We start from the raw sequence: 57,671 nt of genomic DNA on the forward strand, positions 1-57,671 counted from the left end.
AATATTTCGGACCTTATACCAATGTAAAAGGTGCAAAAGATACTATTGAAGTAATTACCAAGATATGGAAGATAAGGACTTGCAATAAAAACCTACCAAAAGAAATAGGGAAGAGCAGACCTTGTCTCAATTACCATATCAATAAATGTCATGCTCCTTGTCAAGATTATATCAACGAACAGGAATATAGGAAATTGATAGCAGAAATATTGGAATTCCTCAACGGTAAATACGATAAAGTCATAAACATATTAAAAGATAAAATGGAAAAAGCAGCTGAAGAATTAGACTTCGAAAAAGCAGCGGAATATAGAGATCATATGGCAAGTGTTAATAGTATTGCATGTAAACAAAAGATCATAAATGCTTCAATGGAAGATCAAGATGTAATTGCTTTTGCAAAAGCTCATGACGAAGCATTGGTTCAAGTATATTTTGTTAGAAACGGCAAATTAATAGGTAGAGAACATTTTCACCTTGATGGAGTGGAAGAACTACATAGACGTCAAGTGATGACAGAATTCGTTAAGCAATTTTATTCAGGAACTCCATTCATACCGAAAGAAATCATCCTCCAAGAGGATATAGACGAAGCTAATATAATCAATGCTTGGCTGTCCAGTAAAAAAGGACAGAAAGTCTATATAAAAGTTCCACAAAAAGGTGAAAAACATAAACTGGTGGAATTGGCAGCCAACAATGCTTTACTTACCTTCGAGCAATTTGGTGAAAAAATGCGAAAAGAAGACATGAGAACTAAAGGTGCTGTAAAAGAAATTGTGGATATACTTGGTATTGATGATGAAGTCAAGAGATTAGAGGCATATGATATATCTAATATACATGGTTTCGAATCAGTCGGGTCCATGGTTGTCTTTGAAGACGGTAAGCCAAAGAGAAGCGATTATAGAAAATTCCGTATAAAATCAGTAAAAGGTCCTGATGATTATAAAAGCATGGAAGAAGTCTTGACAAGAAGATTTACCCATGCCCTAGAAGAGCAAAAAGAGATGCTTATAAAAAAACAAGACCTGAGTCTAGGAAAATTCACGAGATTACCTAACCTAATACTTATGGATGGAGGAAAAGGTCAAGTCAATATCGCTTTGAAGGTTTTAGATGCAATGGGTCTATCCATACCTGTTTGTGGAATGGTAAAAGATGATAAGCATAGGACAAGAGGAATCTTTTATAATAACATAGAGTATAATATTGACAAGGACAGCGAAGGTTTTAAACTTATAACAAGAATTCAAGATGAAGCGCATAGATTTGCTATAGAATATCATAGAAAATTAAGAAGTAAAAATGCTATTCAATCTATATTGGATGACATTGAAGGTATTGGTCCGAAGCGGAGGGTGAATCTGATTAAGTACTTTGGTTCGGTTGAAAAGATAAAAGAAACGACTGTTGATGAATTGGAAAAAGTTGAAGGTATAAATAGAAAAGTCGCTCAGACCATATATGATTTTTTCCATAATTAGATTAACCAAACTGATTTATAACTTTAATTAATTCATTGATAAAAAAATATAATGATAAATATTTTATAATATGCTAAAATATTAAAAAGATAGCTTAGGAGGCATTCTTATGTACACAGTGAAATTGACTAAATTAGTTGATAAGATGAAACTTAAAAATTTAACTCCAGAAGTAGATATTGAAAACATCGTAATTAATCATTCTGATATTAATAGACCCGCTTTACAGTTAGCAGGATTTTTTGATTATTTTGATTCAGAACGTGTTCAGATCATAGGTAAAGTAGAAGTGACTTACTTAGAGAAAATGGATAAGGAAGCAAGAAAAGAAGTACTGAATACCTTATTTTCAAGAAAGATACCTTGCTTGATATTATCAAGAGAATTAGAACCCTTTGACGATATGTTAGAAATGGCTATAGCCAATAATGTACCTATACTACAGACCAAAAAGACTACTTCAGCTTTTATGGCTGAAATAATAAGATGGTTAAGTGTACAATTGGCACCTAGAATATCAATACATGGTGTATTGGTAGATGTTTACGGCGAAGGTGTATTGATAATGGGTGAAAGTGGAATTGGAAAAAGCGAGTCTGCCCTTGAACTCATAAAAAGAGGTCACCGTCTAGTTGCAGATGATGTTGTAGAAATAAAGAAAGTATCAGAACAAACACTATTAGGCTCATCACCAGATATAATCAGACACTTCATAGAGCTTAGAGGTATTGGTATAATTGATGTGAAGACCTTATTTGGTGTTGAATCAGTGAAGAAAATTCAAAACATAGATTTGGTAATTAAATTGGAACTATGGAATCCTGAAAAAGAATACGATAGGTTAGGCTTGAAAGAAGAATATATAGAGATTCTAGGAAACAAAGTAATATGTCACTCTATACCTATACGTCCAGGAAGAAATATTGCTATCATTGTAGAGTCAGCAGCTATAAACCATAGACAGAAACAAATGGGGTATAATGCTGCAAGTGATTTGGTTAATAGGGTAAGCGGTAATTTAAAACGCAGAAATGAAGAAAGAGATATAAAAAGATAATAATTTAAGGAGGACTACATGTATAACATTGGAATTGATTTAGGAGGAACAAATATAGCAGCCGCGATAGTTGCAGAAGATGGTACAATTATTAGAAAAGGTTCTACACCAACACTTAGGGAAAGGGAATATCAACCTATTCTAAAAGATATGGCAATGTTAGCCTTAAAACTAATTGAAGAAGAAGGAATAAATCTTGAAGACATACATTCCATAGGTGTAGGGAGTCCTGGAACACCAGACCCAGAAAACGGTATTATCGTGTATACCAATAATTTGAATTTCAAGAACACACCAATTAGAGATGAAATAAGAAAGTATATCGACAAACCGGTATACCTTGGAAATGATGCTAATGTTGCAGCTCTAGGAGAATATGAATGTGGAGCTGGAGTAGGTTATAAGGACCTTGTAGCCATTACACTTGGTACAGGTGTAGGTAGCGGCGTCATAATTGATGAAAAAATTATAGACGGTAGTTTTAATGGCGGAGCAGAACTTGGACATGTATCTATTGATTTTAATGGAATAACATGTAGTTGCGGCAGAAAAGGTTGTTGGGAACAATATTCATCAGCTACAGCTTTGATAAGAGATGCAAAAGAAGCAGCAGCCCAAAATACTGACTCTCTACTTTATAAGATGGTAGATGGGGACTTAGATAAGATGAATGCTAAAATTCCTTTTGATGCTGCACAAGCAGGAGATGAAGTTGCAGGTGCTGTAATAGATAATTATGTCAAACTTCTAGCAGTTGGAATCGTTAATGTTATCAATATATTCCAACCAGAAATTATTGTTCTAGGTGGTGGAGTATCAGCTCAAGGAGATAATCTGATTAAACCATTGAAAAAAGAAATAATCAATGAAATATATGGTGGAGAAGAAGCATTCAAAACCAAGGTTCAAGTAGCCAAATTAGGTAACGATGCTGGAATTATAGGTGCTGCTATGTTATATAGAGCTTATGAAAAATAAAAATATAGGAGCTTCTTCTATCTTTTTATTCTACAAAAACAAACTTCTAAGTTTTTATTTACCTGTATTAAATAAAAAGTGAAAAAGTTGAGTTAATTATTAAGGACTTTAGTATATTAATTATATTAAAGTCTTTAAAATTATTGAATTGATTTTGATAATCTTTTTCAATAAATTACTTTTTATTATTGACAATGATTATCATTTTTGATATTATAGACTTATAAATGAATACCATGTCTTATTATGTTAGAGCATTGTAATATGGTATAAACGAATTGAAATATCCATTAATAAATAAGGGAAGTGAATATTATGATTTTATCGAAAGCAAAGTTAAATAAAGAATATACAGTAAATTCAATATCAGGGAAAGATGATATGGTAAGATTCCTTTTTTCTTTAGGATGTTATGAAGGTGAAAAAGTAACTATTATTTCAAAAGTTGCAACAAATTACATTATTAATATAAAAGATAGTCGTTATGGTATTGACGAACAGTTAGCTAAGATAATTCAAGTTGCTTAATTTTAACATAATATAATTAAATACAGAATATTAGGGGTTGTTATCTATTTAAGCGGACTAATGTTATCATTTGATGAGAATGATAATCAATATTATAAAATAAAAGGGAAAAAGGTGGTATAATATGAAAATTGCATTAACAGGGAATCCTAATAGTGGGAAAACGACAATGTTTAATGCGTTAACGGGAAAAATTGAGCATGTCGGCAACTGGGCTGGTGTTACAGTTGAAAAGAAAGTTGCAAAATTGAAGAGTAATCTTAAGAGTAATAAGTCAGAAGAAGTTATGGTTGTAGACTTACCAGGTGCTTATTCAATGAGTCCATTTACATCAGAAGAAAGTATAACAAGTGATTTTGTTAAAGAAGAGAATCCAGACGTTATTATTAATGTTGTTGATGCTTCTAATCTAAATAGAAGTTTGTTTTTCACAACACAACTTTTGGAATTAGGCATTCCTGTTGTTGTAGCTCTTAATAAATATGATATGGTTAAGAGAAGTGGTCTTATCATAGATGTACCACGATTAAAAAACCTATTGAATTGTCAAGTAATAGAAACTTCAGCATTAAAAGAGTCAGGACTTAAAGAATTAGCTACCTCCGCTATAGAGTATGGTAAAAGAAAAGGCGGTCAAGTGGCTCCAAAAATAGTTGAAGATGATTTTGAAATAAAGAATAAAGCAGATGCAGAAAAATCCGATAAAATGAGATTTAATTTTGTTAATGCGATAACCAAAAAGGTTGAAGTTAGAAAAGTGAAATCTAGCAATGTGACTATAGCTGATAAAGCAGATCGTATTATCGCTCATAAATGGTTAGGTATTCCAATATTTGGATTGATTTTATGGGCAGTATTTTACATATCTCAGACTTGGCTTGGACCGTTGTTAGCTGGATATCTAGAAACAGGAATAGAAATGCTGTCGAATACGGTTTCAGGTGCACTGGAAAGTGCAGGTACTAATGATTTCTTGAATGCATTAATTGTTGATGGTATTATTGGCGGTGTTGGTGCCGTAATAGGTTTCTTACCATTAATCATGGTTCTATTTTTCTTACTCTCATTATTAGAAGATTGTGGTTATATGGCACGTGTTGCTGTTGTAATGGATAGATTCTTCAAAAAGATCGGACTTTCAGGGAAGTCGATTATACCTATGGTAGTAGGATATGGTTGTGCAATACCTGGAGTTATGGCAACAAGAACAATTAAGAGTGAAAGACAGAAAAGAATGACAGCGATGTTGACTCCTTTCATTCCTTGCGGTGCGAAAGCCCCTATTATCGGATTGTTTGTAGCAGTTTTCTTTCCAAAAGCATCATATATGGCTCCAATAACATATTTTGTAGCGATTACATTAATTATTCTTGTGGGATTATTAGTTAAGAGAATAACAAAAGCTGAAACAGAAGTTAATTATTTTATGATTGAATTACCAGAATACCGCTTACCAAGTATCAAAAGAGCTATACTTTCAATGCTAGACCGTGCTAAAGGATTTATTGTGAAAGCTGGTACAATTATCTTAGTATGTAATGCGGCAGTATTTATTTTACAATCTTTTGATTTTAGTTTAAAATTAGTAGGAGACGAAGGAGTAAGTTCGAGTATGTTAGCAACCATTGCTAAACCGGCAGCCTTCTTATTTATTCCATTAGGATTCGGAATATGGCAATTTGCAGCAGCTGCAGTAACAGGCTTTATAGCCAAAGAGAATGTAGTTGCAACACTTGCAGTTTGTTTTGCATTATTTGGTGATAATGCTGAGGCAGCGCTTAGTACACCAGGTAGTGATAATGTACTTATTGCAGCTGGTGGATTAACAGCAGTAAGTGCATTAGCTTATATGTTCTTTAACTTATTCACACCACCTTGTTTTGCAGCCATTGGTGCAATGAATGCTGAAATGGGGTCTAAAAAATGGCTATGGGGAGCAATAGGAATACAATTTGGAGTAGGATATACTTTAGCTCTATTAGTCAATCAAATTGGTTCACTTATAGTATACGGTAAACCTGCAGAAGGTTTCGTGGCATCAATAATAATTTTAATAGCTGTAGTTATATTGTTGATTACACTAATCAAGAGAAACAAATATGAAGGAGTAGAAGGCATTAACCAAAGCCGACAACAAAAGGAGATAGCTTAGATGGGAAATTTTATTGCTGCCTTTATTATCATTCTTTTAGTAGGATTGGCTATTTATAAAATGTACAAAGACAAAAAAGCGGGGAAAAAGTGCAGTGGATGTAGTAATTGTCCTGCACAGTATAACTGTCAATCTAAAAAATAACAAATATGATAAGATTCTAATAATTATTTTAATAATAAAATTAAATATAAAATTGCTCTTTATAAATAATTGAAACTGATTTTCATAATTTTGTTCTATTATTTTTAAAGAGCTTTTTTTAATGCATAATGACTTTTTAGAGTAACTTTAATTTTATTTAAAAAAAATATTACTTATTCATGATATAATCTCATCTTTGACATTCCATTAATAGGTTTTGTAGAGGTTTTATGTAGTTACAAGTGTCAAATTCCAGAGTTGACAGCCAAATACCAAAGACATATTGTAAATCATGTTGTTATATATTATAATATAACAAATAATATATGATAATATTTTTACGATTACTTATATTATGTAATATTTTGACAAAAGTATAAATTATAAAAAATGATGTTAGTATTTATTTATAATTTGTCCTAAAAAAATGAAAGGAAAAAAATAAATTGAAAAAAATATTACCTATAAATGTAACTCATGGTGTCACTTCTGAATGTTGGAATTCTATTAGACTTTCAGCTATAATGTCAGATGAAAAATACTTACCATGGTACATAGAAAAATTTAATAATTATTTAGTAAGTAGCGGTGATTGCAAATACGAAATACTTCATAACCAATTTGGTTCAACAGAATTTATATGTTACTATGATGAAGTCATTATTTTTGAAAATATAATTGATAAAAGTAATATTGTTAATAAAATGATTAATTTAATAGATAAAAACAGATATATAACATTATATTGTGATAGATTTTATATTAAAGGATCAAAAGAATACAACAAAAAGCATTATATGCACGAAATAATGATATATGGATTTGATACTAATTTAAAGGAATTTAATATTATAGATTTAAATCTAAATGGTAAAGTGTTGAACCAGTCAAGATTAAGTTTTGATAATATAGAGTGTGCATTTTATAGTGCAATAGAAGACATTAAAAAAAATATTGACAATAATATATGGTTGTATCGAATAAATATGCCTGCAAGTGCATTTTATTTAAATGAAAATTTTAATAGAAAACCAAGATTAGAATTATTTTATGATTCTATAAATAACTGTCTAAAAGGGGGAGAAGCACTAATTCGTACTCCTAGGGATGGTCAAGTAAGATATAATACTATTAGATATGGGGTTTCAATATATAAGAGTTTTTATGAAGATTTATATAATGTACTTGCTTATGACAAGAATATACTAAAGGATAGACCAAATATCTTAATTAGATTCAAAACTTTAATAGAGAATAAATATGCGCTTATTTTTAAAATAAATTATCTTAATGAAGAGAGACTTACAGCAATTCCTAATTCTCTAATCGATAAGATTAAAGAACTAGCGAACAAATTAGAGATTATATTTTCTATGATGACAAAATATTCTATAAAACCTAATAAGGATTTGTTAAATAGAATGAATTATTCATTCCGTGAAGCAGAAGAATTAGATATACTAATTTTGTCTAGAATTAAAAAATTGTTACAAAATTATATGATACAAAGGATAATTTGAGTAAATTAGAATGATATTCTATTATATTAAAAGCTTCTAAATTAAACCTTGACTACAAGTCTAAAAATAGATAATGTTATTATGTAAAGAGTTTTGTTCTTATAATTGAACATGCTCTTTTTTTCTATAATTTTACTTAGTATCTATTATCATTAATATTTATAAGTATAGAGAAATTCTATTCTTAGCTACTTAATCACTTCTTTTATTTTATCTAATCCAAAATTGCAATATTAAAAAAGTAAATAAATGTTCATAGAGATTTTATAAAGTGAAATTGTATTTTTATAACTTAAGTATATAATTGCTTTATAGACTTGTCTTTTTAACAGTATTTTTGCTATATTCTAGTTTTAATGGTAATATAATCAATTCTTATTGTATTAAGAATATCTAGATAATACAAAAAAAAACGGTTTGGTCCATGTTAAGTAACTATAAAAATATGATATAATACCTTGAAAACATATAAAATTACATAATTATACAAAATAAGATTTATTAAAAATGTGTATAACAAAATAGTTTTAATTATTTGATGCTTTAGGTAGTTGGAACAATTGCATTAAAACCAAACGCATAGAAGGGGGCTTAACAATTAATTAATAGATTAAATGATGAAAACTAAACTTAAAATAGAACAAGAAAAAAACATTTTTAATATTTTCCAATATCCATATTTGCTATTACATTATATCATTAACAATAAATATTTAATATTAAGAGAGGGTTAATCATGGTAAATAATATACAGATTATATATTTTGAAGGAGATAATAGTTATCTTTCTTGGTGTAAAATCGGTTATACAGTTTCAAGTTTAAAAGAAATGGATGATACTCAAATTTTTGTTGATAATGTAAATATAAATAATATAAATGAATCAATTGAAAAAATTAAATGTAATAATCCATCCATCATAATTGTTTTTTTAAAGAGTAAAACTTATAACTTAGCAAAAAGTTTCATCAATACATACAAAAAAGATATTGCAAGTGTGTTTATTTGTGGTTGCCATACACTAGCTACTTCTTTTCCAAAAAAAATTTTAGAAGATAACAGTAATATTGATAGTGTAATTTTCGGTGAAGAAGATATTATAGCATATAATTTATGTAAAACATTATTTGCTAATGAATCTTTAGAAAATTGTAGTGGAATTGCATATAAAAATGGTAAAGAAGTAAAAGTAAATACACCATTTATTTCTAACTATAAAATGGATGATTTACCTTTTCCAGATAGATATGAATTTCCACATAATAAAAAATTCTTTCATATTCTAGGATCAAGAGGTTGTTTAGGTAATTGTTCATTTTGTAACATGAATGTATTGTATAAAAATAATATTATGTTAAGACAGAAATTCAGAAGTATTGATAATATTGTGACAGAAATAGATTATTTGGTTAATGAATTTGATTGCAAATACGTAGGGTTTTCTGATTCAACTTTTTGTGGTATTAAGGATAAATACAGTCCAATTTATAGATTAAAAGAGTTATATAATAGTTTGAGTTATAAAGAATATAATATTCAATTTTTTTTGAATATGAGAGCAGAGCAAATAACAGAAGAATCAATAATATGGTTAGAGAAATTAAATGAAATCGGATTAAGCATCATTTTTATCGGATTTGAATCTTTCAATAATAATGATCTGAAATTATATAATAAAATTGCTACATGTAAAGAAAACATTAATGCAGTAAGGCTAATTAATAAATCATTATTAAAAAATAAACATGGTTTTATGATAGATTTACAATATGGTTTCATAAATTTCAATCCTTACTCAACATTAGAAAATATAAAAGAAAATGTTAATTATTTAAGGAAATTTGAACTAAAATTAACCCCCAAAATTTTGTTAAGTAAAATTGCTGTTCATCATGGTACAGCAATACATAAAAGATTAGTTAAAGATAATTTATGTTCATCGGAAGTGAAATTTTACGATAGTACAATAGAATATAAATTTGTTGATAGTAAAGTTAATAGATTATACAATATCTTACATAATTTTTTTAAGGATATAGATTTTGGTAATTATGATCATTATAGTATTTTGTACAACAGATATATTAATTTATATGGTATAACAGATTTTATAGTTAGTTTAAATAAAACGTATAAACAATATTTAATATTGCAATCAGATTTTTGTTTTAATATATTCTGTGAAGCTATTCAAAATATAAATATAATAAATGAAAATAAATATGATTATAATTTTAATGAAAATATAACGTTTGAAAAATTAAAAAATAATAAAATGAAATTAGATAATAAATTAAATAGATTATATATTGAATTGGCACGTATTAATCAATTATCATATTTCTAATAAAGGAGCTGATAAAATGAATAATAATGTATCCTTTAATAGTTACATTGATAACTGCATGAACTATGATAAACAATTAATAATTTATTTTGATATAGATGGAACTTTAATAAATAATAATGGCGACTATAAAATATGTATAAATAAGATTAATAGACTAAAAAAAAGAGGCGTACTTATTAGTATAGCTACGGGTAGATCCTTTGTTGAAGCAAATAAGATTATAGAAGATATTAAACCTAATTTTCCTTGTATTTTATCAGATGGTAAAGTGATTTTTGATTACGAAAAGAAATATTATATGGATTGTGTATTTTTACCACTGAATGAATATCGTAATTTTAGAAAAGCTTTCGATGAAGAATTTTATTTTGTTGAAGAATATGAAAATTATTACAATGTTACTAGTAGAAAAGTTAGTAGAATGTTTGCCATAAGTTTAAATAAAGCATCAGAAAAAATATACATCAATAAAAATATAAGTGGAAAACCACCGATTTCTGTTTATATAGCTAGCAAAAAACTATTATCTTATAGTAAAGCAGAAAATTTAATAAAAAGTATGGATTTTAAACCTAACAAGATTGTTATAGAGAATTATGGTAATTATTGGTTTAAAGCGGTACATAAAAATATCAAAAAAGAACATGGTTATGAAAAAATTATTAAGAATATTAATCATCAAAAATACCAAATAGGATTTTTTGGTGATGGTTTAAATGATTTAGAAATGATGAAAAGAGTAGATATCAAATTTATTATGGGAAATGCTCATAATAAATTAAAGAACATTAGAAAAGGAATAATACTTACAGAATCATTATCAACTAGTCTTAACAATTTGTTATCAAAATATGTAGAAAATGAAAGTGAGGATACTTTTGAAGACTCCATTTGATGAATATTGTCTATATTACGATAATTACAAATACTTTATTAAAAAATATTCTAATTACTCATATGAAGAAATTAATAAATATGAGAAATTTAATTATAATTACGAATCACATTATATAAAGCAGTTAGAGAGATATATTCCTAATAAATTTATTAAAAATGATGTAAAAGATATAAATCTTATTTTATTAATAATGAGATGGGTTAATGAAAAACTGTTATATAAAAATATGATAGAAAAAAATATAAATAGCTTACATGCAGCAGATATTTTACTAGCTGCAAAAAAAAACAATAAAACAGTTAATTGTTTATGTCATGCTACAGTGTTAACAGAAACCTTGCTTTGTTTAGGATTTAAGGCAAAAACTATCAAATGTTTACCAATAGGTATGTTTCCCCAAGATAATCACTGTTTAACAATGGTATTTTGTAATAACAATAAAAAGTGGATAGCACTTGATCCCACATATAATTTATATTTTCAAGACAAAAATAGTAATTACTTAGCAATTCATGAAATTAGACAACTGATTTCTAATAATAAACAAGTAAATGTTCAATCAAATCATAGAATACAAAGTGATAATATAGAATTAATAAAAAAAATATATATTAAGTATATGGCTAAAAATTTATTTAGATTTTCAACTTATAAGAATGCAGTTTTTAAAGTTAGGGGTGAGATAGAGTATCAATTAATACCTAAAGACTATTTACCTTTGAATCAATATATAATCAAAACAAAAAAAAGAGATGTTACAATAAAATATATTTCCAATCCTAACTTTTTTTGGCAATTATGAAAGGATGAAAACAATGAAATATAAACCATCAAAATTTAATTTTAAAACATATTGTGATAATGACAACACAATGCTGTTATATAATTCTTATACAGGAACTGAGTCTTTAATTTGCGTCAAAAACAATAATAAGAAAAATCAGATAGAAAGAGCGTTGAATAAAAATGAGGTAACCCAACAAGATATTAAAAATCTCGATTTACTAGTACAAAAAGGTTATTTTATCCCTTATGAACAAAATGAAAATATTAAATTGTGTAGTAAGATTATTAAAGATAAAACTTTACCGATCCTACAACTTACTATACTGCCTACAGAAAAGTGTAATTTTAGATGCAAATATTGCTATGAATCACATACTAATGGAAATATGTCAAATATTGTACAAGAATCAATAGTTGAATTTGTAAGACGAAATATTCACAAATATTCAGGTTTACAGGTAAGTTGGTTTGGTGGAGAACCGTTAGAGGCATTAGATGTTGTTGAAAATTTATCATATAAATTTATAGAAATATGTAAAGTTGCCAAAAGAGAATACATCGCAGGAATAACAACGAATGGATATAACTTAACTTATGTAATATTTAATAGATTACTAAAATTAAAAATTTATAATTATCAAATAACAATAGATGGGTCAAAAAAAACACACGATAATTTGAGAATACTAAAAAATGGGGAAGGAACCTATGAAAAAATCGTTGATAATTTAATGCATATAAGAAAAAGTAAAAATAAGTTTTTTACAATTGCAATTAGAACAAACTTTTCTAAATCATCTTTATCAGAATTAGATGAAATCATAGAGCAATATAATAAACTGTTTGGAAAAGATAAACGTTTTAGATATTTCCCCAAAGTCATGGGTAAATGGAATGATGAATTTGATAAGTCAATAAATGATGAGTTAATAAATGAAGAAGATATTTTATATATTTATAAAACGCTTAATAATAAATTACATACTAATATGGATATTTATTTGAATTTCTTATCAGAACAAGGATTATGTAAAGCAGGTATGTTATATTCATATGTTATAGGTGCAGATGCAAAGATTTATAAATGTACACAAGACTTTCAATTAGAAGATAATAATATAGGATATCTATCTGAAAATGGAATCTTATATATAAATGAGGAAAAACATGCAAAATGGATATATCAAAATTTATCATTAAAGTGTAGTGATTGTTATTTTGTCGGTGCCTGTCAATCTAGAAGTTGTCCTAAAAAAAATATTATTAACAATTTAAATAATAGTAAAGTATTGAATACATGTCCAGATGAAAGAATTTACACTAAATATGTTTTACAAATTATAAATAGAAGTAATTTTACCATTGTAGAATCTTAAAAATATAAATTATGTAGATATGGAGGATAAATTTATGGATATAAGACTAAGTATAATGAAAGTATTAGATGAGATGGGAATTTATACTACAGATATTAACCTAAAAGAAGATATCGATTTAACAAAATATATAGCTGATTCAATAATGTTTATTAGCTTCGTTGTTGATTTGGAAGAAAAACTAAAAATTGAAATACCTGATGAATTACTTCAAGTAAAAAATATTGTTTCATTAAATGGATTTGCTAATTCCATTGAGTTATTGATTAAATAGCAAATTAATATGCGTATGTAGGGATTTATACAAATATATTGAGTATAACTTCTTTTACATATATAAAAAAGTAATAAGGAGGTGAATAATATGAAAAAAGAACTTAAAAAACCACAAAAAGCCACAAAAAGTTATAAAAAAGTAGCATTATATCATTCAGAAGGCAATAACTGTAGATGTTAAACGAATGGGATATAAGAACATTGAGAAGGAGGGATACACTATGAAAAAAGAACTTAAAAAGTCACGAAAAGCTACAAAAAGTTATAAAAAAGTGGCGCTGTATTATTCAGAAGGCAATAACTGCAGATGTTAATAGGTGTGAAATTTAGAAGGTTGTAAAATTAAAACGGTATCTTATTTAACATTATATTTTTTAAAATGCAATACAAATATTATTGTATAAATATTGTTAAAAAAGAGCCGTTTTATTTACTTTAATTAGCAACTGATTAACCTTAATAAGATTGTAAGTTATTTAAAAGGTATGAAAGTGGTGGTAATATAATGGAAAATAAAAAAGTTAAAATAGCTATAGTTGACAGTGGGCTTAGAAAAGGATTAATACCTTCGGATGTTACAAATTTTATTAATCTAAAACTTAATAATAATGGTGGTTTAATAATTGACGAGAATTGTATGGATAACAATGGACATGGTACAGCAATATATTCAATAGTAGAAAAGGTAAATCAATTTAGTGATATAACTGTTATTAAAATATTTGATGAAAATGAATATATCACTGAAGATACACTTATAAAAGCTTTAGAGTTTATTAATGAAAATTTAAATATAAATATAATTAATTTGAGTTTAGGATTAAATATTTGTGATAAATACAATGAATTTTATGATATATGCGAAAAATTAAAGAAAAAGGGTACAATTATTATATCAGCGTTTGATAATGCTGGATGTATGTCTTATCCAGCTGTTTTTGATAATGTTATAGGCGTTACTTCTAGTAATATATGCAAACGAGTTAATGATTTTGAATATTTTGATGACGAAATTCTTAATATAGGTGCTAAGGGTAGTATTCAGCGTGTTGCTTGGGTTAACCCTAAGTATTTAATGATAGGTGGTAATAGTTTTGCATGTGCACATGTTACTGTTCAAGTAGCTAAATTTATGAGAGAAGGCGTGAAGTTATATAAAGATATATTGGAAAAATTTAAAGATATAGCTATAAATAGTAATGAATTTAACTTTATTAAAGATGAAAAAAAAGTATTTGAAATTAAAAATGCTATACTTTTCCCATTTAATAAGGAAATGCACAGTTTAATTCGTTATGAAAATTTACTGGAATTTAATATTATAGATATATATGATATTAAATACTCAGCAAAAATAAATGCATCAACCCAACATATTATGAAAGATAGAAATGTAAAAGATTATAAAATTAAAAATATAGAAGATATTGATTGGAAAAGTTTTGATACATTAATAATGGGTCATACAGTAGAGTTATCCGATTTAACTAAATTGACTAAGGGTATTATACGAGAAGCAATTAGTAGAGAAAAGAATTTATACATTTTTGATGATATAAAAGAACTAAAATCAATAGAAACTAGAAAAAATATATTTATACCAAGAGTAAGTAAAGATAATGTAATACCGAATAGGTTTGGAAAATTGTTTAGAATATCAAAACCTGTAATAGGAGTTTTTGGTACAAGTTCTAGACAAGGTAAGTTTACTTTACAGTTAAAATTAAGAGAAATTTTGTTGAATTATGGTTATAACATTGGACAAATAGGGACAGAACCTTCTGCATTGCTGTACGGAATGGATTATGTTTATCCTATGGGGTATAATAGTTCTGTTTATATAAAGGAATTTGATACAATAAGATATCTTAATAATTGTATTAACCAGTTATGTATAGAAGATAAAGATTTAATTATTGTGGGGTCACAGTCAGGTACTATACCTTATGATACTGGAAACTTAGCTTTGTATAATATTCCACAGTTCAATTTTATAATGGGAACTCAACCAGATGTGGTACTATTATGTGTGAATTTCCATGATGATTTTGATTATATTGAGAGAACAATAAAATTTATAGAATCGAGTGTAGATTGTAAAGTTATATCGTTAATTGTTTTTCCAATGAAATTAAAAAATGATTGGATGGGTATGTACGGTGGAAAAGAAGAAATGACTTTTGATGATTTTGAAGCTAAATGTCAATTGCTAAGAAAAAGATTTAATGTGGATATTTATAAGCTAGGAAATGAAGAGCATATGAAGCGTTTAGTTGACCTAATAATACAGTATTTTTCTAAAGAATATTAAATAAATAGATATATAATGGATTTTCTATTAAAATTCAAGTATATAGGAGGAAAATTCAAGTGAGAGAAATATTTAAAGCGTATAAGCTTTTATATGGGTTTGGAAGAAAGTATTGCAAATTACTTTTGTACAAAGTGTTTATATTGGCAATTATAGCAGGATTATTAGCACCTGTTGGAATTTATGTTGATAAAGAAATTATAAATAGAGCCTTATTATCAGCGAAATTTAAGAATTTCGATATAACAAGCCTTATACCATTATTTATAGCTTTTGCTATAATAGCGCTACTAAAACAATTTTTATCTGATCTTAGTTATGGATATTACAGTCAAAAATTTCAACTAGTTATTAGAACAAAAGTAAGAGGAGAATTACTAGAAAAAGCATCCAAAATAAAATATGAGTATTTTGAAGATGAAAAGACAGTGGAAATCATTGATAGGACATTTAATGATTTTGATAATTCAGTACGCTTACTATTTCCTATGTATGTTGTGTATTTTCTTACAAGTTCAATATCTTTAGTAGGTTTTATTGTATTTACAGCTAAACAAGCATGGTGGGTACCACTAGTGCTATTATTACCATTCTTTCCATATCTGTTTTTACAATATATTAAACGATATGACTTTTACAATGTAATAGAAAAATACTGGAAAAAAGATAGAATAAATGATATTCTTGCAGGATATTTAAAGAGCAGGAATTATATAAGAGAGCAGAGAATATTTAACTCTTTTAATTATTTAATAGATATCTACGAACAAAGAATAATAAAAAGAAATAAAGAATTTGAAAAAGAGTATAAAAAATATTGGAAAGACAATCTTATATATAATCTGATTATTGATATTACTATTGTCATAAACCTATTAATTCAACTGTATATGCTACTTACTAATAATCCTAACACAAGTATAGGATTATTTATTGCACTATCAGGGCAGATTCTTGGGTTAAAAGGATTCTATTCAGGCTTAATAATACCTATTTTATCAAGTGTAAGGCAGATGAGATATATTAATTTTTACTATAAGTTCTATGAATTCGAGAACACTAAAAGTGGTAGTATAAATATAGTACCAAAAGAAATAGAGATAGAATTTAGGGATGTATATTTTAAATATCCAGGAACAGATAAGTACATATTAAATGGTGTATCATTTAAAATTCCAAAAGGTAAAAAGATATCTTTAGTTGGTGCTAACGGCGAAGGTAAAACAACTCTAATAAAATTATTACTAGGATTATTTGAACCAACTAGTGGGCATATATTACTTAATAATAGACTACTTGAAGATTATTCTGAAAAAGCTAGATGTAATATATTTGCACCTATATTCCAAGATTTTTATAAATACTCTTTATCATTAAAAGAAAACATTGCTGTAGGAAGTATTGATAATATTGATAATTATAAAATGATATGTGAAGCTGCTGAAAGTGCGGGGGTAACCCAATTTTTAGATAAACTTCCTAATAATTATGATTCACAATTGAATCGTGATTTTACTGAGGGGGTTGATTTATCAGGAGGTCAGTGGCAGCGTATAGCACTAGCGCGAGCTTTTATGGGTAACAAACCATGTATACTTCTTGATGAGCCTACGTCCCAACTTGATCCAATGGCTGAAGCTAAGTTATATGAAGAATTTTCTAATATTATAAAAAGTAAAACCTCCATCTTTATTACTCATAGATTAGCATCTACTAAAATAACTGATAAGATATTTGTGCTAAAAGATGGTAAAATAGAAGAAGAAGGTAGCCATGATGAGTTAATGGCTCATATGGGTATATATTATGACATGTTTAATTCTCAACGCAGCTGGTATAAGGAGGAGAATATATGTTAGATAAAACTAATAAAATAGAAGAACAATTAAATAATAAAGTACTAAAAGGAAGTTATAAGGATATCTTCAGATTATTTAAATATATGTTTTCATCATCATTTGCTGCATGTAATGTATTTATGTCATTTTTAATACTTGTGAGTTTTTTAACGCCACTATCAGCTTATCTATGGAAAATACTTTTAGATTTAATAGATAGTTATGGTACCAACAAAAGTAGCATCATAAATATAGTCTTAGTGTTACTTGGATATTATTTAATTATATACATAACTGATTTTTTAAAACGATCAACTCAAGTAACAGGTGAAACAGCCGAAAGATTAGATGTAGTACAATCTAACTGGCTCCAATGCCATTTAAATAAAAAAATATATACTAAATTATCTAATCTATCAATAGAACTAATGGAAGTTCCTGCTATTAATGATATAATTAATAGAACCTTGAATTATGTAGGTAAACCAAAGGGGTGGGGTAATAGCAATTTACAAATGAGTGTATTACTACCTTTTTATAATGTAATTGCCAAAATAATAAGTATAGTAATCATATCAATAACACTTTGTGTTTTTAGTCCTTGGTTGTGTTTTATTATATTACTTGTTCCAATACCATTAATATTTACGCAAATGAAAGTTGCAGAAAGAATATTTAAAGTTAATAGAGATAATACAATCTACTATAGAAAAGCAGAATACTATCAAGACTTATTATTAAAAAACGCGGTAAAAGAAGTAAAGACCCTTAGAATTACAAATTTCCTATACAATAAATGGCATGATGCAGTTGAATTATATTCTAAAAAAGAAATGTCAATTCAACTTAAAAACCAGCTCATTAATTTATTTAATATTACACTAAATAGTTTAATAGGTATCTTTGGTAGTATATTTACAATAACATTACTTGCTCGTGGCGACATTTCAATAGGCGAGTTTGGATGTGTAATGGCTTTAATAAATGTATTGCTGGGAGATACAACTTCATTATTTAATAACATCGGTACTATTTTAACCAAAAAACTTGACTGCTCACAGTTTTTTGAATTAATAGATATAGAATCAGAAAAAGCCATTGGTGAAACTATAGAAGAAATACACGAAATAAATATTGATAATATATCTTATCGTTATCCGAATACTAAAAGATACGTGTTAAGAGATGTGAATATCAAAATAAATAAGGGTGAAACAATTGCTTTAGTAGGAGAAAACGGTGCTGGGAAATCAACGTTTGTAAAATTACTTACAGGAATCTTATCACCATCAAAAGGCGAAATATATATAAATAGTAAACCACTTAGTGGATGTAATATTAATAGCTACTATAATGAAACTTCAATAGTATCTCAAACACCTGCAAAATATTATACATTTTCTGTACTGGATAATGTTAAAATGGGAGATGCTACTAGAATATCAGATGACGAAAAAGCAATAGAAGCTATTAAGTTTTCTGGTTTTACAAAAGAGTATAATAAAATTCTTGGTAAGGATATAGGAGGGGGAGAGCTATCAGGAGGAGAATGGCAAAAAGTTTCTATTGCTAAGGCATATTTTAAAGATAAAGATGTTCTTGTACTTGATGAACCTACAAGTAACTTAGATCCACTTGCTGAAACAGAAATATTTAAAAAATATATGAAAATGGCAGAGGATAAAACTGTTTTTATTGTAACTCATAGAATAAGTTTAGCTGCATTAGCAGAGAGAATATTAGTTTTTAAAGATGGTAAGATTATAGAAACGGGTAATCACAAAGAATTAATAGAAAAAAATGGTGAGTATGCTAGATTATATAATACACAAGCAAAATGGTATAAGAGGTAAGTAGAATTAAAATTTCTGTATTTATTGGCAAAATTAGTTGAATATTTTCATGATTTATTTTGGGCTTGCCTTTTTCAATTTATGCATTAAAAAAAGGGTGCCTCACCATAGATTTATTAATCTATTTGATGAGACAGACCCTTTGTACTCTTTAATAGGAAAGTTGCATTTTAGAAGCATATGAAATATAGAAGAGTTTAATTGGTTTATATCTGAAAATGTAGACAATTAAATACCCAATTCTTTTTTTGCTTCATAAAAAGCATTAATAGCTAAATCGAGATCGTCTTTGCTATGTACAGCAGATATTTGGGTTCTTATTCTAGCTTTACCTTTTGGTACAACTGGATAGTAGAATCCTATAACGTAGACACCTTTTTCAAGCATTTTATCAGCCATTTTCTGAGCTATCACTGCATCACCTAACATAATAGGAACTATTGGATGTTCTCCATCTGGTATGTCGAATCCGACTTTTCTCATTCCTTCTCTAAAATATTTGGTATTCTCTTCTAGTCTATCTCTGAACTCTGTAGAATCTGATAACATTTCAAGAATCTTAAGTGATGTTTCAGCTATAGCAGGAGATAACGTATTGGAGAATAGATAAGGTCTTGAACGTTGACGTAACAAATCAATTATTTCTTTTCTTCCACTGGTGAAACCACCACTTGCGCCACCGAGAGCTTTACCTAGAGTACTTGTTATTATATCGACTCTACCTATTACATCTCTGTATTCATGGGTTCCACGACCTTTTTTGCCTACAAAACCTGTTGCATGACTATCATCTACCATAACCATAGCATTATATTTTTCAGCTAGATCACAGATACCTTTTAGATTGGCTATGATACCATCCATAGAGAAAACACCGTCTGTTGCAATCATTTTAATTCTAGCACCATTTTTATCGGCTTCAATTAACTGTTTTTCAAGGTCTTTCATATCATTATTGTGATAACGGTATCTTTTGGCTTTACACAATCTGATACCATCTATGATACTAGCATGGTTAAGCTCATCACTTATTACAGCATCGTCGGCAGTAAGGATTGTTTCAAATAACCCACCATTAGCATCAAAAGCGGATGAATATAAAATAGTATCTTCAGTATATAAGAATTCGGATAATTTTTTTTCTAAGTCCTTATGAATTTTTTGGGTTCCAACAATAAATCTAACTGATGAAAGACCATAGCCCCATTTTTCGTAACTTTCTTTGGCAGCTTTGATAACTAATTCATGAGAAGCTAAGCCAAGGTAATTGTTAGCACAGAAATTGAGAACTTGTTTTTTGGATAAAGTATCGATTTTGCCACTCTGTGGTGTAGTCACAACTCTTTCATTTTTCCATAAACCGCTTGCTTTAATATCATTAAGCTGTTTTGTGTATATTTCCTTTGCTGAATTAAACATAAGAAACTCATCCTTCCTATTTAATAAATTATTTTAACTTGATTTTAAAAACTTTATTATTCCCAACTTAGTACAACCTTTCCCGATTTGCCTGAATTCATTGCTTCAAAACCTTTCTCGAAATCGGTGTAATGGAATCTATGGGTTATAACACCACTTATATCGAGGCCAGATTGAATCATCGAAGTCATCTTATACCAAGTTTCAAACATTTCTCGTCCATATATTCCCTTAATAGTTATGCCATTGAACACTATTTTATTCCAGTCGATTAGAGTGTCACCTGATTGAATACCAAGCATAGCAATTTTGCCACCATGTTCCATACAATCTATCATATCATTAAAAGCACGTGCATTACCAGACATTTCTAGTCCAACATCAAATCCTTCCTTCATACCTATTCTTTCCATAGTTTCTCTAATCGTATGTTTGCTTACATCAATTGTAATAGCTCCCATTTTTTTAGCAAGTTCAAGTCTATATGGGTTGACATCTGTAATTACCACATATCTGGCACCTGCTTTTTTTGCTATTGCTACTGCCATGATACCGATTGGTCCTGCACCAGTAATAAGTACATCTTCACCTACAAGGTCAAATGATAATGCAGTATGTACAGCGTTGCCAAGAGGATCAAAAATACTGATGATATCTTTACTGATGTTTTCATCGCATAACCATACATTAGTAGATGGTATTACGAGATATTCTGCAAAAGCACCAGATCGGTTAACACCTACACCGCTTGTATTAATACATAAATGTCTTCTTCCAGCTAAGCAATTACGACAATGTCCACATACAACATGACCTTCACCAGATACTAATTCTCCAATTCGAAATCCTTTAACATTATCACCGTATCCTACTATTCTTCCAACATATTCATGACCAATAACCATTGGAGTGGGAACAGTTTCACTAGACCATTTATCCCAGTTGTAGATATGAACATCTGTACCACAAATAGCTGTCTTTTCTATTTTTATCATTACATCATTGTTGCCTATTTCTGGAACGGGTACTTGTTCTAACCAAAGACCCTCTTTAGGATACTTTTTTACTAATGCATCCATGGTTTTCTTAGTTTCCAATTTAGTAACCAATATAATTCTCCTTTCAAATAAAATATAGGGAATATTAAATAATATGTTTATTATCTTTAAGTATAGTATAAATAAATAATGTGTTTCTGTCAAACACATTCTGAATAAAATGTAGTATTTATTTAGTACATATTATTAGTATATAAATGTAAAGTATAGGAAAACATATCCAATATTTTCTAAATATTAGATAATTTTTTATTATTTATCAGATTACATTATGTTTACATATTAAAATATTCTAATATATTAATTGACAATTCTTTGACGATTACATATAATTAGAGTTAGTAACTAAAAATACTATAATTCGACAAGATAAATAAGAAATATGCTAGTAATAAATGAGAGTATATTTCTTAACTGAAAGGTAAGAGTGTAAGTGGAAGATATTAAATATAAAATAATCAATGGGTATAAACTCAAGAAAAAAGAAGCTATAGAAGTCTACAGATCTTTAGAACTAGAAGAGCTATATGAAATAGCAAATGAAGTAAGACAATTTTTTATGGGAAGAAAAATGGATCTTTGCACAATCATGAATGTCAAGTCAGGTAAATGCAGTGAAGATTGCAGATATTGTGCTCAGTCAGCTCATTATGAAACAGGAATAGAAGAATATTCCTTAATTAATGAAGAAGAGATATTTAGGAGAGCTAAGGAAAATGCTAAATACAAGGTTGATCGTTTTTCATTAGTAACTAGTGGAAAGGGTATATCAGATACAGATTTAGATAAGCTTATAGATATCTATAAAAAATTGAATGATACGTTCCCGGAAATGAACTTATGTGCATCTCATGGAATAATAACTTATGAACAAGCTGCAAAACTTAAAAAAGCTGGAGTTAAGACTTATCATCACAATCTTGAAACAAGTAAACGGTTCTACCAAAAAATATGTACCACTCATACATATAAAGATAGAACGAATACAATATTGAATGCAACCAAAGCAGGATTAACAGTATGTTCAGGCGGAATAATAGGAATGGGGGAAACTGTGTTTGATAGAATCAACATGGCTTATGAGCTTAAAAAGCTTGGAGTGAAATCCATACCTATAAATGTTTTAATGCCTGTTCATGGAACTCCATTTGGCGATTCAAAAATTCTCGAACCTACAGAAATACTTAGAACCATTGCAATTTATAGATTGATTTTACCTGATGCAAATATTAGATTTGCAGGAGGGAGAATAGCTATGGGAGAGCAACAAAAAGAAGCATTAACATCAGGTCTCAATGGTGTAATGGTAGGTAATTATTTAACTACTACAGGTAATAGTATTGAAGAAGATTTGCAAATGATTAAAGAATTAGGATTTACTACAAACGAATAATTTAATTAGTATAAAACAGCTCCCTAATATTAATATTAGGGAGTTTTTACTGTGGAAAAAGTTATTAATTTAATTAAATGTCACTTCTGAGGGTTTGCAATATGCTAGGAGTTAAAAATTATTAAAGCTTTGCAAATAAACAAAAAATAAAAAATAACCAATTTTTAATATATTTAGAAATAATAAAATATTATACATATATTCATAAAATACAAGAAATGCTGTTGACAAAATTTATATAATAATATAATAATATATATATATCATTAAATATATAAAATAATAAGTTATGATTTGTTCTTAATCATACTTAGTCAATAATTCCAAAGAAACCATAGTATATTTCATAAACCATAATTGTAGAGATGATCGGGTATCCAGAATGAGAGGAGGAGAGGTTAATCAAAGGAGAAATCATAATAATTAAGGTAATTCAGAAGTTATTGGCGTAAATGAGATTAACAGTAAGGTTATTCTTAATATTTTACTTGGTTATCATACTTAAAATGTATAATAAAAAATGTTTGATAGAGGAGTAATTAAAGTGAATAAAAAGAATAAATCTTTTGTATTCAAAGTAGGTATAGTATGTATCATTGTATTAATAATTGCTCTTGCTTCAGTACAAATAATATTCAATGCTGATAAAGCATATTATATCAGTGATATTAAGCAATATAAATCTGATGACAAAAGCTATTTTGATAATTCAAAGGGTACTGAGATTTTTGTTATTCATAGCGAAGAGGATAAAAAGATTGTGTTGAGGATGATTAAAAATATGAAACCTCACATTGGCACAGTGTATCTTGAACCAACAGGTACATATATAAAAATAGGGGATACTACTATAAACATTGTAGGGCAATTTATTGCCTTTGATGGTGGGAAACGTTTATTATATACATTTACACAAAAAGACCATAAAGAAATTAATAAATTATTCGAGAGGCTTAGGCAAGAATATTATAATAATTAGAAGTGAGGAAAAGGTTGGATTTATAGTTAAAAGTCAATTAATATAAAACAGCTCCCTAATATTAGTATTAGGGAATTTTTACTGTAAAAAAAGATATAAATTTTAATTCTCTAGACTAATTGACAATAACAAAATATGGTGTATAATTAATAATTAGTAAAATATAATAAGCATATAGGAAATTAACTTTAATAATTATTACAAAGTGCGCTGAAAGCGCTTTTATTGTGCAAATATAGTTTAGCACATTAAAGTCATATTACATAATAGCGTTAAAGTTTAAAGCGCGAATATATGCTATCAAAATAGGGAGAGAGATAAATGAATATCTATTGGTTTTTCTTAATAGGGTACATAGTAATGATTATGGTTATAAGTGCCGTAAGCAGGAAAAAAGTTGATGGTGTTTCTGGATATTTACTTGGTGGAAGATCAATTCCCCCGTGGATGTCGGCATTTTCATATGGTACAGCATATTTTTCAGCTGTATTATTTATTGGTTACGCTGGAAAATTAGGGTGGAATTTTGGGTTGTCTGTGCTTTGGATAGTAATTGGGAACACAGTAGTTGGTACATATCTGGCTTGGGAAGTTCTAGGTAAAAGAACTAGAGAGATGACTCAGAGGCTTAATGTATCTACTATGCCAGAATTTATCGGAGTAAGATACAAAAGCAAAGCTTTGAAAATTATATCAGCAACTATAATATTTGTATTCTTAATGCCTTATGCGGCATCTGTATATAAAGGATTAGGTTACTTGTTTGAAGAAATTTTTGGCATACCTACGTATATTATATTAATCGTAATGATGATATTGACTGCTTTGTATTTATTTGCAGGAGGGTTAATAGCTGCGACTATGGTTGATTTTATACAAGGTTGTATAATGATTGTTGGTGTTATACTAATGTTATTTTTTGTTATCAGATTTCCTTCTGTTGGAGGTTTATCAGGTGCAGTAAATAATTTAAAAGCTATTAATGAAGAATTGATATCTCCTATTGGACCACCGGGAGTCGTACCTATTTTATCTTTGGTTATTCTGACGAGTTTGGGTAGTTGGGGATTACCTCAGATGGTACATAAATTCTATACAATCAAAAGTGAAAAATCAATAAAAACAGCAAAATGGGTGTCTACTGCATTTGCCCTGTTAATAACAACTGGAGCTTATTTTACAGGAAGTATAAGCAGATTGATAATACAAGACTGCCCTACTGCTAATGGAATGCCTGTGTATGATAGAATAATACCTTTAGTGATTAGTGAAACTCTACCTACGGTAGTTGCTGCCATAATTCTTGTATTGGTTTTATCAGCTTCTATGTCCACTTTGGCATCTTTGGTATTAGCATCAAGTTCTGCTATTACAATAGATTTGCTGAAGACGGTTAAACCTGATATTAGCAATAGAACACTAATGTGGGTTATGAAAGTATTATGTGTATTGTTTGTAGCGTTTTCTTATATAATAGCTACAGCAGATAGTCCTATCTTGAATTTGGCTTCTTTATCTTGGGGAGCAGTTTCTGGGTGTCTGTTAGCACCTTACTTATTAGGACTGTATTGGAAAAAAGCTACCAAACAAGGGGTATGGGCAGGTATGATTACAGCTCTAACGATTGTTGTAACTGGAGTCAGTAAATATGGTTTTACAAGTGCCAATATACCAACAGTAGGAGCATTAGCGATAGTTGTTCCTATTGTAACAATGAGCATAGTCAGTTTAGTAACAGAAAGTTATGAAGAGAGACATCTTAATTATATATTTGCTAAGAATTAAAATAATGAGTTGAAAGGATTGGGAGAAATGATTTGGTCAAAAGAAGAAATTTTGGATCGAGAACAAATAGAAAAGATTCAGTTAGATAGATTACAGGAAACTGTTAAAAGAATCTATAAAAAAGTACCATATTATAAGGCTAAGATGGACAAAGTGAATGTGAAACCAGAAGATATAAAATCACTTGATGATCTGTCTAGTTTACCATTCACTGTGAAAGATGATCTTAGAAAGAATTATCCTTTCGGTCTATTTACAGTTCCCAAAAAAGATGTTGTAAGAGTTCATGCATCATCTGGTACTACTGGAAAACCTACTGTTGTTGGCTATACCAAAAAGGATCTTGATACATGGACTGAATTAATTGCTAGAATAGTGTCAATGGCAGGAGCTGATTCCACAGACGTTGCACAAATCGCTTTCGGATATGGATTATTTACAGGAGCATTTGGACTTCATTATGGTTTGGAAAGAATAGGGGCAACAGTAGTTCCTATGTCTAGTGGGAATACAGAAAAACAAGTTATGCTTATGAAAGATTTCGGTACTACTTTGTTAGTAAGTACACCTTCATATGCATTACATATTATGGAAGTTGCAAGAAAGATGGGGATTGATCCAGTTAATGATTTAGATGTAAAATTAGGATTATTCGGGGGAGAAGGTTCCACTGAAGCTATGAGAGAACAGATTCAAAAAGGTTGGGGAATGTTTGCAACAGAAAACTATGGTATGAGTGAGTTGATAGGGCCAGGTGTTGCAGGAGAATGTGAAGCTCTAAGAGGATTACATATCAATGAGGACCATTTCATACCCGAAATAATTGATCCAAAAACAGGAAGAGTCTTACCTCCCGGAGAAAAAGGTGAATTAGTAATTACCACTATATCAAAAGAAGCTCTTCCACTCATTAGATACAGAACAAAAGATATAACAAGGCTTATGTATGAAAAATGTGATTGTGGTAGAACTTTGGTTAGAATGGCTAAGATTGAAGGTAGATCAGATGATATGCTTATCATTAGAGGAGTTAATGTGTTCCCTTCTCAGATAGAAGAAGTATTATTGAATATAGAAGAAATAGGACCACACTATGAAATCGTAGTCAGTAGAGATGGATATCTTGATAAAATTGCAATCAATGTTGAATTACAAGATACAAGTTTATTAGATTTATATGGCAATCTTGATAAATTACAACTTAAAATAAGGCATAAACTAAAAACAGTTCTAGGAATAGATGCTAAAATAAATCTAGTAGAACCTCATACATTAAAGAGATTCGTAGGTAAAGCAAAAAGAGTTATCGATAATAGAAATTAGATTATAGACTAAATTGAAAACAACTGATAGAATATATATATAATATTGATTGAATGTTTTTACTCTCTAACATATAAGCTTAATAACACATTATGCTTATAGATAATATGTATTGGACTTAATAATCATATTTGGTCCCATATAATTTAAATTGAAACGAAAGGATTGATATTAATAATGGCAGATAAAAAACTTATGCTTGGTAATGAAGCAGTTGCCAGAGGAGCTTACGAGGCAGGTGTTACTGTAGCAGTAGCATATCCAGGAACACCAAGTACAGAAATTACCGAGTTCGTTGCGAAATACGATGAAGTGTATGCTCAATGGTCACCTAATGAAAAGGTCGCTCTTGAAGTAGGTATCGGCTCATCGATTAGTGGAGCAAGAACTATGGTAGCTATGAAGCATGTAGGAGTTAATGTAGCAGCAGACCCATTATTTACAGTATCTTACACTGGAATTAATGGAGGATTAGTAATACTTGCAGCAGATGATCCAGGTATGCATAGTTCACAAAACGAACAAGATAGTCGATTTTATGCAAAATCTGCTCATATACCAATGCTAGAGCCTTCCGATAGCTCTGAAGCAAAAGAATTCGTAAAAGAAGCTTTTGATATAAGTGAAAAATACGATACACCTGTTATGATAAGACTAACAACACGTATTTCCCATTCACAAAGTCTTGTACAACTTAATGATAGAACAGATGTTGCTCTTAAAGAATATGTTAAGGATTTCAAAAAAAATGTTATGATGCCAGGTATGGCTAGAGCAAGACATATAGTAGTTGAAAAAAGAATGAATCAGATTGAAGAAGATTGCAATACGTTTTCATGCAATACAGTAGAAATGAACGATACATCTATTGGTGTAATAACTAGCGGAGTACCTTATCAATATGTAAAAGAAGCATTACCAAATGCGTCAGTTCTAAAACTCGGTATGGTCCATCCAATACCTAAAAAAGTTATTGAAGACTTCGCTAATAAAGTTGATACATTGTACATAGTAGAAGAATTAGAACCAATTTTTGAAGAACAAATCAAATCATGGGGTATAGAAGTAATTGGAAAAGAGATTTTTACTGTTCAAGGAGAATACAGTGCTAATTTAGTAGAAGAAAAAATAAATGAACATAAATTAAATCTTGCTGTTCCAAAACAATTACCAGTAAGACCTCCAGTAATGTGCCCAGGATGTCCTCATAGAGGAGTTTATTATGTGCTTAATAAACTTAAAAAGCATGCTACAGGTGATATTGGATGTTATACACTTGGAGCACTTCCACCACTTGAAGGAATAGATACTTGTGTCTGTATGGGTGCCAGTGTAGGTATGCTTCATGGAATGGAAAAAGCCAGAGGTAAAGAATTCATAAAAGATTGGGTCGGTATCATTGGTGATTCGACTTTTGTACATTCAGGAATCACTGGATTAGTTGATATAGTATATAACAAAGGTATATCAACCGTTATTATTCTTGACAACTCAACAACTGGAATGACAGGACATCAAGACAATCCAGCTACAGGTAAAACTCTAAAGGGTGAAGATACACATGTACTTAACCTTGTGGAATTATCACATAGTATAGGTATCAACAGTGTAAGAGTAGTTAATCCTTTCAATCCTGAAGAAGTTGAAACTGCTGTAAAAGAGGAAACAATGAAAGAAGAGCCTTCTGTAATTATAGCAAGTGCTCCTTGTGAATTGCTAGATAAGAAAAGAAAAAGAGTACCATATAGAATTAATGTTGATGCATGTAAGAATTGTAAGATGTGTATGAAACTTGGATGTCCAGCAATCCAAAATAAAGATGGAAAGATGATTATTAACGATACATTATGTAGTGGCTGCGGATTATGTTCGAATATATGTAAATTCGGTGCTATAGTAAAGGATGGTGAATAATAATGGAAACAAAGAATATATTAGTTGTTGGCGTTGGAGGACAAGGAACACTTTTAACCAGTAGAATACTTGGTAATTTGGCTATACATTCAGGATATGATGTTAAATTATCAGAAGTACATGGAATGTCACAAAGAGGTGGAAGTGTGGTAACACATATTCGATATGGAGACAAAGTATATTCACCTCTAGTAGAAATAGGAAAAGCAGATATTATACTTGCTTTTGAAAAATTAGAAGCATTAAGATGGCGTCATTATTTGAAAAAAGATGGTCTCATTATAGTAAATACTCAAGAAATAGATCCTATGCCTGTTATTATAGGAGCTGCAGAGTATCCAGAGGATATAATTGAGCAATTAAAAAAAGAAGACAATAAAGTAATTGTTGCTGACGCATTAAAAGAAGCTAGAAAAATAGGTAATTTTAGAGTTGTCAATACAGTCTTATTAGGTTTGCTTGCTAAGAACTTAGATGAAGATAAAGATAAATGGGAAACAGCAATTAGTCAAACAGTACCTAATAAAACAATAGATGTTAATGTTAAAGCTTTTGAAGCTGGTTATAACCTTTAATTATTAAAGATATCTTATTATATGATTTGATAAATAAATTATTTTTATGATTAACTAACAATTATAGTAAAATTTAATTATAATCCTACCACAACATATGATATAATATAGTTGTGGTAATTTTTTATTATCTTATAGGAAAGGCCTACTTTTTAAGCATATGAAATAGAAGCCAGAAATGGGAAGTACTAACGATAATAATTTGACATGTTTATCATTTATACTTCAAGGAGGACTGAAAAATGATATGGAATGAACACATTGAATGCATGAATAGAGACGAGCTTAGGGAAATACAAAGCAAAAGACTTTGTGAAACAGTAGAAAGAGTATATTACAATGTACCTTTTTACAGGAAAAAAATGCAGGAGCTAGGGTTGGAACCAGGAGATATAAAAGGAATCCAAGATCTATCTAAATTACCATTTACTACAAAACAAGATCTAAGAGACAATTATCCATTTAATTTATTTGCAGTACCCATGAGTGATATTGTAAGAGTGCACGCGTCATCTGGAACAACTGGAAAGCCAACGGTTGTAGGTTATACTAGAAGAGATTTATCTTCATGGTCAGAAGTTGTAGCACGCTCATTACATTGTGCTGGAGTAGGTAAAAATGATAGAATACAGATAGCATATGGCTATGGTTTGTTTACAGGTGGATTAGGTATTCATTATGGAGCTGAGAAAGTAGGAGCAACCGTCATACCTATATCAGGTGGAAATACTAAGAAACAATTAAATCTCATGAAAGATTTTGAAAGTACAGTCATAGCATGTACACCTTCATATGCTTTATACTTAGCAGAAGCTATGGAAGAACAGGGAATAGACAGAAGTAAACTTAAGTTGAAAACTGGCATATTTGGTGCAGAACCATGGACAGATAACATGAGAAAAGAAATAGAATCAAAACTGGATATTAAAGCAATGGATATCTATGGCTTGAGTGAAGTCATGGGACCTGGAGTGGCATGTGAGTGCAGTTACCAAAACGGATTACATATATCTGAAGATCATTTCATTCCTGAAACTATCGATTCAACAACATTAAAAAATGTTGATAAAGGTTCAGAAGGAGAATTGGTTTTTACAACAATCACTAAGGAAGCTCTTCCTATACTTAGATATAGGACAAGAGATCTTACAGTACTTAATTATGACAAATGTGAATGTGGAAGAACTATGGTAAGGATGCAAAAATGTAGAGGTCGTTCTGATGATATGCTTATTATCAGAGGTGTTAATGTATTCCCATCTCAAATAGAAAGTGTTCTTCTTGAAATGAGTGAGACAAAACCACATTACCTACTTATTGTCGATAGAAAGAATAATCTTGATACACTAGAAATATGGGTAGAAGTTCACGAGGCATTCTTCTCTGATGAAATCAGAAAACTTGAAAATCTTACTAAAAAGATTACACATGAAATTCAAAGTACATTAGGAATAAATGTGAAAGTTAAATTAGTCGAACCAAAAACTATTGAAAGAAGCGAAGGCAAAGCTAAACGTATTGTTGATAGGAGGAATCTAGTATGATAATTAAACAACTTAGTGTTTTTTTAGAGAATAAATCAGGAAGATTATCAGATGTGACAGAGGCACTTTCTGAAAATGGAATTAATATTTCTGCACTTAGTGTAGCTGATACATCAGAATATGGTATATTAAGATTAATTGTCGGACGTCCTGAAAAAGCCTATGAATTATTAAAAAATCTAGGATTTTCTGTTAGTTTGACTGATGTGATATGTTTAATAATACCTAATGAATCTGGAACTTTATATAAAGCAATAAAAGTATTAGCAAGTAATGGTGTTAGCATTGAATATATGTATGCCTATGCTATGAATGGGGATGCATCAGTAATCATGAAAGTATCAGAAGTTAATAAAGCTATTGAGACATTAACTGAAAATGATGTTGAATTAGCTAAAGCAAGTGAAATATGTAATTAACTATATAGAGAGATTTAATTATCACTAATTAATAAAATAGCACGGCTTTTTAAGTCGTACTTATTTTTTGTCAAGATATGATAATAATTGTATTATTTTAAAATGATATGGAATATAAGAAAAGGACACATGACCTTTTATTTAGTAAATTAATTTAATATAATAATGCTAAGATATTGTGAATTAAATACTAATTATTACAGATAATATTAAATAAAATAAACATAATAACTAAGATATTCTAGCTGATGTTATTTGATGAATTAATTTTGCTTATAAAAACAAACAATACAATAAAAATATAAGTAGTTATTAATAAAAGATTTAAGTTATTTAAATTATTAGTATGGAGTGAACTGAATATGTTACTACAAGAGCTTATGGAAGAACAACCTAAGTTGAAAAGGATGCTTGACGGTATGCCTGTAAGTATTAAAGAAAGATGTAGATTAAAGACATATAAAAGTAGCAGTACCATTTTAAAAAAAGGTGAAGAAATAAAATTTGTGAATATATTATGCAAAGGCGAATTAAATGTCATAAATGAATTTGCAAATGGAAGCATATACATAATTGATACTAATAAAGCCATTGATTTTATAGGCGAAATGGAAGTTTTGGCCGATGAAGATAAAGCTATAGTAACTAATGAAGCAAAAACTGATTGTGTAGTTTTAAGAATATCTAAAAATGACTTTATGAAGTGGATTGAATGCGACAATTATATTACTCTAATTTTGGCTAAAAGATTGGCAACAAGGTCATGTCATACATCGTTTTATCAAGGATATTCTCATTATTACCCAGCAGTTCATATGATTAAGAGATTTATGATCGAATATGTTAAAAATGAAATAAATAATAATGATATGGTATATATTAATAAAAAGAGACAAGAAATTGCAGATATATTAGGTATAAGCGTAAAGACTGTCGGAAGGAATATATCAAAATTAAAAGAACAAGGTTTGGTAACCATAAAAAAGGGAAAAATATATATTAATAAAAAGCAGTATAGAGATATGGTAAATACACTTGAGATATGGTAGATGAAAGTCATAAAATGCACAAGAAAGGAAGAGACAAAATGAAAGCGTGGGAAATGGAAAAAAATTTAATAGAATCAGCAATACCAAAGGTGTTAGAGGAAGAAGAACAACAATGGGATATGATGGAAGATATAGGAAAATCAGAAGATGCCAGTATAAAACTTCTATGGGGAAGTAATGTACCTGGTTCAGGTGCACCAGAAAGAGTTATTATTGCAGGTGTACAAGCTCTTGAAAACAAAGGATGTATTGTAGAAGATTATGAAGACATTGTACAACAAGGTTTAGAAGCATTAAGAAATGATGATATGATAAAACTTCATACTTTGACTTCAAAGTTATATCATCAGATGAATAATTGCAAAAAAGATGAAAAATCTTCATATTGGCAATATAAAGAATACAAAAATTGGAAAGAATATGAACAAGATGTTACTTTTATAAAAGACCCTTATGATGTACATTCAAAAGATTATGAAGAAAAAATTCTAATCGGTTGGAAATCACAACTAGTAGGTGGTGCTTTAGGTACTGCTATTGAAGGTTATACAACTGATAATTTAAGGAAAACTTTTGGTGAGATTAGAGATTATGTTAGAAAACCTAATACACTAAATGATGATATCACTTTTGAATTGGCTTTTCTAAAAGCACATATGGAAAAAGGAGGTGATGTAGACTCAGTAGACATTGCTCATGAGTGGATAGGTCTAATACCTGCTGGATGGTCAGCAGAAGAGGTAGCACTTAGAAATATCCGTTATGGAATTTACCCACCTGAAAGTGGTACGTTCTGTAATCCTTATTGTGAATGGATTGGAGCACAGATGAGAGGTGCTATATGTGGTATGGTGGCACCAGGTAATCCGAAAGAGGCAGCAAGACTTGCATGGCTTGATGGACAAGTTTCTCACTATAATAATGGAATAATAGGCGAGATATTTAATGCTATGCTAGTGTCGTTATCATTCACAAAATCAGATGTAAGATTATTATTAAAAGAAGTAATCAATATGATTCCAAGCAAAAGTGAGTATTATTCAGTTGTTAAATTTGCTCTTGATCAATGTGAGAAATCAGATAACTGGGAACAAGCATGGAGACCATGTGAAAAGAAATATGAAAGATATAATTGGATTCATGCTTATCCAAATGCGGCAGCAGAAGTTGTTGCACTATGGTTTGGAAATGGCGATTATGACGAAACCCTTCATATTATTGCTATGGAAGGTGTTGACGTAGATTGTAATGCAGCTCAGATTATGACAGCTATAGGGATTATTGTTGGTAAAGATAAAATCGCTGACAAGTGGACTGAACCATTTGAAAATAATATTGTAACATACGTAAGAGGTATGGAGAATATTAGTATTGACGAGTTAACTAAGTGGACAGTTGAAAGTTGTAGAAACGCTTAAAAAGCCTAAGTAATCATTATGTCAAATGATTATTTATAAGGTTGAAAATAAGAAGTTCATAGTGTATAATAATAACTTGTAAATTGTAGAAATATGTCAATTTATAACAAAAAAAACAAAGGGGGAATAAATGATGAAAAAATCATTAATCCTAATATTAGCACTAGTAATGACAGTATCTATGGTTTTTGCCGGATGTGGTAAAAAACAAGATGATACTAAAACTCCAGACACTGGAGAATCTGTTGACAAAGAAGAAAACAACGACGACAAAACAGCGGACACAGATACAGATGACGTACTTAAAATTAAATTATTAATCAATGGTAACCTTGGTGACAAATCATTCTTTGATTCAGCAAAGGCAGGACTTGAACTTATTGAAAACAAGTATGGTGATAAGGTAGTAGTTGAACATGAAGAAATGACTTATGATGAAACTAAATGGGAACCAGCCTTATTAGATGCATCTGACAAAGATTATGATATAATCATTGTCGGAACATATCAGATGGCTGAGATTCTTCAAGACGTAGCAGTTGATTATCCAGATAAGAGATACATTATCTTTGATTCAGCTGTTGATTATGAAGGATTTGATCTACCTAATGTATATTCAATAGAATATAAGCAAAATGAAGGTTCATTCTTAGCAGGTGTGCTTGCTACAAGAATAACTACTTCAGGTATAGAAAAAACTAATGAAGACAAAAAAATCGGTTTTATCGGTGGTATGGAAAACAACGTTATCAACGATTTCCTAGTTGGTTATATCGATGGAGCTCTATATGCTGATAAAGATACAAAAGTAGCAAGTTCATATATCGGTGGATTCGATGATGTTGCTACAGCAAAAGAAATGAGTTTAACTCAATACAAACAAGGTGGAGTAGACATTGGATTCAACGTTGCAGGACAAGCTGGTCTTGGACAAATTGAGGCAGCAGCAGAGGCAGATAAATATGTTATTGGTGTAGACTCTGACCAATCTGCATTGTTTGCAGAAGACAAAAATAAATCTGATAGAATATTAACATCAGTTTTAAAAAGAGTAGACCAATCATTACTTCGTGCAATTGATATGCATATAGAAGGAACTTTACCATATGGTGAAGCTGAAAGCCTTGGATTTAAAGAAAAAGCTATAGACATAGTTGATACTAATCCAAATGTTCCAGCAGAAATTATGGAAGAATTAGCTGAAATAGAACAAAAAATTATTGATGGAGAAATAAAAGTAAAATCTGCATTTAGCATGACTCAAGATGAAATAGCTGAATTAAGAGATTCTGTTAAATAATGGTTTTATAAGAAATTTAGATGGTGCATTTATTGTAAAAGGTAAATGTACCTTCTTAATAATAAGCTAATGGAGTGATAATATGCAAAACGAACTACTTAATATGGAGAAAATAACTAAAGTTTATCCAAGTGGTATTGTAGCTAACGATGGAGTTGACTTCTCTATTAGAGAAGGAGAAATTCACGCTATTTGTGGAGAGAATGGTGCTGGAAAATCAACTTTAATGAAAATATTATTTGGACTTCATACTCCAGAGGAAGGTAAAATTACCTTAAGAGGTAAAACGATACACATAACATCACCTACGGTTGCCATCCAGTATGGTATTGGTATGGTGCATCAACACTTTATGTTAGTTCCTTCTTTAACTGTTGCAGAAAATATGGTACTAGGAGTAGAACCAAAAAAAGGTCTATTTATTGATATGGACAAAGCAATAAAAACAACCGAAGAATTATCCGAAAAGTATAATCTGATTGTAGACCCTAAGGCAAAAGTTGAAGACATACCAGTTGGAATTAAGCAAAAGGTTGAAATACTTAAGGCTCTACTTAGAGGAGCTAAGATTTTGATACTAGATGAACCCACAGCTGTACTTACTCCTCAAGAGACAAAAGAATTATTTAATCAGTTGAAATTACTGAAAGAAAAAGGACATACCATAATATTTATTTCTCATAAATTAAACGAAGTAATAGAGTTATGTGATCGTATAACAGTTATGAGAAACGGTAAAAGTAAGGGTGTCTATAATACAAGTGATGTAACAGAAGAAGATATATCAAGATTAATGGTAGGAAGAGATGTAATACTTAAAGTAGAAAAAGAAAAAGCTTCTCCAAAAGAAACTGTTCTTGATGTAGAAAAGTTAGTATATGTCAACGAATTAGGAAAACAAGCACTAAAAGGAATTTCATTTAGCGTTAGAAAAGGTGAAATACTAGGAGTCGCTGGTGTAGAAGGAAATGGACAAAGAGAATTGGTAGAATCAATAACAGGATTGGAAAAGCCAACATCCGGAAGTATTAAGATAAATAAAAATCAAGTAATAGGAAAAACAATAAAACAAATCAGAAGACTAGGTACATCACATATACCAGAGGATAGAATGACTTATGGTGTGGCTGGTGATGTAAGTATAGAACAAAATGTAATATCTGATAAATACGATACAAAAGAATTAAACGGTAAGATATTATTGAAAACAAAGACAATAAAAGAAAAAGCAAATAGATTGATAAAAGAATATAGGGTGAAGTGTAATTCTGCTAATCAAAAAGTTAGAATGTTATCTGGTGGTAATATACAAAAAGTAGTTGTTGCAAGAGAATTTTCAGGAGGACCAAAGCTTCTTATAGCTAACCAGCCTACAAGAGGTATAGACGTAGGAGCAACCGAATTCATTAGAAAGAGATTGGTTGAACTTAGGGATGAAGGTACTGCTGTATTGCTTATTTCAGCTGACTTGAACGAGGTATTAGAACTAAGTGACAGTTTGATTGTAATGTATGGTGGAGAAATAGTCGCATATATAGAAGATGCAAGTACAATAACTGAGGAAGAATTAGGTCTATATATGTTAGGAGTAAAAAAACAAACACCAGAAGAGATTAGGAGGGTTATTAATGCGTAAAAATCTGAAATTTGAAGTCGTTCGTACTAGTTTAGCGATATTAATTGCATTAGTAATAGCTTTGATAATTATATTTTCTACAAGTAGTGAACCAGGTACAGCCTTAAAAGAGTTCATTATTGGACCATTAGATAGTGTTAGACACTTTGGAAATGTAATTGAGCTTGCAATACCTCTAATGTTTACAGGTCTTGCAGTAAGTATAATGTTTAGGGCACAACAATTTAATCTAGGTGCAGAAGGGGGATTCTTTATTGGTGGTATAGGTGCCATGATTATTTCAATAAAGGCGACATTACCAATCGTAGCTCATCCTTTTGCAGCAATAATATTTGGTGGTTTATTAGGAGCAATAATAGTTAGTATACCTGCATTTCTAAAGGTCAAATGGAATGCTACTGAATTAGTTTCTTCATTGATGCTTAACTATATTGCACTATTTTTAGGACTATATTTATTGAATTATTATTTTAGAGACCCTAATTCAGGTGCTATAGCTTCTTATAAAATACCTAAAACAGCTAAGCTTATGGTAATTTTTCCTGGTACAAGGATTCATGCAGGTCTGATAATTGTTGCTGTAATGGTTATTCTTTGTTACTATTTCCTATACAAAACTAAATGGGGATATGAGATAAGAGTAACTGGAGAAAACAAGAGATTTGCAGAATATTCAGGGATAAATACAGCTAAAGTGATTATCCTCTCTCAAGTCTTAGGTGGATTCTTAGCTGGTATGGGAGGTTCTATAGAAGTACTTGGTTTATATAGAAGATTCACATGGCAGGAATTGCCTGGTTACGGCTGGGATGGTATTATAGTTGCAATATTAGCAAGAAACAATCCATTATATGTTCCTATAGGTGCTGTTTTCTTAGCTTATCTTAGAATAGGTGCGGATTTAATGGCCAGAGGTTCAGATGTTCAAAACGAAGTTGTGTCAATAATCCAAGGTGTGATTATAGTATTTATAGTTGCTGAAAGTTTCTTGTCCAAATATAAACACAAACTAGTATATAAAGAAGCTAAAAAGTTAAGCGTAAAGGGGGCAAAATAATATGGAAGAGTTATTTAACATCATTTTCAATACTGAATTTTGGTATTCTGTTTTAAGAGTAACAACTCCAATACTATTTGCTGCTCTTGGGGCATTGATTTCAGATAGAGCGGGAGTTATAAATATTGCTCTTGAAGGAATTATGTTAATATCAGCTTTAACAGGTGTTTTGGTAAGCGCTGCATTTCAGAGTGCATGGTTAGGATTATTAGGAGCGGTTGTCATAGGTGCATTGGTAGGTCTATTGCTAGCGTATTTCTCACTTAATCTTAAGACGGATATAATATTATCTGGGATTGCCCTTAACCTTATGGCTGCTGGAGGAACAGTTTTCGTTTTATTCCTAGTAGTTAATAACAAAGGTATTTCTACAGATTTAGCAAGTAAGGTTATGCCAAACATTACTATACCATTAATAGATAAAATTCCTATATTAGGACCTATAATTTCAGGGCATAACGTATTAACATATATATCTATATTATCAGTTATATTTATTTTTTACTTATTATATAAAACTCCTCTTGGACTTAAAATCAGGGCTGTTGGAGAGAATCCTAATGCAGCTGATTCAGTAGGTATTAGTGTAAGGAAGATAAAATATATTGCTCTCGTACTTAGTGGTGTTTTTGCAGGATTTGGTGGAGCTTTCATGTCAATGGGGTATTTATCATATTTCTCAAAAAACATGACAGATGGTAGAGGTTTCATAGCCTTAGCAGCTGAAGCAATGGGAGGTGCTACACCTATTGGTACATTCCTGACATCGTTATTCTTTGGATTTGCAAATGCTTTAGCTAACAATTTACAAACTCTTAGGGTACCGTATCAATTAGTACAGATGATACCATACATTGCAACGTTGTTCGGTTTAGCAATATATGCATCAAGAAAACAATCTCAGATTAAAAAGCTTAAGAGACAAAAAGTTAAGTTGATAAGCAAAGATAATGTTTAAATAAATAAGCTAAGTTATAATAAAGCCGCTAGTATTAATATTGGTTATAAAATAATGTATTTTAACCGATATTAATATAAGGCTTTATTTTGTATAAATTAGCTATTATGAATGGAACTATTTACAATGTATATAATTTATTTGAGTATTTAAAAACGTAGGAGGACTGATTATGGCAAAACCAGTAATTATTGATTGTGATCCTGGACATGATGATGCCATTGCTTTATTACTGGCACTAGGAAGTAATGAAATTGATGTAAAAGGTATAACGACTGTTGCAGGTAATCAAACAGGAGATAAGACTATTAATAATGCTCTAAGAGTACTGAGTTATTTAGATATAGAAAAAGAAGTCGCACAAGGAGCAACAAAACCTCTAGTTAGGGAGTTGATTACAGCAGCAGCAGTTCATGGTGAGAGTGGATTGGAAGGACCTAAGTTGCCAGATCCGGCTTTTCTAAAAAGCGAGAAATCTGCTATAGAATCGATGAATGAAATTATAACCAATTCAAAAGAAAAAGTAACTCTTATTCCAACAGGACCACTAACTAATATAGCGAATTTATTTTTATCTTATCCCGAAATTAAAGATCATATTGAAGAAATAGTTCTTATGGGAGGAGCATGCTTTGGAGGTAATTGGACACCTGCTGCGGAATTTAATATTCTTGTTGATCCAGAAGCAGCTGATATAGTATTTCGTAGTGGATTACCAATAACCATGTGTGGACTTGATGTTACACACAAAGCTCAAGTTTTTAAAGATGACACAGAACGTATTAGGAGCATAGGAAATAAAGCAAGTAAGTTAGTAGCTGAATTATTGGATTATTTTAGTATATTCCATATGAATCCTAACTTCGGTTTTGATGGACCTCCATTACATGATGTATGTGCAGTAGCTTATGTCTTGGATCCAAGTATTTTCATTGCTAAGAAACATAATGTGGAAATAGATATGACAGGTGAGTTGACAGTGGGTGCAACAGTGGTGGATTATTATGATAATACTGGCAGAGAAAAGAATGTCAATGTTGTTTTCGATTTGGATAGAGAGAAATTTATAGATATGTTATATAATACTTTAAAATATTTTAATTAATATAGGGAGGCACAAAATGACTAAAATACCTATTATAATAGATACTGACCCAGGTTGTGACGATACAACAGCCATATTGATGTGTTTAGCCTGTGAGAAGTTTGATGTAAGAGCTATCACTAGTGTGGGAGGAAATGTGGGTATAGAAAAGACTTCCAACAATGCAAGAAAGATAGTTGAACTATCAGGAAAAGATGTTAAAGTAGCTGTAGGAGTAAAACATCCCATAGTAAGAAAATTAGTGACTGCAGAATATGTTCATGGAATTTCTGGATTAGGAAATATAACATTAGAAGAACCTAGTATGCCTTATTATGAGAAAGACGCTATAGATACTATTTATGAAGAAGCTATAAAAGCTCATGGAAAGCTCAGATTATTGACTCTTGGACCATTAACCAATATTGCTGTAGCTTTACTGAAATATCCTAAGTTGAAGGAAATGATAGATAGTATTGTATTCATGGGTGGTGCAATTAACCTTGGCAATGTGACACCAGCTGCTGAATTCAACATCTATGCTGACCCAGAAGCTGCTAGAATAGTATTCGATTCTGGTATAGACATGACTATGATCGGATTGGATGTAACCCATGAGACTATTGTTACGAAAGAACAGAATAAGAGACTCCATAAGTATAACAGCAAAGTAGCTAAAGTAGTAGCTAAGTTGATAGATTATACTATTGATAAAGAGAACCCATATAATGACAAAGGCGGTGTAATGCACGATCCATTAGCTGCCGCAACCTTAATTGACAGTAGTGTTGTTGAGACTGAAGATTATTATGTTGATGTTGAATTGAAGAGTGATATAACAAGAGGAAAAACAGTGACTGATGTATTTAGAGTTACTGAAAACAAACCCAACATACATGTTGCTGTAAAATCGGATAATAACAAGTTTCTGGATATATTAGAAGATATGATAAGTAAATACGAATAATTATAACTTATAGTAATGTTCTTATAAATAGTAAGCTGTCTCTAAGGAATTAGAGGCAGCTTAAGTATATGCTATATCATTGATTTGTTCATCTATTTCCACATCGATATCAAGAGCATAATGCCATCATCCAAAACCTGAATCACCAGTAATCGCTGTTAGAGGGGTATACATTTCAAGTTCATTTGATGAACCTGCACCTTTATTCTCGATGATCTCTACAACTCTATAGTTGTAAATCCCTGTTCTTGTTGATATATTTCTATATTATTGTTTATACCATATCTTTAGAAAAAATCAAATATTTGCTTGAATTTATAAAATTAATGCTGATTAAATGTGCATATAGTGAAAATATATAATAAACTAAAAAAATATAAAGTTGTTGACATACATATGTAAAATATGTATAATTATACTGAAAGTAGACACAATATTTTAATTTTGGAATGTTTCCATATATTGATATTTAGATGTCTATATATAGATAAAAGAATAGAAAATTACTATTTTACTAAATATTCAAAGCTTATTCTATACATGGATTAATGATGATAATTATTACGGATTAAGAGGGGTATGTAAATTATTAGGGGAAGGTAGCTTTTTTATATTATATCAATTACTTAGAGAAAAAAACTATATATTCTGTTGATGTAAAACAATTCTCATATGTCATATGGGTGTATTTTTAATATATATAAAATGTGTAACTAAAGTTGAATCTCTCTCTATAGTGGAATTCCAAGACTCCATTAAGAATTTTAATTCAATCACATCAAAACAACTGGCTACGGTAGCATCTAAATGTTTGGACAGGTCTAAAACTATATTGATAGGTAAAGTATAGGAGGAAAACAAATGAAACTTAGATGTGCTACTATGAAGGTGACTTCAAGATGTAATCTCAGGTGTGAATTTTGTTATGAAAAGCAGGACAATAGAAAAGAACTTTCTAAAGACCAGATTAAACACATAATCAAATTTCTAAAAGACAACGGATGTAGAACTTTGATGATTTCGGGTGGCGAACCATTACTAAGAAAAGATATTTATGAAATAATAGAATATGCATCTAGTAATAAAATAAAAACAAAATTAGCTACCAATGGTACTTTATTGAATTGTTCAGTTGCTAATAGACTAAAAGAAAGTGGACTTGATGATATATATATCAGTGTTGGAGATATGCAGGATAGTGATAGATTAAATAATTTCTATCAAACCTTAAAGAGTTATATCCATTTAAGTGATAGTGATTTTAAAATAGGAGTTAATGTTATTACTAGTAAAACATTCATAAACAATATTAATCAACACTTCAATAAAATAATAAATGCAGGTATAAAAACTATTTTCTTAATACCACCGAAACCTGGTAATAATGTAAATTGGTATAGAAAGGAATGTATATCAAGTTTATATTATATAAAATTATGCAAGAACATATTAGATTGGTTAGATTTAATCGAGATATCTACAGATTGTGCATTTTGGTTTTTGAAAAAAGAAATAGATATAATTAAACATGATAAATTGATGGATAACTATAATTGTCCTGCTGCAGATTCTTCATTTGTAATTAATAAGGAAGGACTAATATATCCATGTGCATATTTTGAATTAGAGAATTATTGCGCTGGAAATATATTAAATTATAATAATGTACTTTCTATATTTGATTCACCGGGTTTTCAGAATTTCAAAATAGTGTGTAAAAGTGCTGAGTCTCTTTTTACACCTTGCATAAGCTGTAAAGAGGATTACGAATCATGTATAATGTAGAAGATGATTAGTAGAATCAATAAAGAAATTTTCCTTATAAATAGTAAAAATATGTTAAAAAGATACAATACTAGTGTTATAATATAACTAATTACTATTGTACAAAGGAGGAGTTATATGAAACAGCCACATATATTATGTAGTGAAAATGATATTGAAAAAATGGTTGTGCTACCTGGAGACCCTGAACGTGTACTACGAGTTGCCGGATTTTTGGATACTTGGGAGGAAGTTGCTTACAATCGTGAATTTAGAACAATCAAAGGAACATATAAGGAGGTACCGATAACAGTAACATCAACAGGTATAGGGGGTGCTTCGGCAACTATCGCACTAGAAGAATTAATAACATGCGGTGCAGAATATTTTATACGTATAGGAAGTGCAGGTGCATGCCAATCACAAATAGATATTGGAGACTTAATTATATCTACAGGTGCAGTACGAGAAGAAGGTGCATCTAGAATGTATGTAAGCCAGAACTATCCTGCTGTAGCAAGCTTTAATTTATTAAGAATCATAGATGATACCTGTACAGAATTAGGATACAAACCTTTTATAGGTATAACAAGAAGTCACGATTCATTCTATATTGATAACGAACGTCAACTAATGAAACACTGGAATACCAAAAACGTACTAGGTTCTGATATGGAAACTTCTGCCATATATACTGTAGGTTCTCTAAGACAAGTGAATGTAGCAAGTATCCTCAATAATGTGGTTAGATACCAATCAGATGTAAAAGATGCTATTAACGATTACGTAGACGATGAAACCAAAGCTGCTGAAGGCGAAAAAAAAGAAATAATTCTGGCTCTGGAATCATTCTATAACTTATATCAAGAACTCAATAGTTAATATAGAAATTTTGCTTTTTCTGTACATTAATTGCAAAGCAAATTATTTTTTTTCTGATAAACTAAAGAGTAAGGAGGGATACATTGGATTGGTTAAAAAGAATGAATGAAGTGATAAATTATATAGAAAAAAATCTGAATAATGAAATTGATTATAGTAAAATAGCCAAAATAGCATGCTGTCCCAATTATCATTTTCAGCGTATGTTTGCTTTTATTACTGAAATGCCGATTTCTGAATATATCAGATATAGACGTTTAACACTTGCGGCATTAGAGTTGCAAAATAGTAAGTGCAGCATTATTGAGATTGCACAGAAATATGGTTATACATCTCATTCAGCCTTTACTCGAGCATTCAATGATTTTCATGGAGTTACACCTACCTCTGCTCGAAAGTCAGGTACCCAATTAAAAGCATATCCACGAATGTCTTTTGATATTTCTATTGAGGGACGATTAGAATTGAATTATAGAATCGAAAAAAGGAATTCATTTTCTGTTGTCGGTTATAAGTATAGAGTAGATACTGATAAGTCATTTAGTATAATACCTATTATTTGGCAAAAAATTAAGCAAGATGGTAATTCAGATAGATTGCTTGATTTACTTGATATTGATATGGATTTACAAAATTCATTAGCAGGTGTGTTAGGTATTTTATCAGAGGGCAATTGGGGAAATAACTCCACTTTTAATTATCATGTGGCTGTATCTTATGAAGGAAAAACTCCAGTGAATATGGAAAAGATAAATTTTCCAGAATGTAAGTGGGTAGTTTTTAATGTTCTTGATCTTACTGGATTTGCAGATACATGGAAACGGTTATATGTTGATTGGATGTTGAATTCGAATTATTCATTTGCTGATTTACCAGCCATTGAATGCTATTATCCTCCTGGACATAATCCACAAAATGAAATTTGGATACCTATTAAAACTATTAAGTAACAAATAAGAGGAGGATACAATAATGGCAACCATAAATAGAATAGAATTTGCAGAATTCGGGCCTTATAAAGTTATCGGAAAAGCAATAAGAACAAAGCATGAAAATTTCAATCCTATTTTTCCATCTGAATATGAGACAATACCTTCGCTATGGAATAGGTGTTATTCTGATGGTACATTTGAAAAGCTTATAAACATGAATGAATATTGTCCAGCAGAGACACCAGATGGCTATGAAGGTTATATAAGAGATTTTAATAATGAAGATGGAACATTTACATACCTTGCAGGTTTTTTTATGAAAGCTGATACTCCAGTTCCACCTGACTATTCTTCCTTTGAAGTTCCAATTTGTACTATTGCTAAGGTATGGATAGAAGGTGAAGAATACGATATACTTACGAATGCACATAAGTTATCAATAGAAGAAATTAATAAGCACGGTTATGAAATTGATTGGAAAAATTACTTTGCATGTGAAGTATATACGGAAGCTCGATATGGTATCCCTAAAAGAGAGGGTCGTAAAACATTGATTCTAGATTATTATATTCCATGTATTAAGAATACGTAAGAAAATTTTTTATATCTATTCAAAACAGAAGTACTGGGGAGCCTTTTGCTTCCTCGTACTTCACATTTTGTCAATAATTAAATTTCCATATTCCTACCTAAATAATAAAATCCCCTAGAAGTATTTCCATTCATAGTAGTATAAGACATTTCCTTGAATTCAACTTTCTCAAAACATTCCACAAGCTCCTTGATCCACTCAATAGTATGATGCCTCATAATAGCTCCTTCAGGTAATTCAAAAACTCCATACTTATGGAACTTATCTTTATAAATGTTATATCTCTTAACATTTCTCTCATCAGAATTAATCAAGAAATCATTAATATATAATATTCCCTTAGGCTTAAGAATCCTTTTGATTTCACTTATTAAAGCAACTTGGTCATCATTATTTATGATACTAGTCAAAACTGCAAACAAAATGACAGCATCAAAAGAATTATCATCATACTTTAATTTTTTACTATCAGTGCATTCGAGATTAATATGTGGATACTGTAATTTACCTCTTTCAATCATATTCTTAGAGAAATCAGTTCCAGTTAGGTTAGTGTATCCTCTCTGATACAATTCATCAAGAGTTCTTCCATAGCCACAACCGATATCTAAGATCGAATTATCTTTAGATATATAATTTGAAAAAATATCAAATTGAAATGGGGTTGTGAAATTTTTAGAATCAGCCATTCTGTTCCAGTAATTTTTTTGATAATTATAATCCATTAGCAAATCTCCTTTATTCTTTTGGATATTTTAACATATATGTATATTATTTGAAAGAGAAAATAAACTATACCCAGTAATAACATATAAATATTTGAAAAATAATAGAGTAACTGTTAAAAAAATAACCAATAAAACTTGAATATAATTATGGTAAATAATAATATAAAGCTTTTTATTATTACGCTTTCGATAATTAAACCATTTAAATAATTTGTTTAAATATACAAAATATATGAAAATTATACTAGATAAAACAATACAAAGTGTTAATATATAATTAATAAGCAAAAGCTTATAATATAAGCAAATATTAAGGAGAGGCTATGACTGGACGTGAAAAAGAAATATTGGAGTTAATTAAAAAAAATCCGCTTATTTCACAAAAAGAAATAGGAAATCAACTAAACATTACTCGTTCATCCGTAGGGGTTCATATTACTAATCTTATTAAAAAGGGTTATATAAGAGGGAGGGGATATATCATGAACAAATCCGATTATGTTACAGTAATTGGTGCTGCTAATATGGATATTCAAGGATTCACAGAAGAAAAACTTCTAGAGAATGAATCTAACCCTGGCTTAGTAAAAATATGTCTAGGTGGAGTAGGTAGAAATATTTCTGAAAATATGGCTAGATTAGGTATTGACACGAAATTGATTGCAGTTACGGGAGGTGATTCTAACAGTAAGAGACTTATAAATGAATGTAATGAATCTGGTATTGATATGGAACACTGTCTTATATTACCTGATATGAATGCATCTATTTATCTTGCACTAATGGATGAAAATGGTGATATGGCAATAGCATTATCAGATATGAGAATTGCGGACAGAATAACACCAGAATTCATAAAAAGTAAATCTCATGTTTTGAAAAACTCTGAGATCATTGTAGTAGATGCTTGTTTATCAAAAGATGTATTAGAATATATTCTTATAAATTTCAAAGATAAAAAGATTATGTTAGACCCAGTATCAATAAAAAAATCAAGAAGGGTAAAAGATATAATAGGTGGTTTTCATACAGTAAAGCTTAACAGACATGAAGCTCAATATCTTTCTAATATGGAAATTAGAGATGAAGACGGATTAGAAAGAGCAGTTGAATATTTTATTGGAAAAGGTGTTGAAAGAGTATTTATCACCCTAGGTGAAGAAGGAGTATTTTATGGTGAGGCTGGTTATTGTAATACATATAAAGCACCAAAAATGAAAGTTGCAAATGCTACGGGAGCAGGAGATGCATTTATGGCAGGGATAGTTTATGGACAATTATATGATAAGAATATTGATGATATAGCAGAATTCTCTACGGCAGCAGCATTATTGGCATTAAGACATCATGATACTGTTAATCCTAATATGAGTATAGATAATATAAATAAAATTTTGGAGGAGATAAAATGTTAGATTATATTGACGTCAAACCAGAAGTAAAAGAAGCATTAGAAAATAATAGACCTGTTGTAGCTCTTGAATCGACTATCATTTCTCATGGAATGTCATATCCAGAGAATATAGAAAGTGCAAGAACATGTGAGAGTGAAATAAGAAAAGAAGGAGCAGTACCAGCAACTATAGCCATCATAGGTGGAAGAATGAAAGTGGGACTTGATGATGATGAACTTCAATATATGGGTGAAAATAAAGGAATAAGAAAAGCTAGCAGGAGAGACATACCTATGATTATGGCTAAAAGATTGGATGGAGCTACTACGGTTGCGACTACAATGTTAATATCTAATCTTGCAGGAATAAAAGTATTTGCGACTGGAGGTATTGGGGGAGTACATAGAAATGCTCAACAAACGTTTGATATATCCGCTGACTTGATGGAACTTGCTAATACTAATGTCGCAGTAGTTTGTGCGGGTGCAAAATCTATATTGGATATAGGACTAACACTAGAATATCTTGAGACACAGGGGGTAACTGTTATAGGCTACAAAACAGATGATTTTCCAGCCTTCTATACTAGGAGAAGTGGCTTTGGAGTTGATTATAATGCTGATTCTGCTAAGGTTATTGCTAAGGCTATTAAGGTGAAAGAGGATTTGCACCTGAAAGGTGGTATGGTTATAGGTAATCCGATTCCAAAAGAATATGAGATGGATTATGACTTTATTAATGAGGCTATTAATAAAGCTGTTGAGGATGCAGAGAAGAGAGGGATTAAAGGTAAGGATATCACTCCATTCATATTGGCTAAGATACATAATATTACTGAGGGTAAGAGTTTATATTCTAATAAGAAGTTGGTTTATAATAATGCTAGGGTAGCTAGTAGGATTGCAAAAGAATTGTGTTGTTTAAGATATTAGACTCACGGAAATGTACGTAGTGATAAATAGTTAGTTTTGCTTCGCCTTACTCCTGAAGGATCGGTCTTCGTAAAACTAATTATTTATCATATTTTATTTTTGTGATTATTTTTGATAGGATAGAAAGATTTTGCTTCATTATAGGTATGGTGACATTTCTTTGAATATGTTCTATTCGCAAATTCCTTATTATATGATTTTTTATTCTTATGATTAAAAACTGATTAATATGGTTTTAATGTGTTAGATGTATATATAACATAAATATGTTAATCATGAATGTATAGTCGTTTGATATAGATATGATTAAAAACATGTTAGAAATAGGAAGTTTAGAGTAATTATTTGTAAATTCAAAAATTAGTATTGACAAATATATAAGATGTAAATATAATATAAAGTGTATTAGATAAACATATAACAATGAAATTTATATTAGATATACATAATGAATATGGAGGGAATTATTATGAACAAAACTAAGAAAAACACGATACTATTTTTGTTAGGTAAATTGGTTTCATTAACGGGTACTCGTATTTATGGATTTGCAATGGGATTATACATATTGAAAGTTACAGGATCTGCTCTTAATTTTGCAGTAAGTATTTTATTATCCACAATACCAGCTATTATTTTTGGACCTATAGGTGGAGTAATAGCTGATAAGGTAGACAGGAAGAAGTTGGTTTTATTTTCTGATTTTATCAGTGGAGTTATTATGTTTGTTGCTTTTGGCTTAAGTCAGATATATGGACTACAGTTATGGATTATATACATGTCAACTGTATTTCTTTCAATATTCAATACTTTATTTACAACTAGCTTTGATGCTGCACTACCTAATCTAGTTGACGAAGCAAGACTTGGTAAAGTTAATTCTTTCAATCAATCTATCAATAGCTTGACATCAATTATAGCTCCTATTATTGGTGGAATTATTTATGCGGTTGTACCTCCGACAATGTTTATGATATTCAATGGGGTATCTTTTATTCTATCTACCATTTCTGAATACTTTATCGATTTCTATTGGAAAGTTGGAAAGGTCAAAGAAAAAATAGTAGCTAAAGAGAATCAATTTTTCAGTGATCTCAAAGAAGGATTTAAGTATATAAGAAATAATAGTGTATTGATGATAGTTTTATCTGTTGCAATTTTCATCAATTTCTTATTTACAGCTATAAATGTTGCTATACCACATATAATAGTAGTTCAATTTAGTTTATCAGACAATTTATATGGAATCATTGAATCAGCTTTTGCGGTAGGTTCATTGTTTACTTCAGTAGTTTTTGCAAGTAAGCTTGGAAAATTCAAGCCTGTTAAAATGGGTTTTTATCTAATTGCTTTAGGAATTGTTAACTGTTTATTTAGTGTTCCTCTTATAATATCTAATATTGGGAATATGGATATTTTCGTTTCTGTATTCTATAGTATATTATTTTTTATAATGGGATTTCTGATTGTTGTTATAAACATACCTTTAAGTGTTTATATGCAAAAAACTACAGATGATGAATACAGAGGAAGAGTAATGGCTCTTAATGCTACTATCGTAACAGCAATAACACCTCTTGGTTATTTATTACATGGATTATTACTTGATTTAATACCAACATCCATTATAATGATATATACAGGAGTTGGTATTTTCTTACTTGCTATTTTTATGGTCAAGAAATTTAAAAACAATGGAAGTAATGAAATAATAGCGGGAGAAATGAAAGTCGCTGAAGTAGAAAATTGATGGAGTGATACAATGGAATCCAAGATAAAATATAATATTGTAGCTGATTTTATGTTATCTATTCTAAGAATAGTTGGTGAGGGGGATACTCATGAATATACTGATAGATTCAAACTTAATCCTGATATAGTTGATTATGTGAAAAATATTAAAGAAAACATGTGTCCTATATTAGGAAGAGACTTGAAATATTTCTTTAAAAACTTTTGTAAAGGGGTATATGCTATAATCTATTATGCTATTGATGAAGAAATTAATGATATAGAGAAAGTACTTGATAATATCACTAATATGACTAAAGAAGAATTCCTTAACATATTTATTAATAAGCTAGATATGGAAATACCTGAAAATGTTAGTGATAAGGAGCTTAAAAAAATTATTGAAGAAGAATTGAAAAATGATATCAATGATTCTGATAAAGTAGATATTTACATGGATTATTTTAGATATCCAGAACAAATGAAGGAACGTTTGATTTTTACTTTAGGGCAGTACTATAACCAATTTTTTATTAAGATTGAGGATAAAGTAAAAGATTTTATGGATAAGAAACTACAAAAACATAGACAACTATTAAAAGAAGATAAAGATAAATTCTTTGATACAATTGTTATGCTTATAGATAAAGATATAGTGAATAATCAAAAAGTTGATTTCTTTATTTGTTATTTTAATGAAATAGGGTTAGGACTTAGATTTTGTGATGATAAAGATATATATACTATTATCTATGGATATGGACTAGAACAAAAATTTGATGATAATATGAAGAAAATGGAATACAAGGAATTAATAAAATTATTGAATGACGATAACCGTTTTGAGATAATGAGCCTTCTAGGTAAAAGAGCGTGGTATAGTAAAGAATTGGCTGATAAATTAGGTATAACAACTGCAACGATGAGTTATCATATCAAGAAAATAAGTACCCTTGGAATATTGGATATTGAAACAGGCAAAAATAAAAGACTATACTATAGATTGAATAAGAACAAATTAATTAAAATAGTCAACAATATGTTATTCGAGATTATAGATGCCTAAAAAATATTCTATAACATAATAGGATAGAAGATTTTTATTTAACTTTTATATAATAATTATGTTAACTAATTAAAACCTAATCTTTATTGAGATAATTGCATAATTCCTAATTTAATTCTATACGCACAATATGTAAATTATAATGGTAGATTGAATTCAACATATTTTGCTATAGAAATCAGCGGAAGGTAATCATGCAATTATCTTAATTAGTAAAAGTAGCTATGAAATTAACATTTCATAGCTTTTTTTCATAAATAATTAATATTGACCATTGGTCATTTTAATCCTATAATAGGTTTGAAGTTAAAAATGACCGTTGGTCAATATGAATTGAAGGTGCGCTATGAGTAAGATTATTGAGAATAAGAAACAAAAGAAAAATGCTATCTTTAGTTCTGCATATGAACTATTTGTAACAAAAGGTTTTGATAAAACTGCTATTAACGATATTGTTAAAAAGGCAGGTGTGGCTAAAGGTACTTTCTATCTCTATTTTAGAGATAAAAAACAGATACTGGATCATATTATATTGAAAAAAAGTTCGATTATAATCAAAGAAGCATTTGAAGCAACAATGAATAGGGAACATGAAAATTTTATTGAAGGTATTATATTCTTTACCAATCACACAATAGAATACCTCAAGGATAACATCATTCTTCTAAGTTTAATCTACAAGAATTTATCTTGGGGATTATATAGAAAAGCATTGAATGATACGGAAGTAATCAATGACATGGATTATATATATAAAACTTTTATAGACAAATTAAAAGATAACGATATTCCCGTGGAAGATGTAGATAAAACATTATTTCTCATTATTGAATTAATTGGCTCTACTTGCTATAGCTCAATAATTTTAAATGAACCCGCCAGTATAGATGAGATGAAACCTATACTTTTTAATGTTATAAGGAAAATGCTTGAATAGTGAACCTACTAATTGACTAACGATTACAGAAAAGGGAGGATAATATGAAGAGATTTGCAAGAATGATTGTAAAACATAGGAAACTAGTTTTAATAATTGGTATCTTGCTATTATTGCCATCTCTATATGGAATGACAAATACAAGAGTAAATTATGATTTATTAACATATTTACCTGAAGAACTAGATTCAATGAAAGGACAAGAAGTTCTTGATGACGTATTTCATAAAGCAGCAACGGGTTTGCTGGTTATAGAAGATATGGAATCAAAAGATGTTTTAGAACTAAAACAAAAAATAGACAATATAGAAGGTGTAGAAAAAACACTTTGGATTAGTGATTTAATGGATATCACTATTCCGAAAGAATTCCTGCCAAGTGATATAAAAGATATATTCTATAGTGGTGATTCGACTCTAATGATGATTGAGTTCACTCATGAATCAGCATCTGATGAAACTCAGACAGCGATAAAAGATATAAGAGGTATCATGAATAAACAATGTTTCTTAAGTGGTATGTCTGCAATACTTAGGGATACGATTAAATTAGCAGATAAAGAAACACCTATATATGTTTTGGTAGCAGTCATTTTAGCGGTAATTGTTTTGGCATTGACATTGGAATCAACAATTGTTCCCTTTATTTTCTTAGCAGCAATCGGTATGGCTATAGTATATAATTTCGGGACTAACATATTCTTCGGTGAGATATCGTATATAACGAAATCTCTGGCAGCAGTACTGCAACTGGGAGTTACGATGGATTTTTCTATCTTCCTATTGCACAGATATGAAGATGAGCTGAAAATAAGTAATAATAAAGAAGAAGCGATGGCTGTGGCAATAACTAAAACAGCTACATCCATAGCAGGAAGTTCATTAACTACCATAGCAGGTTTTTTAGCTTTAGCAGTTATGAAATTAGGGTTAGGTAAAGATATAGGATTCGTTATGGCAAAAGGTGTTTTTCTTGGTGTAGTATGTACCATAACCATATTACCTGCTTTTATATTAACATTTAATAAATTAATTCACAGATTCAATCATGGAACAGTATTACCTTCATTCAATAAAACGACGAACTTCATTATAAAACATTATAAAAAATTTGTAGTACTATTTATACTATTATTTATACCTTTCATTTATGGTAAATCCAATACCGATGTTTATTATAATCTAGATGAATCCTTACCAAAAAATTTGGATTCCATTATAGCTCTCGAAAAATTGAAGACAGGATATGATATGACTACGACACATATGATTGCCATAGATTCAGACGTTCCTTCTTACCAAGCTAAAGAAATGATTGGTAAAATAGAAAAGTTGCCAGGAGTACAGACTGCTATTGGTTATGATAAATTAGTTGGTCCGGCAATACCTTACGAATACGTTCCGGAAAAATTAACAGATATCCTTGAAAAAGATGGTTATAAATTAGTATTAGTCAACTCGAGCTTCAAAGCTGCTACTGATGAACAAAATAAACAACTACAAGATATTAATGACATTGTTAAATCATATGATGAAAATGGTATGGTAACAGGTGAAGGTGCGTTAACTAAAGATTTAGTTGAATTGGCAGATGTTGACTTCAAAAATGTAAGTATAGCATCGATTGCGGCTGTATTCGTAATTATCCTATTAGTGTTTGGGTCAATTTCAATTCCTATTATATTGGTGGGAGCTATTGAACTTGCTATATTCATCAATATGGGAATACCTTATTTCACTAATACGACAATTCCATTCGTATCTTCTATAGTTATCGGAACCATTCAATTGGGAGCAACTGTAGATTATGCAATATTATTGACTACTAGGTTTAGAGAAGAAATACGCCATGGTCATGATAAATTTGAAGCTATGAGAATAAGTCTTCTAGGATCAGTTAAATCAATAGTTACTAGTGCCTTAACATTTTTTGGTGCTACAGTTGGTGTAGGATTCATAGCTGATATGGAAATGATAAAAAGTTTGACAGGTATGATTTCCAGAGGTGCAATAATCAGTATGTTCGTAATTATATTCATGTTACCAGCATTACTTTTATTGTTTGAAGGATTCATATCAAAAACTAGTAGAAAATGGAGTAGAAATTAAGAGAGGATGAATAAGTATGAATAAAACAATTAAAAAGATATTTAGTCTATCACTGGTTTTACTGATGACTTCCAATACCATAGCTTATGCAGCAGATAATACTATATCAAAAGATGAAACAGTATATGTTAATTTATCTTCCACAGGAGAAGTTGAAAAAGTCATAATTAGTGATCAGATTCATTCAGAAATAGTTGGACAAAAAGTAACTGATAATTCTTCTTTGAGTGATATAGAAAATGTAAAAGGCGAAGAAAAACCTGAAATCGATGGAAATAATATTACTTGGGAACTAGAAGGCAACGATCTGTTTTATCAGGGTAATACAGACAAAGAACTTCCAGTAGAAATAAGAGTAGACTATTACTTGGATGGCAATAAAATAGAACCTACTGAAATAGGCGGAAAGTCAGGTAAAGTAAAGATAGAGGTTACTACTATAAATAATGAAAAACATCAAACTGAAATAGATGGAGAAACAAAAGATATTTATACACCTTTTATGATAGCATCTGTAATAATTCTACCTAACGATATATTTAGTAACATTAAAATCAATTCAGGTAAAATTTTGACAGAAGGAAATAATCAAATTGTCACATATGTTTCAGTACCTGGCTTATGTGAATTAATGCCAGAAGATACAGATATTGACCTACCAGAGAAATTAGTAATAGAAGCAGATGCAGAAGAATTTGAGTTAGGACCTATCATGTCAGTAGCTACTTGTGAATTACCAGAAATCAATGAATTGGGTGAATTAGGAAGTTTAAGTGAAATGATTGATTCTATAGATGAATTACAATCAGCTTCCAGCCAATTAAGAGATGGTACAAAAACTTTATCAGATGGACAAACAGAATTAGCTGATAAACTAGTTGAATTTAAATCTGGTGTAAGTGAACTAGGGAAAGGTAGTTCTGCATTGATAGATGGTGTCGGCAAGTTAGCACTTGGAATAGATAGTGCATATGAAGGAGCTAATAGAATCGCTGATGGTATAAGATTATTTGTAAGCAGTTCAGATGAATTTGGAAAAGGAGCCAAAACATTTGGAGAAGGAGCAGTAAGCTTTGCTGACAAAGCTAAGGTATTTGCTTCAGGAGCAGTACAATTATCTAACGGTTTAGACGAATTAACCACCAGTACAGGAGAATTAGAAGTAGGAGCTAAATCATTGACAAGCGGTACAGACAAATTAATAAAGGGTGAACAAAAAATAACTTCCGGTGTATCAGCGAGTTTACAAGGAATTAGCGATATAATTAAAAATCTCAAACAACAAAATCCTAAGAATCCAATGATTGAAACTTTAACTAAAATAGAAGCTGGTTTGAAAACTGTTGAAATTGGTTCTAATGATATGACTACACAACTAAACAATCTAAAAGATGGTCAACAGAAAGTTGCTGATGGTCTAGAAAAATTAAATGGATCAACTGGTACTATAAAAGAAACTGTTGGTTTATTACAAGAAGGAAGTAATGGACTAAGTGATGGTGCCGGAAAATTAGCAGAATCATCTGCATTACTTGATAAGGGTTCTAAGCAAATTGTTGATGGTTCTAGCAGTCTTGTAGAAGGGTCACAAGCTGTAAGTGATGGTTTAGGTGAATTATCAGACGGTTCACAAGTAGCCATAGCAGGAAAAGATAAATTAAAACAAGGTAATAAAGATTTAGTATCTGCAGTCGACCAATTAGTTGAAGGTGGCAATAAGTTAAAAGACGGAGCTAATGAACTTAATGAAAATATGAATAAATTTCATGAAGAAGGGATAAACGAATTAAGTAGTGTTCTAACAGAAAAAACAGATTCCCTTGATGATTTATTACTTGTTAAAGATGAATTGGTTAAGCTGGCAGATGAATATAATAATTTCAGTGGAATCAGTAAAGATATGGAAGGTTCGGTTAAATTCATAATGAAAACTGATGAAATAAAGAAACCAAAACAAACTGTTGATCAAACACAAACTGATACTACGAAGAAAAAAGGGTTTTTTGATTGGTTAAAAAGCTTATTTGGTAAATAGACCTTATAAAGAAAATAAAAGATAATATTCTACGTAAAAGCTTTTCATTTATTATTTTATATGAATGGAAAGCTTTTTATTTTTTAGTAAATTCAATTAATCGAATAAAATAGAATGTAAGTTAATTATTTATGGAATAATTTAATATGAAAATGTAAATAAAAAGTATATATAACATTAAAGAATACAGCAAGGAGACTTGATAATGAAAAGAATAATTAACTTACTGTTAATTACTGCATTAATAATAATATCTATAGGAGGATGTAATCAAGTTAAAAAAAAGACAGTTAAATTTGGAGTTCTGACTGATAAAGATTATATAATAAATGTAATAGATGAATTTAACAGTTCTCAAGATACTTATGAAGTTAAACCAGTCATAATAACAGGTTCAGAAGATGAAACTTATAAGCAAGTAAAAAAATTAATCTCAAATGGTTCATCTGATGTAGATGTTTTATCAATGGATATAACTTGGGCTGGAGAATTTGCTGGTCAAGGTTATCTACAACCTATTGATAATTTAATGCAAGAAAAAGGTTATACACAAAAAGATTTTGTTGAAGAAGCAATGATATCAGGTAAATATGAAGGTAAACAATATACACTCCCCTTTTATCTGGATTTAAGTTTGCTATATTATAGAAAAGATATAGTAAAAGAAACAGAAGCCAAAGTACTAGAAAGTGGTAACTACACATATTCAGATCTATCAAGGTTGGCAGAAAAATATAAAGGTGAGAAAAATACAGAAACAGGTATTGTATTTCAATGTAATGTAAATGAAGGTTTAACAGTTACAGCAGCTGAATTTACTAACTCATTTCATATGCTAAGTGGATTGAAATCATTGAAGTCCATGGTGGATTCAGAATATACTCCCAATGATATATTATATTACTCTGATACCGAAACAAAAGATGCATTCAAAGATGGCAAAACCGTTTTTACAATAGACTTTTCGTATCTATATAATCTTCTGATTGAAGAAAAAATAGAAACAAAATTAAATAAAGAACAAATCGGAATCGCACCTTTACCCAATGGTGGTGTAATAGATGGTTATGTGTTAGGAATAAATAAGAATTCATCTAATATAGAAGGGGCTTGGGAATTCATTAGATATATAGCAAGT

General features: G+C 29.8%; 46 protein-coding genes (2 of these 46 cut by a window edge). 43 read left to right on the top strand and 3 right to left on the bottom strand.

Annotated features, from left to right (window positions below; translation table 11 throughout):
- The 15 genes from uvrC to QMG30_RS14450 form a co-directional block, all read left to right on the top strand.
- Positions 1–1,487 carry the 3' portion of an excinuclease ABC subunit UvrC gene (gene uvrC / locus QMG30_RS14380; protein ID WP_281816510.1) on the top strand. 376 nt of this gene lie to the left of the window's left edge, so only the last 1,487 of its 1,863 coding nucleotides appear in the window; its start codon lies beyond the left edge, outside the window; the stop codon is at positions 1,485–1,487.
- 109 nt (positions 1,488–1,596) lie between these two features.
- Complete coding sequence (gene hprK, locus QMG30_RS14385; RefSeq protein ID WP_281816511.1) at positions 1,597–2,544, top strand: HPr(Ser) kinase/phosphatase; 948 nt, start codon at positions 1,597–1,599, stop codon at positions 2,542–2,544.
- A gap of 18 nt (positions 2,545–2,562) precedes the next feature.
- A complete protein-coding gene (locus QMG30_RS14390) occupies positions 2,563–3,522 on the top strand; it encodes an ROK family protein (RefSeq protein ID WP_281816513.1) in 960 nt (319 codons plus the stop codon).
- 315 nt (positions 3,523–3,837) lie between these two features.
- Entirely contained in the window at positions 3,838–4,050 is a 213-nt protein-coding gene (locus QMG30_RS14395) for a FeoA family protein (protein ID WP_309298649.1), read from the top strand.
- Between the two features lie 124 nt (positions 4,051–4,174).
- Positions 4,175–6,202, top strand: a complete 2,028-nt coding sequence (gene feoB / locus QMG30_RS14400) for a ferrous iron transport protein B (protein ID WP_281816515.1) — start codon at positions 4,175–4,177, stop codon at positions 6,200–6,202.
- The gene (locus QMG30_RS14405; protein ID WP_281816518.1) at positions 6,203–6,346 is read left to right on the top strand and encodes a FeoB-associated Cys-rich membrane protein; all 144 of its coding nucleotides are present in this window, start codon (positions 6,203–6,205) and stop codon (positions 6,344–6,346) included. It begins immediately after the preceding gene.
- A 446-nt stretch (positions 6,347–6,792) separates the two neighbouring features.
- Positions 6,793–7,866 (top strand): hypothetical protein, encoded by a 1,074-nt coding sequence (locus tag QMG30_RS14410; protein WP_281816520.1) that lies wholly within the window; start codon positions 6,793–6,795, stop codon positions 7,864–7,866.
- Positions 7,867–8,602: 736 nt separating this feature from the next.
- Positions 8,603–10,213: a B12-binding domain-containing radical SAM protein gene (locus tag QMG30_RS14415; protein ID WP_281816523.1), complete on the top strand. Its 1,611-nt coding sequence runs from the start codon at positions 8,603–8,605 to the stop codon at positions 10,211–10,213.
- Positions 10,214–10,229: 16 nt separating this feature from the next.
- Entirely contained in the window at positions 10,230–11,111 is an 882-nt protein-coding gene (locus tag QMG30_RS14420; RefSeq protein WP_281816525.1) for an HAD-IIB family hydrolase, read from the top strand.
- Entirely contained in the window at positions 11,095–11,916 is an 822-nt protein-coding gene (locus QMG30_RS14425; protein WP_281816527.1) for a hypothetical protein, read from the top strand. The genes QMG30_RS14420 and QMG30_RS14425 overlap by 17 nt, the downstream gene beginning before the upstream one ends.
- Positions 11,917–11,929: 13 nt before the next feature.
- Positions 11,930–13,276, top strand: coding sequence for a radical SAM/SPASM domain-containing protein (locus tag QMG30_RS14430; RefSeq protein WP_281816531.1), 1,347 nt, complete (start codon positions 11,930–11,932; stop codon positions 13,274–13,276).
- 34 nt (positions 13,277–13,310) lie between these two features.
- A complete protein-coding gene (locus QMG30_RS14435) occupies positions 13,311–13,550 on the top strand; it encodes a phosphopantetheine-binding protein (protein WP_281816532.1) in 240 nt (79 codons plus the stop codon).
- A 507-nt stretch (positions 13,551–14,057) separates the two neighbouring features.
- Entirely contained in the window at positions 14,058–15,863 is a 1,806-nt protein-coding gene (locus QMG30_RS14440; protein ID WP_281816533.1) for a S8 family serine peptidase, read from the top strand.
- A 59-nt stretch (positions 15,864–15,922) separates the two neighbouring features.
- Complete coding sequence (locus QMG30_RS14445) at positions 15,923–17,722, top strand: ABC transporter ATP-binding protein (protein ID WP_281816534.1); 1,800 nt, start codon at positions 15,923–15,925, stop codon at positions 17,720–17,722.
- Entirely contained in the window at positions 17,716–19,554 is a 1,839-nt protein-coding gene (locus tag QMG30_RS14450) for an ABC transporter ATP-binding protein (protein ID WP_281816536.1), read from the top strand. Before QMG30_RS14445 ends, QMG30_RS14450 begins: the two co-directional genes overlap by 7 nt.
- 228 nt (positions 19,555–19,782) lie before the next feature.
- On the opposite strand, the gene QMG30_RS14455 is transcribed toward QMG30_RS14450, so the two are convergent.
- Together QMG30_RS14455 and tdh are read right to left on the bottom strand one after the other, a co-directional pair.
- Entirely contained in the window at positions 19,783–20,973 is a 1,191-nt protein-coding gene (locus QMG30_RS14455; protein ID WP_281816538.1) for a glycine C-acetyltransferase, read from the bottom strand.
- A 56-nt stretch (positions 20,974–21,029) separates the two neighbouring features.
- Positions 21,030–22,052: an L-threonine 3-dehydrogenase gene (tdh, locus tag QMG30_RS14460; protein ID WP_281816725.1), complete on the bottom strand. Its 1,023-nt coding sequence runs from the start codon at positions 22,050–22,052 to the stop codon at positions 21,030–21,032.
- Positions 22,053–22,464: 412 nt separating this feature from the next.
- On the opposite strand from tdh, the gene bioB reads away from it, so the two are divergent.
- From bioB to QMG30_RS14560, 20 genes are all read left to right on the top strand, one after another.
- Positions 22,465–23,424, top strand: coding sequence for a biotin synthase BioB (gene bioB, locus QMG30_RS14465; protein ID WP_281816540.1), 960 nt, complete (start codon positions 22,465–22,467; stop codon positions 23,422–23,424).
- Positions 23,425–23,968: 544 nt separating this feature from the next.
- Positions 23,969–24,403 carry a hypothetical protein gene (locus tag QMG30_RS14470; protein WP_281816542.1) on the top strand — a complete coding sequence of 145 codons (435 nt, stop codon included), beginning with the start codon at positions 23,969–23,971 and terminating at the stop codon, positions 24,401–24,403.
- Between the two features lie 321 nt (positions 24,404–24,724).
- The gene (locus QMG30_RS14475; protein ID WP_281816543.1) at positions 24,725–26,188 is read left to right on the top strand and encodes a sodium:solute symporter family transporter; all 1,464 of its coding nucleotides are present in this window, start codon (positions 24,725–24,727) and stop codon (positions 26,186–26,188) included.
- Positions 26,189–26,215: 27 nt separating this feature from the next.
- Positions 26,216–27,511: a phenylacetate--CoA ligase family protein gene (locus QMG30_RS14480; RefSeq protein ID WP_281816544.1), complete on the top strand. Its 1,296-nt coding sequence runs from the start codon at positions 26,216–26,218 to the stop codon at positions 27,509–27,511.
- Positions 27,512–27,688: 177 nt separating this feature from the next.
- Positions 27,689–29,425, top strand: a complete 1,737-nt coding sequence (gene iorA, locus QMG30_RS14485) for an indolepyruvate ferredoxin oxidoreductase subunit alpha (protein WP_281816545.1) — start codon at positions 27,689–27,691, stop codon at positions 29,423–29,425.
- Between the two features lie 2 nt (positions 29,426–29,427).
- On the top strand, positions 29,428–30,000 hold the full coding sequence (locus QMG30_RS14490) for an indolepyruvate oxidoreductase subunit beta (RefSeq protein ID WP_281816547.1): 573 nt from the start codon (positions 29,428–29,430) through the stop codon (positions 29,998–30,000).
- Between the two features lie 242 nt (positions 30,001–30,242).
- Positions 30,243–31,544, top strand: a complete 1,302-nt coding sequence (locus QMG30_RS14495) for a phenylacetate--CoA ligase family protein (protein ID WP_281816548.1) — start codon at positions 30,243–30,245, stop codon at positions 31,542–31,544.
- Positions 31,541–31,963 (top strand): ACT domain-containing protein, encoded by a 423-nt coding sequence (locus QMG30_RS14500; protein ID WP_281816550.1) that lies wholly within the window; start codon positions 31,541–31,543, stop codon positions 31,961–31,963. Before QMG30_RS14495 ends, QMG30_RS14500 begins: the two co-directional genes overlap by 4 nt.
- A gap of 362 nt (positions 31,964–32,325) precedes the next feature.
- The gene (locus QMG30_RS14505; RefSeq protein ID WP_281816552.1) at positions 32,326–33,012 is read left to right on the top strand and encodes a Crp/Fnr family transcriptional regulator; all 687 of its coding nucleotides are present in this window, start codon (positions 32,326–32,328) and stop codon (positions 33,010–33,012) included.
- A gap of 38 nt (positions 33,013–33,050) precedes the next feature.
- The gene (locus tag QMG30_RS14510; RefSeq protein WP_281816553.1) at positions 33,051–34,430 is read left to right on the top strand and encodes an ADP-ribosylglycohydrolase family protein; all 1,380 of its coding nucleotides are present in this window, start codon (positions 33,051–33,053) and stop codon (positions 34,428–34,430) included.
- 133 nt (positions 34,431–34,563) lie between these two features.
- A complete protein-coding gene (locus QMG30_RS14515) occupies positions 34,564–35,730 on the top strand; it encodes a BMP family ABC transporter substrate-binding protein (protein ID WP_281816555.1) in 1,167 nt (388 codons plus the stop codon).
- An 82-nt stretch (positions 35,731–35,812) separates the two neighbouring features.
- The gene (locus tag QMG30_RS14520; RefSeq protein ID WP_281816557.1) at positions 35,813–37,366 is read left to right on the top strand and encodes an ABC transporter ATP-binding protein; all 1,554 of its coding nucleotides are present in this window, start codon (positions 35,813–35,815) and stop codon (positions 37,364–37,366) included.
- Positions 37,359–38,423 (top strand): ABC transporter permease, encoded by a 1,065-nt coding sequence (locus QMG30_RS14525; RefSeq protein WP_281816558.1) that lies wholly within the window; start codon positions 37,359–37,361, stop codon positions 38,421–38,423. Before QMG30_RS14520 ends, QMG30_RS14525 begins: the two co-directional genes overlap by 8 nt.
- A 1-nt stretch (position 38,424) precedes the next feature.
- On the top strand, positions 38,425–39,381 hold the full coding sequence (locus QMG30_RS14530; RefSeq protein WP_281816559.1) for an ABC transporter permease: 957 nt from the start codon (positions 38,425–38,427) through the stop codon (positions 39,379–39,381).
- A 172-nt stretch (positions 39,382–39,553) separates the two neighbouring features.
- The gene (rihA, locus tag QMG30_RS14535) at positions 39,554–40,486 is read left to right on the top strand and encodes a pyrimidine-specific ribonucleoside hydrolase RihA (protein WP_281816560.1); all 933 of its coding nucleotides are present in this window, start codon (positions 39,554–39,556) and stop codon (positions 40,484–40,486) included.
- A 16-nt stretch (positions 40,487–40,502) separates the two neighbouring features.
- Positions 40,503–41,432, top strand: coding sequence for a nucleoside hydrolase (locus tag QMG30_RS14540; protein ID WP_281816562.1), 930 nt, complete (start codon positions 40,503–40,505; stop codon positions 41,430–41,432).
- Positions 41,433–42,293: 861 nt separating this feature from the next.
- On the top strand, positions 42,294–43,217 hold the full coding sequence (locus QMG30_RS14545) for a radical SAM protein (protein WP_281816564.1): 924 nt from the start codon (positions 42,294–42,296) through the stop codon (positions 43,215–43,217).
- Positions 43,218–43,334: 117 nt separating this feature from the next.
- Positions 43,335–44,078 carry a nucleoside phosphorylase gene (locus QMG30_RS14550; protein WP_281816566.1) on the top strand — a complete coding sequence of 248 codons (744 nt, stop codon included), beginning with the start codon at positions 43,335–43,337 and terminating at the stop codon, positions 44,076–44,078.
- Positions 44,079–44,161: 83 nt separating this feature from the next.
- Complete coding sequence (locus QMG30_RS14555) at positions 44,162–45,028, top strand: AraC family transcriptional regulator (protein WP_281816568.1); 867 nt, start codon at positions 44,162–44,164, stop codon at positions 45,026–45,028.
- Between the two features lie 22 nt (positions 45,029–45,050).
- Positions 45,051–45,602: a GyrI-like domain-containing protein gene (locus tag QMG30_RS14560; protein WP_281816570.1), complete on the top strand. Its 552-nt coding sequence runs from the start codon at positions 45,051–45,053 to the stop codon at positions 45,600–45,602.
- Positions 45,603–45,679: 77 nt separating this feature from the next.
- On the opposite strand, the gene QMG30_RS14565 is transcribed toward QMG30_RS14560, so the two are convergent.
- A complete protein-coding gene (locus QMG30_RS14565) occupies positions 45,680–46,327 on the bottom strand; it encodes a class I SAM-dependent methyltransferase (RefSeq protein WP_281816573.1) in 648 nt (215 codons plus the stop codon).
- A 326-nt stretch (positions 46,328–46,653) separates the two neighbouring features.
- Here QMG30_RS14565 and QMG30_RS14570 point away from each other — a divergent pair, with 326 nt between their 5' ends.
- From QMG30_RS14570 to QMG30_RS14605, 8 genes are all read left to right on the top strand, one after another.
- Positions 46,654–47,745 (top strand): PfkB family carbohydrate kinase, encoded by a 1,092-nt coding sequence (locus QMG30_RS14570; protein ID WP_281816574.1) that lies wholly within the window; start codon positions 46,654–46,656, stop codon positions 47,743–47,745.
- Positions 47,739–48,656, top strand: coding sequence for a pseudouridine-5'-phosphate glycosidase (locus QMG30_RS14575; RefSeq protein ID WP_281816576.1), 918 nt, complete (start codon positions 47,739–47,741; stop codon positions 48,654–48,656). Before QMG30_RS14570 ends, QMG30_RS14575 begins: the two co-directional genes overlap by 7 nt.
- A 469-nt stretch (positions 48,657–49,125) precedes the next feature.
- Positions 49,126–50,406 (top strand): MFS transporter, encoded by a 1,281-nt coding sequence (locus tag QMG30_RS14580; RefSeq protein WP_281816578.1) that lies wholly within the window; start codon positions 49,126–49,128, stop codon positions 50,404–50,406.
- 12 nt (positions 50,407–50,418) lie between these two features.
- A complete protein-coding gene (locus QMG30_RS14585) occupies positions 50,419–51,453 on the top strand; it encodes an ArsR/SmtB family transcription factor (protein ID WP_281816580.1) in 1,035 nt (344 codons plus the stop codon).
- Positions 51,454–51,799: 346 nt separating this feature from the next.
- Positions 51,800–52,390, top strand: coding sequence for a TetR/AcrR family transcriptional regulator (locus tag QMG30_RS14590; RefSeq protein WP_281816581.1), 591 nt, complete (start codon positions 51,800–51,802; stop codon positions 52,388–52,390).
- Between the two features lie 44 nt (positions 52,391–52,434).
- Complete coding sequence (locus tag QMG30_RS14595; RefSeq protein WP_281816582.1) at positions 52,435–54,498, top strand: efflux RND transporter permease subunit; 2,064 nt, start codon at positions 52,435–52,437, stop codon at positions 54,496–54,498.
- Positions 54,499–54,514: 16 nt separating this feature from the next.
- Entirely contained in the window at positions 54,515–56,533 is a 2,019-nt protein-coding gene (locus tag QMG30_RS14600) for a hypothetical protein (protein ID WP_281816584.1), read from the top strand.
- 205 nt (positions 56,534–56,738) lie between these two features.
- A protein-coding gene (locus QMG30_RS14605) for an extracellular solute-binding protein (protein WP_281816585.1) crosses the window boundary here: on the top strand, positions 56,739–57,671 show its 5' portion. The gene runs 288 nt beyond the window's last position; only the first 933 of its 1,221 coding nucleotides appear in the window; its start codon is at positions 56,739–56,741; its stop codon lies beyond the right edge, outside the window.

Origin of the sequence: Vallitalea longa (assembly GCF_027923465.1) — a bacterium.
GTDB lineage: Bacteria > Bacillota > Clostridia > Lachnospirales > Vallitaleaceae > Vallitalea > Vallitalea longa.

Bases quoted from the DNA above. Each gene is read 5' to 3' on its own strand.
- QMG30_RS14435 (WP_281816532.1), top strand. From the start codon at position 13,311: ATGGATATAAGACTAAGTATAATGAAAGTATTAGATGAGATGGGAATT.
- QMG30_RS14500 (WP_281816550.1), top strand. From the start codon at position 31,541: ATGATAATTAAACAACTTAGTGTTTTTTTAGAGAATAAATCAGGAAGA.
- QMG30_RS14580 (WP_281816578.1), top strand. From the start codon at position 49,126: ATGAACAAAACTAAGAAAAACACGATACTATTTTTGTTAGGTAAATTG.
- QMG30_RS14495 (WP_281816548.1), top strand. From the start codon at position 30,243: ATGATATGGAATGAACACATTGAATGCATGAATAGAGACGAGCTTAGG.
- QMG30_RS14490 (WP_281816547.1), top strand. From the start codon at position 29,428: ATGGAAACAAAGAATATATTAGTTGTTGGCGTTGGAGGACAAGGAACA.
- QMG30_RS14515 (WP_281816555.1), top strand. From the start codon at position 34,564: ATGAAAAAATCATTAATCCTAATATTAGCACTAGTAATGACAGTATCT.
- QMG30_RS14540 (WP_281816562.1), top strand. From the start codon at position 40,503: ATGACTAAAATACCTATTATAATAGATACTGACCCAGGTTGTGACGAT.
- QMG30_RS14505 (WP_281816552.1), top strand. From the start codon at position 32,326: ATGTTACTACAAGAGCTTATGGAAGAACAACCTAAGTTGAAAAGGATG.
- QMG30_RS14550 (WP_281816566.1), top strand. From the start codon at position 43,335: ATGAAACAGCCACATATATTATGTAGTGAAAATGATATTGAAAAAATG.
- QMG30_RS14560 (WP_281816570.1), top strand. From the start codon at position 45,051: ATGGCAACCATAAATAGAATAGAATTTGCAGAATTCGGGCCTTATAAA.
- QMG30_RS14390 (WP_281816513.1), top strand. From the start codon at position 2,563: ATGTATAACATTGGAATTGATTTAGGAGGAACAAATATAGCAGCCGCG.
- QMG30_RS14415 (WP_281816523.1), top strand. From the start codon at position 8,603: ATGGTAAATAATATACAGATTATATATTTTGAAGGAGATAATAGTTAT.
- tdh (WP_281816725.1), bottom strand. From the start codon at position 22,052: ATGGATGCATTAGTAAAAAAGTATCCTAAAGAGGGTCTTTGGTTAGAA.
- QMG30_RS14405 (WP_281816518.1), top strand. From the start codon at position 6,203: ATGGGAAATTTTATTGCTGCCTTTATTATCATTCTTTTAGTAGGATTG.
- QMG30_RS14595 (WP_281816582.1), top strand. From the start codon at position 52,435: ATGAAGAGATTTGCAAGAATGATTGTAAAACATAGGAAACTAGTTTTA.
- QMG30_RS14480 (WP_281816544.1), top strand. From the start codon at position 26,216: ATGATTTGGTCAAAAGAAGAAATTTTGGATCGAGAACAAATAGAAAAG.
- QMG30_RS14420 (WP_281816525.1), top strand. From the start codon at position 10,230: ATGAATAATAATGTATCCTTTAATAGTTACATTGATAACTGCATGAAC.
- hprK (WP_281816511.1), top strand. From the start codon at position 1,597: ATGTACACAGTGAAATTGACTAAATTAGTTGATAAGATGAAACTTAAA.
- QMG30_RS14440 (WP_281816533.1), top strand. From the start codon at position 14,058: ATGGAAAATAAAAAAGTTAAAATAGCTATAGTTGACAGTGGGCTTAGA.
- feoB (WP_281816515.1), top strand. From the start codon at position 4,175: ATGAAAATTGCATTAACAGGGAATCCTAATAGTGGGAAAACGACAATG.
- QMG30_RS14510 (WP_281816553.1), top strand. From the start codon at position 33,051: ATGAAAGCGTGGGAAATGGAAAAAAATTTAATAGAATCAGCAATACCA.
- QMG30_RS14520 (WP_281816557.1), top strand. From the start codon at position 35,813: ATGCAAAACGAACTACTTAATATGGAGAAAATAACTAAAGTTTATCCA.
- QMG30_RS14565 (WP_281816573.1), bottom strand. From the start codon at position 46,327: ATGGATTATAATTATCAAAAAAATTACTGGAACAGAATGGCTGATTCT.
- QMG30_RS14450 (WP_281816536.1), top strand. From the start codon at position 17,716: ATGTTAGATAAAACTAATAAAATAGAAGAACAATTAAATAATAAAGTA.
- QMG30_RS14395 (WP_309298649.1), top strand. From the start codon at position 3,838: ATGATTTTATCGAAAGCAAAGTTAAATAAAGAATATACAGTAAATTCA.
- iorA (WP_281816545.1), top strand. From the start codon at position 27,689: ATGGCAGATAAAAAACTTATGCTTGGTAATGAAGCAGTTGCCAGAGGA.
- QMG30_RS14600 (WP_281816584.1), top strand. From the start codon at position 54,515: ATGAATAAAACAATTAAAAAGATATTTAGTCTATCACTGGTTTTACTG.
- QMG30_RS14525 (WP_281816558.1), top strand. From the start codon at position 37,359: ATGCGTAAAAATCTGAAATTTGAAGTCGTTCGTACTAGTTTAGCGATA.
- QMG30_RS14545 (WP_281816564.1), top strand. From the start codon at position 42,294: ATGAAACTTAGATGTGCTACTATGAAGGTGACTTCAAGATGTAATCTC.
- QMG30_RS14570 (WP_281816574.1), top strand. From the start codon at position 46,654: ATGACTGGACGTGAAAAAGAAATATTGGAGTTAATTAAAAAAAATCCG.
- QMG30_RS14475 (WP_281816543.1), top strand. From the start codon at position 24,725: ATGAATATCTATTGGTTTTTCTTAATAGGGTACATAGTAATGATTATG.
- QMG30_RS14585 (WP_281816580.1), top strand. From the start codon at position 50,419: ATGGAATCCAAGATAAAATATAATATTGTAGCTGATTTTATGTTATCT.
- QMG30_RS14590 (WP_281816581.1), top strand. From the start codon at position 51,800: ATGAGTAAGATTATTGAGAATAAGAAACAAAAGAAAAATGCTATCTTT.
- QMG30_RS14530 (WP_281816559.1), top strand. From the start codon at position 38,425: ATGGAAGAGTTATTTAACATCATTTTCAATACTGAATTTTGGTATTCT.
- QMG30_RS14455 (WP_281816538.1), bottom strand. From the start codon at position 20,973: ATGTTTAATTCAGCAAAGGAAATATACACAAAACAGCTTAATGATATT.
- QMG30_RS14575 (WP_281816576.1), top strand. From the start codon at position 47,739: ATGTTAGATTATATTGACGTCAAACCAGAAGTAAAAGAAGCATTAGAA.
- rihA (WP_281816560.1), top strand. From the start codon at position 39,554: ATGGCAAAACCAGTAATTATTGATTGTGATCCTGGACATGATGATGCC.
- QMG30_RS14430 (WP_281816531.1), top strand. From the start codon at position 11,930: ATGAAATATAAACCATCAAAATTTAATTTTAAAACATATTGTGATAAT.